This is a genomic window from Pseudomonadales bacterium, assembly GCA_024234165.1.
Classification (GTDB): Bacteria; Pseudomonadota; Gammaproteobacteria; order Pseudomonadales; family UBA5518; genus UBA5518.
Genome location: JACKOP010000005.1, coordinates 55,908 through 113,578 on the forward strand (window position 1 = coordinate 55,908; position 57,671 = coordinate 113,578).

Below are 57,671 nucleotides of genomic sequence, written 5' to 3' on the forward strand. Positions count from 1 at the left end.
AGCCGCACAGCACCACCACCGCACCGTCGAGCACCCGCAGCGAACGCTCCACCTCGATCGTGAAGTCGACGTGCCCGGGGGTGTCGATGATGTTCAGACGGTGCTCGTCGAACTGCTGGTCCATGCCCTTCCAGAAGCAGGTGGTCGCCGCCGACTGGATGGTGATCCCACGCTCCTGCTCCTGCGCCATCCAGTCCATCGTCGCGGCGCCGTCGTGCACCTCGCCGAGCTTGTGGGAAACGCCGGTGTAGAACAGCACGCGCTCGGACGTGGTGGTCTTGCCTGCGTCGATGTGCGCGACGATGCCGATGTTGCGATAGCGCCTGATGGGAGTCTTGCGAGCCACGTGTGTTCCTCGATGTCCTGTTGCCGCCGATCGGGGTCAGAAGCGGTAGTGCGAAAAGGCCTTGTTTGCTTCCGCCATGCGATGCGTGTCCTCACGCTTCTTCACTGCGGCGCCACGCCCCTGGCAGGCATCGATCAGCTCGCCCGCGAGGCGCTGCGGCATCGATTTCTCGCCGCGTGCCCGCGCATAATCCACCAGCCAGCGCATCGCCAGTGCCTGCTGGCGCGATGCACGCACCTCGACCGGCACCTGGTAGGTGGCTCCGCCCACGCGGCGGGACTTCACTTCCACCATCGGCGCGACATTCCCCAGCGCCTCCTCGAACACACCGACCGGATCGCGCTTCATGCGCTCCTCGATCAGATCGAGCGCTCCATAGACGATACGTTCGGCCAGCGACTTCTTGCCGCTCGTCATCACGTGGTTCATGAATTTCGCGAGCGTGACGTTACCGAATTTCGGATCCGGCAGGATTTCCCGCTTGGCGGCGACGCGTCTTCTTGGCATGTGATACCTCGGTGGTGTTTCAGGTTATCCGGGACGGCCTGCGGCACTGGTGTCGCCGTGGGCCCGGCCTTACTGGCTGATGAACAAAACGCGGGTGCGGAACACACCGCACCCGCATGCGGATCATGACTTCGGGCGCTTTGCTCCGTACTTCGAACGACGCTGGCGGCGCTTGGCCACACCGGCGGTGTCCAGGGTGCCGCGCACCGTGTGGTAGCGCACACCCGGCAGGTCCTTCACGCGGCCGCCGCGGATCAGCACCACGCTGTGCTCCTGCAGGTTGTGGCCCTCACCGCCGATGTACGACGCCACCTCGAATCCGCTGGTCAGGCGCACACGGCACACCTTGCGCAACGCCGAGTTCGGCTTCTTCGGCGTCGTCGTGTAGACGCGCGTGCAGACGCCGCGACGCTGGGGACAGCCCTTGAGCGCCGGCACGCTGCTCTTCTCGACCTTGCGCTGGCGCGGCTTGCGGACCAGCTGATTGATCGTCGTCATTTATAACTCCGGTTAGCGGTCTGCACGCCGCAGCGTGCAGACCGGAACATGATCTGTGCCGGCACAGGGCCGCCACGTTTTCCGTTTCGACCACGATCATCGATCGTGGCCACTCGTTTTTGCGGAGGCGGGATTCTAGGGATGCCTCCGGGAAGCGTCAATACGACGGGCGGGGAACGACCCCGCCGTCATCGAAAATTACCGTCAGGAACCCTCGTTGCTGAACGCTTCCGTCAGCGCTGCCTCGATCTCGCTCGCGGTCGCCATCGTCTCGCCCATGGCTTCCTTCGCGCGTCGACGGCGACGCTCGCTGTGGTAGGTGAAGCCGGTGCCGGCCGGGATCAGTCGCCCGACCACCACGTTCTCCTTCAGACCACGCAGGAAATCGCGCTTGCCGGTCACTGCTGCCTCGGTCAGAACCCGTGTCGTCTCCTGGAACGAAGCCGCGGAGATGAACGATTCGGTCGCGAGCGATGCCTTGGTGATGCCGAGCAGCACGCGCTCGAAGCTCGCCGGCATCCGGTCTTCCTTCTCCAGCGCTTCGTTTTCCTCGAGCACGCGGGTGTACTCACCCTGCTCGCCCCGGATGAACGAGGATTCACCCGGCGCCATGATCTCGACCTTGCGCAACATCTGACGCACGATCACTTCGATGTGCTTGTCGTTGATGCGCACGCCCTGCAAGCGGTAGACGTCCTGGATCTCGCTGACGATGTACTTCGCCAGCGCCTCCACGCCCTTCAGGCGCAGGATATCGTGCGGCGCGGGCGGACCTTCCGACACGACCTCGCCCTTGTCCACGCTCTCGCCCTCGAACACCGTCAGCGTGCGCCACTTCGGGATCAGCGTCTCGTAGTGATCGCTGCCATCGGCCAGCGTCTGCCCGTCGGTCGGCGTGATGATCAGCCGGCGCTTGCCCTTGGTCTCCTTGCCGAAGCTCACGGTACCGGAGATCTCGGCGAGGATCGCCGGCTCCTTCGGCCGCCGCGCCTCGAACAGGTCCGCGACCCGCGGCAGACCGCCGGTGATGTCACGCGTGCCACCGCGCTCCTGCGGAATCCGTGCAATCACGTCGCCCACATCCAGCGTGGCGCCGTCCTCGAGGGCGACCAGTGCGCTCGCCGGCAGGAAGTAGTGCGCCGGCGTCTGGGTTCCCGGCAGACAGATCTCCTTGCCCTTGGCGTCGACCAGCGCAACGGCCGGGCGCATGTCCTTGCCGGCTGCCGGACGCTCCGACGGATCCAGCACCGAGATGCTCGACAAACCGGTCATCTCGTCGGTCTGGCGGTTGACGCTGATCCCTTCTTCCATGCCGTCGAAACGGACCTTTCCCGCCGCCTCGCTGATGATCGGGTGCGTGTGCGGGTCCCACTGGGCCACCGTCTGGCGCGCCTTCACGCGCTCGCCTTCCTTCACCGTGAGCACCGCACCGTACGGCAGGCGGTAACGCTCGCGCTCGCGGCCGTCGGCGTCCAGAACCGACAGCTCGCCCGAACGCGACACGGCGACCAGCTTGCCCGACTTCTGCTCCACCCAGCGCAGGTTGTGCAGACGCACCGTACCGTCGTTCTTGACCTGGATGTTGTCGGCCTCGGTCGCACGTGACGCGGCTCCACCGATGTGGAAGGTACGCATCGTCAACTGCGTGCCCGGCTCGCCGATCGACTGCGCTGCGACCACGCCGATCGCCTCGCCGATGTTCACGCGGTGCCCGCGCGCGAGATCACGCCCGTAACACTTGCTGCAGATCCCGTAGCGCGTTTCGCAGGTGATCGGCGAACGCACCGTGACTTCGTCGACGCCGAGCTTCTCGAGATGATCGACCATGGCCTCATCGAGCATCGTGCCCGCTTCGACCGCGATCTCGTCGCTGCCGGGGCGCAGCACGTCGCGCGCCACCACGCGCCCGAGCACACGGTCGCCAAGCCCTTCGATCACGTCGCCGCCCTCGATGACCGGTGTCATCAACAGCCCTTCAGTGGTGCCGCAATCCTCCACGGTGATCACCAGGTCCTGTGCCACGTCGACCAGACGCCGCGTCAGATAACCCGAGTTCGCGGTCTTCAACGCGGTGTCGGCCAGACCCTTGCGCGCACCGTGCGTCGAGATGAAGTACTGCAGTACGTTCAGGCCCTCGCGGAAGTTCGCCGTGATCGGCGTCTCGATGATCGAACCGTCCGGCTTGGCCATCAGGCCGCGCATGCCGGCGAGCTGACGGATCTGCGCCGGTGAGCCCCGTGCGCCCGAGTCCGCGTACATGTACACGGAGTTGAACGAACCCTGCTCGTGCTCCTTGCCCTGGCTGTCTTGCGCCTTCTCCTTGCTGATGCCTTCCATCATCGCCTTGGCGACGAGGTCGTTGGCACGCGACCAGATATCGATCACCTTGTTGTACTTCTCGCCCTGCGTCACCAGGCCCGAGGCATACTGCGACTCGATCTCCTTGACCTCGCCTTCGGCCTGCGCGATCAGGTTCGCCTTCGCAGCGGGAATCACGAAATCATTGACACCGATCGATGCGCCCGAGCGCGTCGAGTATTCGAAGCCGGTGTACATCAACTGGTCGGCGAAGATCACCGTCTGCTTGAGTCCGACGTTGCGATAGCAGGTGTTGATCAGACGCGAGATGCACTTCTTGGTCATCGGCATGTTGACCAGGTCGAAGGACAGCCCGTCGGGCACGATCTCGAACAGCAACACACGGCCGACCGTGGTATCGACGCGGCGCGCGTTCTCGCGCAGGCCGCCCGCGCCATCGGGCAGGCGCTCGCGGATACGCACGCGGATGCGCGTGTGCAGGTCGATCTGCCCGGCGCCCCAGGCACGGCGCACCTCGTCGGGGTCGGCAAAGGCCCGCTGCCCGCTGTCGACCTCGACACGCTCGCCCTTCGCACCGATGCGTTCGCGCGTCATGTAGTACAGACCGAGCACCACGTCCTGCGAGGGCACGATGATCGGGTCGCCGTTGGCCGGCGACAGGATGTTGTTGCTCGACATCATCAGCGCACGCGCTTCGAGCTGCGCCTCCAGCGTCAGCGGCACGTGCACCGCCATCTGGTCACCGTCGAAGTCGGCGTTGTAGGCCGCACAGACCAGCGGATGGAGCTGGATCGCCTTGCCCTCGATCAGCACCGGCTCGAAGGCCTGGATGCCGAGACGGTGCAGCGTCGGGGCACGGTTCAGCAGCACCGGGTGCTCGCGGATCACCTCGGCGAGGATATCCCACACCTCCGGCGGCTCACGCTCGACCATCTTCTTCGCGGCCTTGATCGTCGTCGCCAGCCCCCGTGCTTCCAGCTTGCCGAAGATGAACGGCTTGAACAGCTCGAGCGCCATCTTCTTCGGCAGGCCGCACTGGTGCAGCTTCAGCGTGGGACCGACCACGATCACCGAACGGCCCGAATAGTCGACTCGCTTGCCGAGCAGGTTCTGGCGAAAGCGCCCCTGCTTGCCCTTGATCATGTCAGCCAGCGACTTCAGCGGGCGCTTGTTGGTGCCGGTGATGGCACGGCCGCGGCGGCCGTTGTCGAGCAGCGCATCCACCGCTTCCTGCAGCATCCGCTTCTCGTTGCGCACGATGATGTCCGGCGCGCTGAGATCGAGCAGGCGCTTCAGGCGGTTGTTGCGGTTAATCACGCGACGGTAGAGGTCGTTCAGGTCCGAGGTCGCAAACCGTCCGCCGTCGAGCGGCACCAGCGGACGCAGGTCCGGCGGCAGCACCGGCAGCGCATTCAGCACCATCCACTGCGGCTTGTTGCCTGACTGGTGGAACGCCTCGAGCAGCTTCAGGCGCTTCGACAGCTTCTTGATCTTGGTCTCGGAGCTCGTCTGCGGCAGCTCCTCGCGCAGCCGCGCGATCTCCTCTTCCAGTCCGATGTCGGCGATGTACTGCTGGATCGCCTCGGCGCCCATCTTCGCCGTGAACTCGTCGCCGTGCTCCTCGAGTGCCTGGAAGTACTGCTCGTCGTTCAGCAACTGGCCACGTTCCAGCGTGGTCATGCCGGGGTCGACCACGAGGTAGGACTCGAAGTACAGCACGCGCTCGATGTCGCGCAGCGTCATGTCGAGCAGCAGGCCGATGCGCGAGGGCAACGACTTCAGGAACCAGATGTGCGCCACCGGGCTCGCGAGTTCGATATGCCCCATGCGCTCACGGCGCACCTTGGCCAGCGCGACCTCGACGCCGCATTTCTCGCACACCACGCCGCGATGCTTCAGGCGCTTGTACTTGCCGCACAGGCATTCGTAATCCTTCACCGGTCCGAAGATCTTGGCGCAGAACAGACCGTCGCGCTCCGGCTTGAACGTACGGTAGTTGATCGTTTCGGGCTTCTTCACCTCACCGAACGACCACGAACGGATCATTTCGGGCGAGGCGAGTCCGATGCGGATCGCATCGAACTCTTCCGTCGTGCCCTGGTTCTTCAGCAGGTTGAGCAGGTCTTTCAAGGCCGTTCCTCCGCGTATTGCTATCCGGCTTCGGCGTGAATCAGTCGGTCTCGAGCTCGATATCGATGCCGAGCGAGCGGATTTCCTTCACGAGCACATTGAAGGATTCCGGCATTCCGGGTTCCATGCGATGGTCACCGTCGACGATGTTCTTGTACATGCGCGTACGCCCGTTCACGTCGTCGGACTTGACCGTGAGCATCTCCTGCAGCGTGTACGCAGCCCCGTAGGCCTCCAGCGCCCACACTTCCATCTCCCCGAAACGCTGCCCGCCGAACTGCGCCTTGCCGCCGAGCGGCTGCTGCGTGACCAGCGAGTACGAACCCGTCGAGCGCGCGTGCATCTTGTCGTCGACGAGGTGATTCAGTTTCAGCATGTACATGTAGCCGACGGTCACCCGCCGTTCGAAGCGATCACCGGTACGCCCGTCATAGAGCTGCATCTGGCCGCTGTCGGGTAGCCCGGCGAGGCGCAGCAGCGCCTTGATCTCGTCCTCCTCGATGCCGTCGAACACCGGGGTTGCCATCGGCACGCCGCCACGCAGGTTGGCCGCCAGCTCGAGCAACTGCCGATCGTCCAGCGACTTCAGGTCGACGGCCTGGCCGCCGATCGAGTTGTACACTTCCTCGAGGAAGCGGCGCAGTTCGGCCACCTTGCGCTGCTCGCGCAGCATCGCGTCGATGCGCTGCCCCAGCCCATGCGCTGCGAGCCCCAGGTGCGCCTCGAGGATCTGTCCCACGTTCATCCGCGACGGCACGCCGAGCGGATTCAGCACGATGTCCACCGGTTGGCCGTGCTCGTCGTACGGCATGTCTTCCTCGGGCATGATCACCGAGATCACACCCTTGTTGCCGTGCCGGCCCGCCATCTTGTCCCCGGGCTGCACCCGGCGCTTCACCGCCAGGTAGACCTTCACGATCTTCAGCACGCCGGGAGCGAGATCGTCGCCGCTCTGCAGCTTGCGCCGCTTCTCCTCGAAGCGCTTCTCCATGTCCTCGCGGCGTTCGTTCAGGCTGTTCTCGGCATTTTCGAGCTGCGTGTTGAGCTCGGCGTTCGCCATCCGCAGCTTGAACCACTGCTCGTGCTCCATCCCGTCGAGCTGCTCGACCGTGAGCACGGTGTCCTTCTTCAGGCCGGCACCGCCCTGCACCTTCGCGCCCGCCAGCAGGTTGCGCAGACGCGCATAGGTGGCGTTCTCGACGATGCGGAACTCGTCGCGCAGATCCTTGCGGTACTGATCGAGCTGGGCCTTCTCGATCTGCAGCGCACGCTGGTCACGCTGCAGGCCTTCGCGGGTGAAGACCTGCACGTCGATCACCGTGCCCTTGGTGCCCGACGGCACGCGCAGCGAGGTGTCCTTCACGTCGGAAGCCTTCTCGCCAAAGATCGCACGCAGCAGCTTCTCTTCCGGCGTGAGCTGGGTTTCGCCCTTCGGCGTCACCTTGCCGACCAGAATGTCACCGGCATTGACCTCGGCGCCGATGTACACCACGCCCGATTCGTCGAGGTTCGCCAGTGCGCCCTCGCCGACGTTCGGGATATCCGCCGTGATCTCCTCGGAACCGAGCTTGGTGTCGCGCGCAACGCAACTGAGCTCCTGGATGTGGATCGTGGTGAAGCGATCCTCGCGCACCACGCGCTCCGAGATCAGAATCGAGTCTTCGAAGTTGTAACCGTTCCACGGCATGAACGCGATGCGCATGTTCTGCCCGAGCGCGAGCTCGCCGAGATCGACCGACGGGCCGTCGGCCAGGATGTCGCCGGCCGCGACCACATCGCCCTGGCGTACTACCGGGCGCTGGTTGATGCAGGTGTTCTGGTTCGAGCGCGTGTACTTGGTCAGGTTGTAGATATCGACGCCGATCTCGCCGCTGCCGATTTCCTCCTCCTTCACACGCACCACGATCCGCCCGGCGTCGACGCTCTCGATCTCCCCGCCACGGCGTGCCACCACGCAGACGCCGGAGTCACGCGCGACCAGGCGCTCCATGCCGGTTCCCACCAGCGGCTTCTCGGTACGCAGCGTCGGCACCGCCTGGCGCTGCATGTTCGAACCCATCAGCGCGCGGTTGGCGTCGTCGTGCTCGAGAAACGGGATCAGCGAGGCGGCGACCGAAACGACCTGCTTCGGCGAGACGTCCATGTAATCGACGCGCTCGGGCGGCATCACCGTGAATTCGTTCTGGTGGCGCACCGCCACCAGATCGTCGACCAGCCTGCCGTTGCGATCGAGCTGCGCCGAGGCCTGCGCGACCACGTAATCGGCCTCGACGATCGCCGACAGGAACTCGATCTCGTCGGTGACCTTGCCGTCGACGACCTTGCGGTACGGCGACTCGAGGAAACCGTAGCGATTGGTGCGCGCGAAGGTCGACAGCGAATTGATCAGACCGATGTTCGGGCCTTCAGGCGTCTCGATCGGACACACGCGCCCGTAGTGCGTCGGGTGCACGTCGCGCACCTCGAAGCCGGCGCGCTCGCGCGTAAGACCACCCGGTCCGAGCGCGGATACACGCCGCTTGTGCGTGACCTCGGACAGCGGGTTGTTCTGGTCCATGAACTGCGACAACTGGCTCGAGCCGAAGAACTCCTTCACCGCGGCCGCCACCGGCTTGGCGTTGATCAGGTCCTGCGGCATCAACTGCTCCTGCTCCGCCAGGTTCAGCCGTTCCTTGACCGCGCGCTCGACACGCACCAGCCCGACGCGGAACTGGTTCTCCGCCATCTCGCCCACCGACCGCACGCGCCGGTTGCCGAGATGGTCGATGTCGTCGACGATCCCCTTGCCGTTGCGGATCGCGATCAGCGTCTTCAGCACGTCGACGATGTCCTCGCGGCTCAGCACGCCCGAGCCTTCCACCGCTTCGCGCCCGAGGCGGCGATTGAACTTCATGCGTCCGACCTCGGAGAGGTCGTAGCGCTCCGCCGAGAAGAACAGGTTGTTGAACAGGTTTTCGGCGGCTTCGCGCGTGGGCGGCTCACCGGGGCGCATCATGCGGTAGATCTCGACCAGCGCCTCGAGCGGTGTGCGCGTCGGGTCCGAACGCAGCGTCTCGGAGACGAACGGCCCGCAATCCAGTTCGTTGGTGTAGATCGTCTCGATGCGCCGGATGCCGCGTGCAAAGAGCTTGCCGAGCATGTCCGAGCCGAGTTCGGTATTGCAATCGACCAGTACCTCGCCGGTACCGGTATCCACCAGATCGCTGGCGAGCGAACGGCCCGCGATGTATTCGACCGGAACCGGCAGGCTCTCGAGCTTCGCCTTCTCGATCAGGCGGATGTGGCGTGCCGTGATCCGGCGCCCCTGCTCGACGATCACGCTGCCCTTCTCGTCACGGATGTCGAACGCCGCAATCTCACCGCGCAGGCGGTCGGCAACCAGCTCGAGCACCCAGTTCCCGGCCTCGTCGGCCGTGAACACGTTGATGTCGTAGAACATGCGCAGCATTTCCTGCGCGTTGTAGCCGAGTGCACGCAGCAGGATCGTCGCCGGCAGCTTGCGCCGGCGATCGATGCGCACGTAGACCAGGTCCTTCGGATCGAACTCGAAGTCGAGCCACGAACCGCGGTAAGGAATGATGCGCGCGGAGTAGAGCAGCTTGCCCGAGGAATGGGTCTTGCCCTTGTCGTGATCGAAGAATACGCCGGGGGAGCGGTGCAACTGCGAAACCACGACGCGCTCGGTACCGTTGATGACGAAGGTGCCGTTTTCGGTCATCAACGGGATTTCTCCCATGTAGACTTCCTGTTCCTTGATGTCCTTGATCGCGCGTGTCGATGACTCGCGGTCGTAGATGATCAGGCGCACCCGCACGCGCAGCGGCGCCGCAAAGGTCGCACCACGCAACTGGCATTCCTTGACGTCGAATGCCGGCGTGCCCAGGTGGTAGTCGACGTACTCGAGCGCGGCGTTGCCGGAATAGCTGACGATCGGGAACACCGAACGCAGCGCACCGTGCAGTCCGGATTCCTCGCGTTGTGCCGGCCCCAGGTCCGTCTGGGTGAATTGCCGGTACGAGTCCCGCTGGATCGCCAGCAGGAACGGCAATTTCATCCCGCTCGGGAGGCTGAGCTTGCCGAAATCCTTGCGGATGCGTTTTCTCTCGGTGTATGAGTAGGCCATGCGTGTTCCTCAGCGATCTGCTGCGAGTCGTCCGGATGCGTAAACCGTCTCTCGAAAGGCGGGTGAGCCTTTCGGCAGGCGGCGTACAACGGCGATAACGCCGGGGGGCAAGCCCCCCGGCCCGGCGTTTGTGCCAGCCTCTTGCGATTGCGAGCCTTGCGGCATCGCGATCACTTCAGCTCGACGGCAGCGCCTGCTTCCTCGAGCTTGGCCTTTGCGGCTTCCGCATCTGCCTTGCTCACACCTTCCTTCACCGTCGACGGCGCGCCGTCGACCAGGTCCTTCGCTTCCTTCAGGCCGAGGCCGGTCAGTTCGCGTACGACCTTGATCACGTTGACCTTCTTCTCGCCCGCGCCCTTCAGGATCACGTCGAATTCGGTCTTCTCTTCCTCGGCAGGGGCAGCCGCTGCTGCCGCGACCGGAGCTGCCGCGACTGCGGCTGCGGCGGTCACACCGAACTTGTCTTCCATCGCCTTGATCAGTTCGACCACGTCCATCACGGTCATTTCGGCGATAGCGTTAAGGATTTCGTCCCGGGACAGTGCCATGACTTGTCACTCCTCGTTGATTGATCGGATTGAAATTGCCAGATACCCAACCGCTCAGGCGGCTTCCTTCTGATCGCGCACGGCAGCGATGGTACGGACAAGCTTGCCCGGAACCTCGTTCAGCGTGCGTGCGAGCTTGGCAATCGGTGCCTGGATGACACTCATCAGCATCGAAATTGCCTGGTCGCGGGTCGGCAGCGACGCGAGAACGTCGATCTGCTCGGCCCCCATCAGTCGGCCGCTCACCGCCAGAGCCTTGACCTCGAATGCCTCCACCTGCTTGGCGAAATCCTTGAAGATTCGCGCGGCAGCGCCCGGGTCCTCCAGAGAGAACGCGAGCAGTGAAGGCCCCACCAGCGCCGGCCCGATGCACTCGAATTCGGTGCCTTCGACCGCGCGCTTCGCCAACGTGTTGCGGACAACCCGCACCACCACCTTGGCTTCGCGCGCCTGCTTGCGCAGGCTGGTGAGATTCGTGACGCTGACCCCACGGGCGTCTGCGATCACGACGGACAGGGCTTTGGTGGCGGTCTCTCTGACTTCAGCGACGATCGCCTTCTTGTCTTCGAGTCCTAGTGCCACTGGAGCTACTCCTGTGTATTACCGGCCCGCCGGGCCGGCTGTTCAGCTTCACCGCCGCGCGTCTGGGACCGTGCGACGGCATCCATTGCGGTGAGCACTCCAATCGTCACCAATCGGGTTTTCACCATCTGCGCAGGCCAGCGCCTCCCGGCGCGGATTAACCCCCTGGCGGAGGGCCTGCGGTCTTTGATGGTCCTGGCCAGACGAGCTGTCCACAGACCCCAAAGTCCTTGCTCAGATCTCGAGACTCGACTGGTCGATCGCGAGACCCGGCCCCATCGTCGTCGACAGGGTGATTTTCTTCAGATACACGCCCTTCGAGGTTGCAGGCTTCGCCTTGCGCAAATCCCCCAGCAGGGCTTCCAGATTTTCCTTGATCGCGCGCACCTCGAAGCCGGACCTGCCGATGGCTCCGTGAACGATGCCGTTCTTGTCGGTGCGGTAACGCACCTGGCCGCTCTTCGCGTTGCGCACCGCAGTGGCCACATCGGGGGTGACGGTGCCGGTCTTCGGGTTCGGCATCAGACCGCGGGGACCGAGGATCTGGCCAAGCTGGCCGACCACACGCATCGCGTCCGGCGAGGCGATCACCACGTCGAAATCCAGGTTGCCGGCCTTGACCTGTTCGGCCAGGTCGTCCATGCCGACCACGTCGGCCCCGGCAGCCTTCGCTGCCTCGGCGTTCGCGCCCTGCGTGAAGACCGCCACGCGCACCGTCTTGCCGGTACCGTGCGGCAGCGTGGTCGCTCCGCGTACCTGCTGGTCGGATTTGCGTGCGTCGACACCGAGGTTGACCGCCACGTCGATCGACTCCGCAAACTTCGCGCGCGGCAGACTGCCGAGCAGCGTCACTGCCTCATCGATGGAGTACTGTTTGCCGGATACCAGCTGCGCCGCGATCGCCTTTTGCTTTTTCGTCATCCTTGCCATCTCACAGACCCTCCACTTCGATGCCGGCACTGCGCGCGGTGCCGGCGATCGTGCGTACCGCCGCATCCATGTCTGCAGCCGTCAGATCGGGCATCTTCGTGCGGGCGATCTCCTCGACCTGCGCGCGCGTGACCTTGCCGACCTTCTTCGTGTTCGGGGTCGCGCTGCCCGATGCGATGCCCGCCGCCTTGCGCAGCAGCACGGTCGCCGGTGGCGTCTTGGTGATGAACGTGAAGCTGCGATCCGAGTACACCGTGATGACGACCGGGATCGGCATGCCGGGTTCCAGACCCTGCGTGGCCGCGTTGAAGGCCTTGCAGAATTCCATGATGTTCACGCCACGCTGACCCAGGGCGGGACCGACGGGCGGGCTCGGGTTGGCCTGACCGGCCTTGACCTGCAGCTTGATGTAAGCGTCGACTTTCTTGGCCATGATCTACTCCACAGTGGGTGATTGACGCCTCGAAACGGCTGCCACTGGCCGTTCGTCTCAGGCTCCCCGCGCACCGTCGCCAGACGGCGCGCCACTTGCGCGCCTCAGGCTTTCTCGACCTGGGCGAAATCGAGCTCGACCGGCGTCGAGCGTCCGAAAATCAGTACCGCCACCTTCAGGCGGTTCTTGTCGTAGTCGACCTGTTCCACGACGCCGTTGAAGTCGTTGAACGGCCCGTCGACCACGCGCACCATCTCGCCGGGCTCGAACATCGTCTTCGGCCGCGGCTTGTCCACACCTTCCTCGACACGGCGCAGGATCGCGCGCGCTTCCGCCTCGGTGATCGGCGATGGCTTGTCCGCCTTGCCACCGATGAAGCCCATCACGCGCGGTGTTTCCTTGACCAGGTGCCAACTGTCCTCGTCGAGCTCCATCTCCACCAGCACGTAGCCGGGAAAGAACTTGCGCTCGCTCTTGCGCTTCTGCCCGCCGCGCATCTCGACCACCTCTTCGGTGGGCACCAGGATGTCGCCGAACTTCTCCTCCATTCCGAAGCGCTGCACCCGCTCCTTCAATGCCGCGGCAACCTTCTTCTCGAAGCCGGAATAGGCGTGCACCACGTACCAGCGTTTCGCCATCGTCCACCCCTACCCAATCAGCCTGGATGCAAGCCATCCGAGGAACGTATCGAGTCCCCAGAGGATCAGCGCCATCACCACGACCACCGCAACGACGATCAGCGTCGTCTGCGTCGTCTCCTGCCGCGTCGGCCATACCACCTTGCGAATCTCACCGCGAGCAGCCTTCGCCAGCTCGAGGAAAGCGGCACCCTGCGAGGTCAGGAATGCCACGGCAACACCGGCGGCACCGAGCAGCACCAGCACCGGCCAGCGCAGCAGCGCCGAGCGTGCCGCGAACTCGTGCGCGAAGCCGACACCGCTCGCAATACCGTTGCCACCGGCCAGCACGACCAGCGCCGCCAGGATCAGGCCAGCGACGGACCACTTGAGCCAGTCGAGCCGGCCGGCCTTTTCGTGGACATTTGCTTTCATCAAAGGATTTCCGTGCGACCCGCCATCAACATCCCGAAGCAGCATCCGGCGTGCACTGTCGGAAGCCCGCAGAAGTGGCACGCCAGGAGGGAATCGAACCCCCAACCTGCGGTTTTGGAGACCGCCGCTCTGCCAATTGAGCTACTGGCGTATACACCCTCACTCGATGATCTTGGCCACCACGCCGGCGCCCACCGTGCGTCCGCCCTCGCGGATCGCAAACCGCAGGCCTTCCTCCATCGCGATCGGCACGATCAGCGTCACCACCATCTGCAGGTTGTCACCCGGCATCACCATCTCGACGCCTTCCGGCATCTCGCACGCCCCCGTCACGTCCGTCGTACGGAAGTAGAACTGCGGACGATAGCCCTTGAAGAACGGCGTATGCCGCCCCCCCTCTTCCTTCGTCAGCACGTACACCTCGGCCGTGAACTTCGTGTGCGGCTTGATCGTGCCCGGCTTCGCCAGCACCTGTCCACGCTCCACATCGTCGCGCTTCGTGCCACGCAGCAGCACACCAACGTTCTCGCCCGCACGACCCTCGTCGAGCAGCTTGCGGAACATCTCCACACCCGTGCACGTCGTCTTCACCGTCGCCTTCACGCCGACGATCTCGACTTCCTCGCCAACCTTCACGACCCCCCGCTCGACCCGACCCGTCACCACCGTGCCGCGACCCGAAATCGAGAACACGTCCTCGATCGGCATCAGGAACGGCTGGTCGATCGCACGCTGCGGCTCCGGTATGTACGCATCCAGCGTCTCCACCAGCTTGCGCACCGCACTCGTGCCCAGTCCGTTGTCGTCCTTGCCTTCCAGCGCCATCAGCGCCGACCCCGTGATGATCGGCGTGTCGTCGCCCGGAAAATCGTACTTCGACAGCAGCTCGCGCACTTCCATCTCGACCAGCTCGAGCAGCTCCGCATCGTCGACCATGTCCGCCTTGTTCAGAAACACCACGATGTACGGAACACCCACCTGGCGGCTCAGCAGGATGTGCTCGCGCGTCTGCGGCATCGGACCATCAGCGGCCGAACACACCAGGATCGCACCGTCCATCTGCGCCGCGCCCGTGATCATGTTCTTCACGTAGTCCGCGTGGCCGGGGCAGTCCACGTGCGCGTAGTGGCGCACCGGGCTCTCGTACTCCACGTGCGAGGTCGCGATCGTGATCCCGCGCTCGCGCTCCTCCGGCGCGTTGTCGATCTGGTCGAACGCCCGCATCTCCCCGCCCCACGTCTCCGCGCACACGCGCGTCAACGCCGCCGTCAGCGTCGTCTTCCCGTGGTCAACGTGACCGATCGTACCCACGTTCACGTGCGGCTTCTTACGCTCGAATTTTTCCTTGGCCATGACGCGCGTCTCCAGTGCCAGTAGATGAAAGCTAATGCAATGAACAACCAGCGGCCCTGCGCACCACCCGGAGCGGGAGCCACGAACCACCGAAGTCTGGAGCTCATAACCGGATTCGAACCGGTGACCTCTTCCTTACCAAGGAAGTGCTCTACCGACTGAGCTATATGAGCCCGCCCAAAAACTCCTCCCGACCTCTACGGCCTGCACTGCCCGGCAGACCGAAAACCATGCTCCGTCGGCAACCGCTGACCGTTGGAGCGGGTAGCGGGAATCGAACCCGCACCATCAGCTTGGAAGGCTGAGGTTCTACCGTTGAACTATACCCGCCTTCCGGACACCGCCCCGGCGACGCCAGAAGGGGCGTCACATGCCGAGTCACGGCCTGCCGAATGGTGGAGGGGGCTGGATTCGAACCAGCGAAGCTTGCGCGTCAGATTTACAGTCTGATCCCTTTGACCGCTCGGGAACCCCTCCTCAAAGAGCCGGGCATTTTCTTCGCGACACACAAGGCTGTCAACCGCAACATCGACATCGGAACGGGCGATTCGCAATAAATCACGCATTCTGCCGTTGACCTCGGCCGGCGCGCACCGCGGGAAGCGCCACGGTCAGCAGGAAGCACCGAAGTGCGGCACGCAGGCGGCAGACAGGACGCTGGCGGGTGCTGCACGAACCAGCACTTACCAGCAAGGGCGTGGCAGATGGTCTTGCCAGCTACTGCGAGGAGCAGGCTGCCGGCAAGAAGCCCGCCATCAATTACCGTGATCATGCTCACCGGCGACAGAAGTGGTCATGGGGTTTCTCCCGACAAAAAGGCGCTGTGCAGTCGCAACTGGCAGATACAGGGTATTGGGCCGGTCAGTCAGTGGCGAGAATCCGAAGGCCGCGTAGAAAGCCGCAGCCTTCGCGTCTATCGCGTCGGCGAATATGGCGTGAGCGCCTATCGGCGCTTCGGCAACGGTCCTGATCGCGTCGAACAGCAGCGCCTCGCCTAGCCCAAGCCCGGCATAGGACTGATCGCGGCCAAGCCAACCGATCAACACGGCCGGAACAGTCGGATAGCGCGGCAACCGGCCTGCCAGCGGCTCGGGCACGGCCATCAGCGGCACGTTGCTCGATGATAGCGTGTAGAAACCCGCGATCCGGTCGGCTTCAAGGTCTCGGGCGACAAAGCAGGTCGCGTATCGACGCTTTATGTCCTGCGTGACCGTCTCGCGGAAATAGCGGTCTATCTGCTCGTTGCCGCACGAGAACATCTTGCGTTGGTGGGCCTTGGTCAGCGCCTCTATCGCGAACCTTGCACTCACCGGGGCGCGATCAGATCAGCATGGCGCTTGGCGGCACGGGCAAGACGGGCGTTCGGCGCGGGCGGATCAATCAGCGCCTTGGCAAAGCGCACCTGGTCCTCGGCAGCCAGACGCAGCACGTCGGCCTCCTCGACCGTGCGGCGGGCATCCTCGCCTGCTGTCGCAATGAGATAGCCGGTAAGCGTCATGCCGCGCAGCCGTGCGGCGCGCTGCATCTGCTCATAGACATTGACAGGAACGCGCGCCTCGAGGCGGGCGGTTTCCACTTCGCTTGCGGGTCTGGGCATGGCTGAACTCCTTTCTTTCGTTATATACGGCATATTGCCGGTTTTATCAAGGATCGGATAAGCCAAAGAGCTCATCGAACAGGTCTTTATACATTGCCATCACCTCTTGCCACTGCCATCAATGGATTCAACGTCGGTGATTGCCCCTTGGTCATAGTGGTAGCGCAGATAACGCCAGTGGATCGCATCGGACAGCGCTCGGGCACGCATCACCCCGTAGCACTCCCCTTTCGCTCTCACGCTTTGGCAGTGAACACCAAAGCTTTTTGCTTTACGTAACGCATAACCAAACTGCTGGGCTTCGCCGTAATCATCGGGATGGTAAATGGCATGGCCAGCCAGATACCGTATGTCATGCAGGGTGACGGGGCCGAGTTGCGCACGGATAACCCGCATTTCCTGGGTGGTCTTGTCGATTCGGGACTCACGCAGGAATCGCACTCGATGGTGGGACGATTCCGCGATGGCGACCGCTTCATCGGCAGCACAGTAATAGATACCAAAGTCTCGGTTGAAGCGACTGAGCATGACCACGGTAATCGATGGCGAGCTGATCACGCTTTCTGATGGTCTGCAGCCGTGATGTGATATTGCGAGGTGTCCGGCATTGGCGCTGCCGGTGTCGACCGCGTTTTGGGTGCGACGCAACCGCAGCGCCCGGCGGCTGCGAGGCGCTGTGGCGACGGTCTGACGATGGCTCAGAAGACCGGGTCGGACGGCTCGTCGGGGATTGTGAGGGGCAGTTCGAGCTGGGTGCGCTCGGCGCGCTGGGCGGCGTACTCAGCGGCGGTGTGGCGATGGTGGCGACGGATCTGCACGAAGTAAGCGCGACTCGAAGGCGCGGATCACCTCGTAGAGGAAGTCGAGGATGTGTGCCGCGCCCTCGTCGCTGAGCTGCTCGGGGAATTCGATGGGGTGGTGCCGGGACGATTTCATGGTTGCCGGCTCAAGCGCTGGTGAGCCGGGTGCGGCGCGTGCCGGCGGATTGCCCAGGGGCGTGAACACCGCGAGGTACAGCTTCTCGTCGAGCTGGACGAGCTCGCGCTGCGCGGCGGCGGCGAGCAGTTCCGCGGCCATGGTGGTGAGCGCACGGTAGTTACCCATGGCGTGGTCGCAGACGGTGTGCATCAGCTCGGGTGTCATCAGAGCGGGGGCGCCGGCGCTTGCGAGCAGGTGCTTCAGGCAGGCCAGCAGTTCCTCGCGGCTGGCGTACTCCAGCGAGAGGCGTGCGCGGATGCGCGAACCGAGCGGCAGGAGTTCGTCGCGGCGCAGCAACTCGTTCAGACGCTGGTCGCCGGCGAGCACGACGCTCAGCAGGCTGCGCGAGTCGAAGTGCGCCGAGGCGAGCAGGCGCAACTCCGAGAGCACGAGCGGGGCGACCTGTTGCGCCCTCGTCGATCAGCAGCACGGGGCGAAGCCGCGTGCTCTCCAGATGGGCGATCCAGCGGGTGCGCAGCGCCTTGAAGCCCATCCAGCGGTTGTGCGGGCGCAGCTCCACGGCGAACAGATCACCGAGCTCGCGGTAGAAGTCGGCGAGGTTGGCGCTCAGGTGCGTGAGTGCGGCGACGGTCAGATCCGGCACGGGGCGAGGCGCTCGGCGATCAGGCGCAGCGCCACGCTCTTGCCCGTACCGACGTCGCCGCTGATCAGCGCGAAGCCGCCTTCGCGCACGAGCGCGTGCTCGATACGCCGAGCGAAGTTCTCCACCGCCGGCGTGAGGCGCAGCGCCTCGGTGGGCAGTTCGGGCGAGAAGGATTCCACTTCAGACCATAAAGGGCGAGCAGTTGCTTGTTCATCGCAGCGGATCCTCGGCAAGGGGTGCGTCGTTGGACAGGGGCACGTAGGCCGGAGGCAGCCCGGTGGCGGCATACTCGACCATGAGCGCGCGTAACAGCGGCGCCATGGGGCTGTGCGCCGGCGGGTCGGGCAGCACGGGCACCGTAGGCGTGCGCACTGCGTGCAGGCGTCTCGCGGCGCTGGCGTGAGCCGTCTTGTCCAGCGGGTAGAGCGCACAGATCGGCGTCCCGCTCAGCGGATCGATCAGCTCGACCGTGCGCAGGTCCCAGCGCGCGTAGCGCACCGTGAGCCGTGCGAGGTGGCGGTAGCGCGAGGGCACCTCGAAGCGTGTGCTCTCGAGCGAGAACGTGCCGTCGGAGCGCCGTTGGGTGCGCACGGCTTCGGTGCGAAACGCACGGCGCAGCCGCTCGCTCCCAGGGCACTCGCGCCCGACATCGGTGCCGTCGCCGTAGCGTGCCAGCGGAGAACAGCCGAGTTCGCTGTGCGAACGGCGGTTGTACTCCATCTCGACCCGAGCCTGCGTGGCCTCGTTCAGCCGCTCGAGCGTGAGCTCTGCGCAGCCCTCGAGCATCGCCATCAGGCGCGACTCCACGCTCGCCCAGAACGTCTCCTGCTTGGCGTTCTGGTACGGCGAGTACGGCAGCGTGGTCTCGTGCACGATGCCGAGCGTGTGCAGCCCGGCCGTGACCTCGGCGGCCAGCATCGGTGCGCCGTTGTCGGTCATCAGCGCACGCGGCAACGCGCGCTTCTGCAGCGCTTGCGAGCCCGTGCACGAAGGTCTCGGCCGTCTCGGCCAGATACCACTGCAGGTGGCAGGCAAGACGCGAGTGGTCATCGATCACCCCGAGCAGCACGGGTTTTTGCCACACGCCCGTGCGGCTGAGCACCGGGTGTGTGCCGTGGTGGAAGTCGGCGTGCCAGAGCGCGTTGGTGTGCGCGCTCTCGTAAGAGCGGACCTCGACCCGCGCGAGCCGTTCGCGTGCCTCGGCGCGAGCGGCGCTGTCGCGCACGGATCGCCGCGCCTGGCGAAACAACCCCTGCGCCGCAAAGTAGCGGCGCACGCTCGCGTACGAGGGCGCCGCCCCGAGTGCCGGATCCTCGCGCAGCCGTACGGCCAGGTTGTCGTAGTGCAGCTGCACCGTCCAGCTCGGGTGCGCGTGGTACTGGGCGTACAGCAGCGCACCGATCGCCGTCGACAGGCTGCGCTGGCGACCGGCATCCTTGCGCACCCCGCGGCGTAGTGCCGCCACCGGATCCGTGCGGGCGTTCTTCGCCGCGTAGTACCAGCGCTCGATCGTCGAGCGCCCGAACTGGCACGGCCTCCCCGTGACCGGGTGGCGCCAGTGTCGGGCCGCCAGCTGCACCAGCGTCTGCTGCAGCGCACCCGGCTCGGGCGGCGCCGCCAGCAGCGGACCGATGATCATGAAGCGCAGCCGTGCCCAGCGGTCTCGATCGCCCTCGACCGTCCTGCCCATGCGAAATCCCCGTGCGGTGAGTGTATGCGCAGCCTACGCAGCTCCTCCGCCTCGCGGCACCCGCATCGTCTGCGGGTCATCCGCGCGCCCTCACCGAACGCGACAGCGGTGCGAGCAGCCGCAGCAGCCCCACCACCGAAGTTGCCGAGAAGGCCTCACCCCAGCGTTCCAGCAATCCGCGCGGCAACGCTTGCTCCTCCACTGGCGTGGCCAGTCGTGCCCGGATCGCCGCCCACGGCGCACTGGCTGCGAAATCTCTCCGCCACCACCGTCGCCAGCGCTCGAGCGTGCGCAAACCGACCCCGATACGCTCGCACAGTCGCTGCCGGTGCCGCTCACTCAGACCCTGTGCCAGCGCACACGCCAGCACCACCACGGCGCCCGCAAACACCCGGCGCCCCAGAAAAACGCACCGACGACGGCGTCATGCGCCGTCGGCACCCGTCGCGGGCACAGCAGAAACTCAGGCGTCGCACCCCGTCCGGCCCGAACAGCGCACGCGGCACGCCGCGCGGCTTGCGCGGGTAGTCGGCGCGATGCAGCGGCGCACCGCACGCCGGACAGCCGCCAGCGCTCTCCTGCTCCGCCAGGTCGTGATCGATCAGCTGCAAAAACCGCCAGAAGCTGGCATCGCGTAACAGGGCATGGCACATTGGAGTGGTCTCGCATTCTTGGTCGAACACGAGACAACCCCCTCGGAGGGCTTCTTGCAAGCTCTTCGAGGGGGCCTTGCTTCCGCTCCTCACCAACCGTGACAAAAAACGGCCGGAAATCCCTCAGATAGTCTGGTCAAGCTCAGACCACCTCGCACATCGACCGGCGGGTGGGTGAAAGCCGCCATTATCCAGGAGGCGCCATCGCCATAGACGCGGTCTTCCGGTGGTATCAAGCGAATATCGCCAACTTCATCACGCAATCTGGGGTTGGTCAGCGACTCGACGGCGTAGAGCACCCCAAGTTCCGCACTTCGTGCCCGGTTTTGGCGGGGTCGCCGCTAGCCACACTCCATGATTTCAACGACTTGGGCGTGCCGCAAGCCCGATTTCCAGACAATCGTGTTGTGTCACGCCTTAACGTTTTGATGGCTTTAATGGCGGGTTGGCATGTGATAGCGTTGACACATGTACACGCGCATCACCCGCTCCGGCGGCCGGAGCTACCTGCAACTCGTCGAAGGCTTCCGCACCCAGGCCGGGGTGCGCCAGCGCGTGGTCGCCAACCTCGGTCGCCTGGATGAGCTGGACGGCAAGAAACTCGATCCACTCATCCACGGCTTGCAGCGTGCGCTCGGTCGCGTGCCGATCTCGGCACCCGTGCCGGAGTACGACTCGGCACGGGCGCTGGGCGATGTGCATGCCCTGAATGAACTGTGGTCGAGTCTGGGTTTGGGCGATGCCGTACGTCAGGCCCTGCGCTCCTCGCGCCGCGCATTCGATGCCGAGGCGATGGTGCGGGCGATGGTGTTCAACCGCCTGTGTGCACCCGATTCCAAGCTCGGCTGTCTGGAATGGCTGGAGACGGTGGCGATCCAGGCATGCCCGAGGCGGTCTCGCACGATCACCTGCTGCGCACGCTGGATGCGCTGATGGATCGCGCCGGGAAGGTCGAGGCGAAGGTGGCCCAGCTGTTGCGGCCGATGCTCGATCAGCAATTGTCGGTGGTGTTCTACGATCTGACCACGGTGCGCATCCACGGCGAGGGCCATGTTCCCGAGGATGTACGTGCCTATGGCATGAACAAGGAAACTGGCGGCATCGCCCGGCAGTTCGTGCTGGGCGTGGTGCAGTCGGCCGAGGGTTTGCCGCTGATGCACACCGTGCATGCCGGCAACGTTGCCGAGACCGCCACCCTCAAGGCCATGCTCGAACAGGTGCTGGCGCGCTTCCCGGTCGAGCGGGTGATCCGGTCGCCGACCGCGGTCTGCTCAGTCTGGACAACATCGCCCAGATCGGCGAGCTGGCCCGGCAGACCGAGCGCAAGTTGCAGTTCATCCGGCGGTGCCGGCACGGCGCTACGCAGAGCTGGGCGGCACGCTCGATGCGATGAGCTTCGGCGAGGGTCTGGCCGAAGGCCGCTTCGCCGAGCACCGGCTGGTGGTCGCGCACGATCCGACCTGAGCGGCCGAGCAGACGGCCAGCCGCCACCAACGCATCGCCGAACTGGAAGCCTTCGCCGACCAGCTTGTCGCCAAGCTCGACGCGCAGGACAAAGGCCTCACCGAACGCGGCCGCAAGGCCAGCGACCGCGGTGCCTACAGCCGCTTCCAGCAAGCCGTTGCCGAGGCCGAGTTGACTCGCTTCGTGAAGCCGCAATACCACGCCGAGCGCTTCAGCTATACCCTCGACGAGGCGGCCATCGCACGCGCGGAGACCTTCGACGGCAAGCTGGTACTGCTGACCAATGTCGAGGACTTTACAGCCGCGCAGATCGTCGAGCGCTACAAGAACTGGCCGACATCGAGCGCGGCTTCCGGGTGCTCAAGAGCGACCTTGCGATTGCACCGGTGTACCACCGCCTCCCGGATCGCATCCGCGCGCACGCGCTGATCTGCTTCCCGGCGCTGCTGCTGTATCGGGTGATGCGCATGCGCTTGAAGCAGCACGGCAGCGTCCACAGCCCGAAGACCGCGCTGGAGCTGCTGCGGCGAATCCAGCAGCACCGCGTCACTATCGGCACGCAACACCTGACCGGTATTGGCAAGATCACACCCCAGCAACTCCAACTCTTCGAGGCCTTGACCGTCAAAGCACCCGCCTGAAGCGCTTGTTGTGGCATTTTTGACTTACGTCACCAAGTCAAATCAAACACTTGCGTGATTAGCTGCGGAACTTGGGAGCACGCCCCAATCCTGAGGATTGGAGACGCGCTCGAACAGGTGGATCTGGGGATAGCGCGACAGCATGACCCGATAGACGGGTTCATTGACCTGGCTACCGGGTAGAGTATCGATGGCGATCACCAGCCACCTCGCTCCGCATCAAGAAAATCCCTGACCACGGCCAGGTCAACCACCTGACCAGCGAGTATTCGGCTCAGCGGGGTCGTGCCATTGAACAGCGGGTTGTCGTTGGGAGTAGCCAGCCACTGGTCAGCCAGCACCTGATCGGGCAGCAAGATTTGCAGGGACTTGTAAATCCCCAAAATGTAGCTGACCCGCTCCAACAGGTCTCGCGTCAGCTTGGCCTTCTCGGGCTGGCTCTTCCAGTTGTAAAGGGTCTTCTCATTACTGAGCCCCAATAGCACCATTTGCTGGGCACCAGTGATGCGCCACTGGCTGAAGATATTGAAAATCGCCGGTAGCAGTGAACTGGTGACACTGGAACCACGCTGCAGCAGTTGTTCGGCCTGAGCGATCATGATTACCTCCTGAACAGCACTTTCGCTGTATCCTTACAGTGCCTGAATGCAAGCCAGCAGACTGTAATGTTACAGTCAACCCTGTAAAATCTCTTGTGCGTCAGCCGTCTGCGTTTCAGTTCAACGCAGGTGTGCGGCGATGGCATCGAATCATGTACTGCCAGCGAATCCAGAGATGTCGCCCTCTGCTTCCAATGAAATGCACAACTCACGGGTGGCGTCTGAAATCGGTGCGGACAACAACGCGGTTATGGAATCCTCCAGATTGGCAATGAACAGGCGGGTATTCGATTCCAGCCGGTCGGCAGATCCGGTTTCCAGCATGCGCACATGGTCATCGAGGCCGTGAAACACGAGCACCGCCGCCAGCAACAATCGCTGGCGTGCGACTGTCTCCGGCAGGTATGTGGAGCGTAGCGCCTGACGCAGCGCCTGAACGAAGCGGTCGCTACGCGCCAGCCTCAACGGCGACGCCGGTGTGCCATGGACCGACAGGGTATGCAACGCGATGAGCTGAGCGTTGATGCGAATGAATGCCCGTCCACCATCGGCATCGTCAAGTTTGGCGGCTATCGGCTGTACGAAGGCATTTACCAGTGAGCGTAAACCCGATGGGCTTTCCGATTCTTCCAGACGATTCAACAGCACTTCACGTGCAGCAGTAATGCCCGCGACATGCCTGTCGAGGATGACCTGCAACAATCCCTGCTTGTCACCGAAGTGATACTGGCACGCACTGCTGTTTTTCTGCCCCGCCGCCTTGCTGACCTCGTTCAACGAGACGTTTTCTATGCTGCGACTGGCAAACAGCGCTTCAGCAACGCTGATGAGTCGCGTCCGTGTGGCCTGACTGCGTCGCGTCACGGCACCATCGGATGGCTTTGACATTTGATATATCTTCGATCAGCAAGCGCGCCCCAAACCGACGATCAAGAGGTGCGGATGAAATTCTGGCAGACGCTCACATGGACAGAACCCGATCAGTTGCTCGACGTTGTCAGGCATGCAGAAGACGTCGGTTTCGACGGTGTGATGCTGAGCGACCATGGTGCATTCCCCAGGGAAGTACGTTCACGTTACCCCTACTTCGCCGACGGCACGCCGCCAATGACGCACGACGGCTTTCTGCCCGACTGCCGGGCAACGCTCTCGCTGAGCGCACGCTCGGATCCCGGACTTGTCCGTTCGTCAATGCAGCGTGAAAGCGATCAGGGCATCACCCGATTCCGACCATGCATGTCCGCCTGCGGCAATGACGACATATTGCGGACCATCGGGACGCAAGCGGTAGCTCATGGGGGTGGCGCTCGCCGTGAATGGCAGGCGATAGCGCCACACTTCATCACCCGTTTGCGCATCGAACGCACGGAAGAACCTGTCCATCGTTGCACCCACGAACACCAGCCCCCCGGCCGTCACGATCGAGCCGCCCAGGTTCGGCGTGCCAAGCCTGAACCACAAGGGAAAGGGTGCCTGATCCCGCGTAGAACCCAGCGGGCGTTTCCACAATACCTGCCCGGACTTCAGATCGACTGCCGTCAACGTACCCCAAGGGGTTGGCGCGCACGGAGCGCCAAGGTTCGACAGCAGCATCGTGCGCTTGGCTCCATATACCGTGCCCTGCTGTGGATAGAATTCATCGGGAAAGTGTCCCAGCTCGGCAACGCCACCGTCATATATCTTCCGCGGTATCAGTTGCACGATCTGCGCAATGGCGGTCTGGTTCGTGTACAGGACTCCATGCACCGGATCGATCGCCACACTGCCCCAGTTCGAGCCCCCCAGGCTGGAGGGGTACTGGATCGAACCTTCCAAAGAAGGGGGAGTGAAGATTCCTTCATAGCGAAGCCTGCTCATCTTCCCGGCACAATCGCGCTTGTCGAAAAAGGCAAAGCCGAAAACATCATTTGCTGCAAAGATCGGGGGTTGCAGCGGTGCCGGGTGAGTGGGGAAGGGTTGCGTCGGTGACAACTGCTCGCCGGGCACACCGCCTTGTGGTACGGGGCGCTCCTCCACCGGGTACAGCGGCTCGCCGGTCTCGCGATCGAGCAGGAATATGTGCCCCATCTTGGTTGCCTGCGCAACCGCCGGAACACCGCCACCCACACCCCCGAGCTGAAACAATACCGGTTGCGAAGCCACGTCATAATCCCAGACGTCGTGGTGCACGGTCTGAAAGGCCCACACGACCTTTCCGGTGCTGACGTCGAGAGCAACCGTCGAACTGCCATACCGGTCCAGGTTGCCGCGCACGCCGCCGAACAGATCGGGCCCCGCGTTGCCCGTCGGCAGAAACACCAGCCCGCGCTCCTCGTCGCCCGACATGATCGACCAGACATTCGGAGTGCCGGGACGATAGATCGGCGCATCCGGGTCTATGCTGCGCTCGGCCTCGGTAATGGGTGCGGGATCCCACGCCCAGCGCAGCGCACCCGTGCGAACGTCGTATCCCTTGACGACACCACTCGGCGCGTTCGTTCTCAGGTTGTCGGCAACCAGCGCGCCGACCACGACCACATCACGAACGACGATCGGCGGCGACGTCGGGTAGCGCTCCCACTTCGGGGCCGGCTGCAGATTCTCGCGCAGATCGACGCGCCCGCCTCGCCCGAAATCACGGCAGGGTTGGCCGGTTTTCGCATCGAGCGCAATCAGCTCCGAATCGAGCGTGGCGGCAAGGATGCGCGTTGCGCAGACACCATCGCCGGGAGCATTGGTTTCACGCCAGAAAGCCACCCCGCGGCACGCTCGGGTGGAAGGGGTTTCATCGAAGTGACGATTGCGGACTTCGGGATCGAACGACCAGCGCTCGACGCCTGTTTCGGGATCCAGCGCGATCACGCGGTTATACGGCGTACAGAATACAAGCTGGTCGTCGACCAATATCGGCGTGACGCTGAAACTCGTCTTGGTTTCGGTCGAACTGCCGTTGCTGAAATCGCCACTGCGATGCGTCCAGGCAACTTGCAGTCCATTGACGTTGGCGGGCGTAATTTGGGTCAGTGGCGAGTAGCGTAGCCCACCCTTGTCACCGCCGTATTCCGGCCATCCCGCCATTGCACCAGTATCATTTCCGTCGGTTGAAGGCCTGCTCCCGCATCCGGCAAGGGCCAACACGCTGCACAACAACAAATACCGGAGGGGCTGTGACTTCATGATGTCTGGATTTCCCGTTCGGATCGGAGCTATCTGCCCAACGCGCCATCGACGACGGCGATCTGTTCAGGTGACAACGGAGCGCAGTGCGTCAGCCCTCCATCCACGAACAGGGTGCTGCCGGTCATGCCGGCACTCGCCTCCGACGCCAGCAGCAACAGGGGTCCGGCAAAGTCATCGAGACGATTGGAGCGCCCGATCGCCATTCCGACGCCAGCGGCGACCGGGACGGCTTCGGTAAAGGTCTCGACGAATTTCTCGGTGGCGACAACACCGGGACACAGGCCGTTCACGGTTACGCCATATCGCCCGACCTCGATGGCCAGTTGCCGGGTCATGGCCATCAGTGCGCCCTTGGACGTTCCGTAGGCGGGCACCGCCGCCATGCCAAGCAGCCCCGATGGAGACTCCACATTGATGATTCGGCCCCAGCCGTTGCGCATCATTCCCGGCAGGCAGGCGCGACACATGCGAAACGCACCATTGAGGTTGGTGTCGATGACACTGACCCACACGTCCTCGTCCATCCGGGTCAGCAGGCCTGGCGGAAATATCGCAGCATTGTTGACCAGGATATCGACCCGCCCCTGCCAGTCGATCACTTCCTGAACCGCTGCTTCAACCTGAGACGTGCTTCGTACATCGCAGACTATGGCGCGCACGACACCACCGCGCTGATTCAGCTCCGCTTCGACGCCTCGAAGCGTTTCCAGATGCCTGCCCGTGATCGCCACTGCGGCGCCCGCCTCGGCGAGCGTCGCCGCCATGGCCCGACCAAGCCCGCTGCCACCGCCGGTCACGATGGCGACCTTGCCATCGAGCGCTGTCATGACAACCACCGTTGCTGCGCCGGATGGATCGAGTACTCGCACACGCCCATGCAACGTCGCCCATCATCGAGTTCGAATTCGCAGAACGCTTCGAAGCAGTCCACCGGGTTATCCAGACAGTTGTCGCCGCGATACCAGAGCTTTATCTCGCCGAGCTTCCTCAGGCTGCGCACCTGCCTCCTGCGTCCATCCGGCAAGTTCAGCACGAAGCGAAATTCAATGGCGGTCGCCCTGTCATCACCCAGAATGATTTCTGCCTCTACCCCACGCAGGGGCTGATCGCCCTGCGTGCTGGAAATCGACCCAACCGTTGGCATGCTGAGGCGGCTGCCCTGCGGACAGCCCAGCGCGCAGAGCTGCGCATCGTCCAGATGCAATATCAGCCAGAAATGCCCGGCAAACCTCGGTTCATCGATCCGTTCCCACTCCTTTTCCTCGTGGAAGTTGTGCATCCATGAACGCTCGCGATGGGAACGGCAGGCAATGTTGCGCACCTCCCCCCTGGCAGGCCCCTGGCGAATTTCGAATCGCCCGTGGCAATCCATTGCCTGTTCGAAATGCCCGCCCCACACCATGGAAAAATAGTCATTCGCCTCCGTGAGCTGGTGCGCGGCTTGGGAATGGTCATATTCGAAGGCCGGGTATCGCGCCTTGAAGTTCAGGTCATAGGCGTACAGCGGTCCATTGAAGCGCACACGAAACGCATCCAGCGGACGCAACACCTCGTAGCTCATGCGTCCATCACCCCACGGTCCCTGCGGTTCTTTCTGCGGATCGAAGCAATGCTTGTTGCCCCAATACTGCAGAACGCCGTCGATCTGAAACAGTGAAGCCCAGCGGGAATAACCATGATTGGTCAGAAAGATCTGGGCGACGCCAAAGACGTTCGCATCCGGATCCATGACGCTGAACCAGGTCGTATCGACGAACAGGGCGTCTGGAATCGGGGCCGAATCGAGATGCAGAAACTCATCCTGCTCCACCATCATTCCTTTTCTCCTTTGGTTTCACCCGGTGCAGATATGCCTGGCAGCCCGGTAGCCGAACACCATGGCCGGCCCGATACTCGATCCCGGTCCGGGGTATGTGACCAGGACACCTGCCGCCGTATTCCCTATCGCGTACAGCCCGTCCATGGCCTTTCCCTGTTGATCCAGCACGCGGGCAAATTCGTCGATTTCGAGCCCGCCGCTGGTTCCCACGTCTCCAAGCTCCATGCGCATCGCATAAAACGGCGCTTCCGCCATCGGTCCGAGACAGGGATTGGGTTGCACCCGAGGGTCGCCATAGTGGCGGTCATAGTTGGTATCACCCCGGTGGAATTCGGCATCGACGCCGGTTCGGGCGTATTCGTTCATTCGCGCCACCGTATCCAGCAGCCCTCCCTTGGGAACCTCTGCAAAACCTCTGTAAAAACCTGGCTTGCATCCGCCTGGTATGAGACAGTCGAGGCATGAAACAGATGAGCCTTGCCCCCATGAGCGGTTTTGAGTTGAAGACGCGGCGCACGCGAAAGCGTGTGTTCCTGAGTGAGATGCAGCAGGTCGTGCCGTGGGCGGATCTGGTGGCAATCATTGCGCCGTATGCACCCACACCCGGCCCGAAAGGCGGGCGCCCGCCATTTGCAGTGGAAACGATGCTGCGCATCCACTTCCTGCAGCAGTGGTTCGGGTTGTCGGATCCGGCCATGGAAGAGGCGCTCTACGACGTGCCGCTGTACCGCGAGTTTGCTGGTCTGGATGTGGGAGTTGACCGCCTGCCTGATGAGAGCACCATTTTGCGTTTTCGGCATCTGCTCGAAGCGCACGGCTTGAGCACACGCCTCTTCGATCACATCAACACGCTTCTGGCGGAGCGCGGTTTGCTTCTCAAGGCGGGAACAGCTGTCGACGCCACGATCATCGCTGCCCCGTCCTCGACGAAAAACGATACGGGTACGCGCGACTCTGAGATGCACCAGACAAAGAAAGGAAACCAATGGTTCTTCGGCATGAAGGCGCACATTGGGGTGGATGCCGACTCGGGGCTGGTGCACACGGTGGTGACGACATCGGCCAACGCGCACGACGTCACGCAAGCACACGAACTGTTGCACGGTGAAGAAGAGGATGTCTTCGCTGATTCGGGCTACCGAGGCGTTGAAAAGCGCGAGGAGATCAAGGCGAATCGGCCACAGCCGAACTGGCACGTGGCGATGATGCCCGGCAAGCGCCGAGCGCTGGACAAGAATACCCCGCGCGGCAGTCTGGTCGATGCGTTGGAGCGGACCAAGGCGCGTATCCGGGCGAAGGTCGAGCATCCGTTTCGGGTGCTCAAGTGCCAGTTCGGATTCACCAAGGTGCGCTACAAGGGTCTGGCCAAGAACACAGCCAACCTGGCCACCCTCTTTGCGTTGGTCAATTTGTGGCTGGCGCGCAAACGAATTTTGCAGGCTTGCGGGGGATGAGTGTGCCCGCAGCACGGGCAAGAGCCCCGAAACGGGCTGAAAGTAGCTAAAAAACGGGCGGATTTGATGAAAATCAGCTGCCACACTCATTATTTTGTCCAACCTACGCAATATCTCGTAATTCACCGGATGTTGTGCAGAGGTTCCCTTGTCGATTCCGGCAGCGGCAGCAAGTGCCTCGATCGTCGGGGCTCGATGCAGGAATCCCGACCGGGAATAGGAACGCGGCAACACGATATCCGGACGCAATGAGCTGCGGAGCAACGGGCCGGTGATATAGCTGCGGCGGAAACGCGCATCGAATATGAAGAAAGCCGGATAGGAAGGATCGCTTTCGGTATGCCTTGCCTGTGCGGCCAGAACAAAGGTCATGTAATTCTGGGCTTCATTGGCAAGACGTCTTCCCAGCGTGTTGACCACACAGGAACCGGGCAGGGACCGCTCTATGACCGCAAGCCGGGGCAAATCATCGGGCGGCACGAAAGTCGGAACCCACCAGGCGGCATGCATGCGCTTCAAGCGGGCACCGAGCCGTTCTGCCGCAACGATGGCATCTCCCGTATCCGTATCGACGGCGGCACTCCAGGCACTGCTGGTTGGCTTGGGCAGATACCTGTCGCGCATCGACTGGTTTTTCGCAAAACCGCCGGCAGCCAGAATCACTGCCCGCCTGGCACGGATGTTCACTTGCTGCCCATCGCGCTCCACAACGGCACCGCAAACCCGGTCACCGTCATGGATCAGGCGCACCAGACGCGTTCGCAGCCACAGCGGCATGCTCCGGTCCAACATGGAAGCCCGCAGTTGCGCTATTCCGGCACTGCCACAGGTCACACGACGATCAACCGAAGTGCGAAGGCGCCATGGAAAATCACCGAGGTATTTTCGTAGCAGTCGCGCCGTCGTTTTCAGCCAGCCCGGCAGCATGGACATGAACTGATGGGCTTCCTCCATGGTGATGGAGATCTTGCCCAGCATGAACATGCTGGGATGCGTTGGCAGCAATTCCTGCCAGTCGCTTCCAAGCTGGTCGAGAAAGAAGGGTTCCGGTTCCAGCGAGCGATGACCCGGCCTGGCTCCCGGAGCATCTGAAAAATAATCCGGATACATCGACAGCGAGCGATAGCGGACGCGGGTTCGATCAGCCAGCAATCGAACCATTTCAGGGCCTGATTGAAGGTACGCATCGATCAGCCCGGGATCCCTGTCGTTTTCCGGGATCACCGCGTGGAGATAGGCCCTGGCCTCGGCAAGGGTATCCTGCGCGCCCGCATCCAGGGCGTAATGATTGCATGGGATCCAGACCCCTCCGCCGGAGCGGGCACTGGTGCCCCCGTAGCGGGCGCCCTTCTCGACGACGAGAACATCCCTGGCTCCGAGTTCGTAGCAGCAAAGTGCCGAGGTCAAGCCGCCATTGCCCGACCCGACGACGAGCACGTCCACGGAGTGATGCCACCGGACGGATTCGGCTGACACGGGACGAGCCGGAATCTGCTGTTCCGTTGTTCGATCGCCAGACATCCAGGACTCCTGGTCGTTGGGCGGGCACCCATTATTGTTCAGGGTTCAGGCTGGCTTCTGCCTCTCGGACTCATATTAATCAAGCATCATTAAATGTCAAAGCCAGGCAGCCCGACACGCATTGGCTCGACCGCAGCACTACGCGCGGGAAACGGGTTCAGAACCGGACGGGCTTTCTGGATTCGGTGTGTTTGTGAGCAACCACTGACCGTGGACACAGTGCAAACATGGAGCTGGCGAGAGGAATCGAACCCCCAACCGGCTGATTACAAATCAGCTGCTCTACCAATTGAGCTACGCCAGCGTAATGGAGGCCGCGCCGTCATGCGCGGCGCGGCAGTTTAGTCGGCCACAGGATCGGCTGCAACGACCGGGCAGGCAAGCTCCTCGATCGCCAGGCCCTGTCCGAGAGCGGCTTCGACCGCTGCCATATCTGCGCTCAATGTGCCTTGCACCATGAACGAGGGGCGCGTTTGCGCGGCCTCATGGATCGCGACCGGATAGCCGATGTCGGCGAAACGGGCCGCGTGCCGCTCGGCGCTCGCCGTGTCGCGAAACACCCCGAGCGAGATCCCGTTGCGCAGCGCGGGGTCGTCACGGATCACGAAACTCTCGACACCGCGCTCGGTCAGCCGCGCGACCACCGCACGCGCCTCTTCATCGTTGGCACGCGGCGGAATGTGCACCCAGAAATTGCTGTGAACGACGACCGGCACGGTCACGAGCGCGCCGTCGGGAAGCTGATCGCGCAGGCGTTCAAGCGCTGTACGCGCGGCGCCTTCGGTGGAAAACCGGCCGATGCGCACGCAGTGTGCGGACGGCGCCGCGTCGTGTGCGGACGGCACTGCCTCGCTTGTGGCACCACCAGGCGTGGCCGCCAGCGCCTCGTTTTCCTTCGGTACTGCAGCCTCGGAGTCGGTATCCACCGGCGCAGGAGCAGACGGTCCCGACTCTGCCGTTGCTGTCGGCTCTGTTGTCCAGGCAGCTCGTGCCGTCTCGGCCACTGCTGCAGTCTCGGGTGCTTCGGTCGCTTCAGCAGTTGCGGCGGTTGCGGCAGTTTCGACGGACTCCGTGGTTTCGGCAGTTGCGGCGGTGTCGACTGGCTCCATGGCGGGCGATGCATCCGCCACTGCAGTCTGCGGCTGCACGGGCCGGTATTCGCTCGCCAGTTCGAGTCGTGCGGGGTAGTGAGGCAGCTCGCGGGCCACGGGGCCGCCGTCGGACGGGGCCTCCACTGCGAACCACACCCAGGCGGCGTAGAGCGCATTGGCACCCAACAGCAACAGGAACAGCGTGCGCATCACGGCAGCGCCAGCCGCAGCCCGTCCAGCACCAGGTGCGGACGCAGGCTCACGGGGAAGTCCAGCCACGGCAGCAGGTCCTGCGCGTCGCCGCCGGTAAGCAACACCGTCGCCTGCGGGCAGATCCGTCCGAACTGTTCGTGTGCGGCGCAGAGCACCGCACCCGCCGCGAGCAGCGTGCCATGCGCAACCGCCTGCAGGGTGCTCGTGCCAGGCGCCACAACCGCCGTGTATCCGCCCGCATCGAAACGCACCCGATCCGTCGCAGTCAGCAGGCTGGTGCGGCTCATGCCGATCCCCGGCACGATATAGCCACCACGGTGCAGCCCCTCGTCGTCCACCAGATCCGCGGTGATCGCACTGCCGCAGTCGAACACGCAGACCGCACTGCCCGTGCTCGCGAAGCCGGCCAGCATCGCCAGCCAGCGATCGACACCGAGGCGCGCCGGCTCGGCGTAGCTGTTCCGTACACCCGCGGCGCTCGGTTGCGAACGCGCGTACTCGATCTCGAGACCGAGGGCACCGCGCACTGCAGCTCGCACCTGCTGCTCCACCTCCTCGCCACGTACGCAGGCTGCGCGCGCCCGCAGCACCGCACCGCACGCTGGCAGTGCGTCGAGCCCGGCCGCCAGCTCCGCGATGGCGCAACTGCCGTCGGCCAGTGCAGAGCCAGCCGCATCGACCAGCCGCCACTTGCAGCGCGTGTTGCCGATATCGAGCTCGAGGATCACGCCCGGCGCCTCACGCTGACCTCGCCGCTGTTCAGCAGCAGCAGCCCCTCGGCACTGCGCAGCCGCAGCGCACCGCCCGCATCCACGCCGTCGGCGGTCCCGTCGAGTACGCGCCCGTCGCTGGTGCTGACCGTGATGCCGCGCCCGGCGAGCACGTCGAGACGCTCCCAGTCCGGCTGCACCACACTGAAGCCGTGTACGGCGAACCGCGGCAGCAACTCGACACAGGAGGCGATCAGCGCCGCTGCCAGCGCGTTGCGGCCGATCACGCGACCCGCGAGCGTCTCCAGATCGATCCACGGCTGCCCGATTGCTGCCGCCTCGGCCAGCGGCATGCGCAGGTTGAGCCCGACACCGATCACCGCGCTCATCGGCCCCGACAGCTCGCCGTCGAGCTCGATCAGGATGCCGCCGAACTTCGCGTCACCGGCGAACAGATCGTTCGGCCACTTGAGTCCGATGCCGCCGATGCCGCACTGCTCGAGCGCGCGCACCACCGCAACACCCACCGCCAGGCTGAGGCCGTCGAGCGCGGCCACACCGCGATCGAAACGCCACGCCAGACTCAGGTAGATGTTGCTGCCGAACGGACTCAGCCAGTTTCGCCCACGCCGTCCACGGCCGCTGGTCTGGCGCTCGGCAAGACACGCCACGCCGTGCACTGCCTTGCCGCTGCGCAACGCGCGCAGCAGCACATCGTTGGTCGAGTCGATCACGCCGCACACATCGACGCCGGTCACGCGTGCACGCAGCTCGTCGGGCAGCAGCGCGAGGATGCGCTCGCCCTCCAGCAGCTCGATGCCACCCTCGAGACGGTAGCCGCGGCCGCTGCGCCGCTCCACGTGCAGACCCAGCTCGCCAAGACGCCCGATACGCTTCCAGACCGCGGCACGCGAGATGCCCAGCTCTGCCGCCAGCGACTCGCCCGAGTGAAACCCGCCATCGGAGAGCAGCGCGAGCAGTACGCGGTCCTCGCCTTCGTGTTCAGTCACGGTAGCGGCGCACCAGGTCGTGGTAGGCGTCGATGCGCCGATCGCGCAGGAACGGCCAGATGCGCCGCACATCCTCGCTGCGGCTGCGATCGAGCGTGGCGCGCAACACGCACTCGTCACGCACGCCGGCAAGCGCGATGAACTCGCCCTGCGGCCCGGCGACGAAGCTGCTGCCCCAGAAATCGATGCCCGCTCCCTGCCCCGACGGATCCTCCTCGTGACCGATGCGGTTGGCCACCAGCACCGCGATGCCGTTGGCCACTGCATGCGCACGCTGCACCGTGATCCAGGCCTCGCGCTGGCGCTCCCTTTCCGCGTCCACGTCACGCGGGTCCCAACCGATCGCGGTCGGATACAGCAGCAGCTCGGCGCCGGCGAGCGCCATCAGGCGTGCTGCCTCGGGGTACCACTGGTCCCAGCACACCAGCACCCCGAGCCGGCCGACCGACGTGTCCACGGGCGTGAAGCCCAGATCGCCGGGGGTGAAGTAGAACTTCTCGTAGAAGCCCGGATCGTCGGGAATGTGCATCTTGCGGTAGCGCCCGGCGATCGTGCCGTCGCGCTCGAACACCACGGCGGTGTTGTGGTAGAGCCCCGGTGCGCGCCGTTCGAACAGCGAGGCAACCAGCACCACGCCGGTTTCATGCGCCAGCGCTGCCAGGAAATCGCTGCTCGGCCCCGGGATCGGTTCGGCCCGATCGAAGCACGCAACGTCCTCGACCTGGCAGAAGTACGGGCCGGCGTGCAGTTCCTGCAACAGCACGAGCCGCGCGCCGCCGGCCGCGGCCTCGCGCACCAGCGCGGCCGAGCGGTTCAGGTTGGCTGAACGGTCGTCGCCGCAGACCTGCTGGATGCAGGCCACCTCCAGCGTGGCACTCATGCGACGGTCCTCGGGAGCGGGATGCGGTGTGTGCGGCGGATTATAGCGGCGCCAGCGTGCCGGCCGGCAATTGCATCGTCACGCAGTGCAGCGACCCGTACTGGCGAATCAACGGCAGGCAGTCGATCGCGACGATCTCGCGCTGCGGGAAGCACGCGCCCAGTGCGGCCAGCGCAGCGGCGTCGGCAGCGTCGCGGTAGGTGGGAACCAGCACAGCGTCGTTGATCACGAGGAAGTTCGCGTAGGTCGCCGGCAGGCGGCGTCCGTCGTCACCGTATTTGGGCGCCGGCCACGGCAGCGCGACCAGCCGGTACGGGGCGCCGTGCGCATCACGCAGCGCCATGAGTTCGTGCTCCATCGCGTCCAGCGCAGCGAAATGCGGGTCGCTGCGATCGTCGCAGCGCACGTAGGCGATCGTCGAGGTGTCGCAGAAGCGCGCCAGCGTATCGATATGGCTGTCGGTGTCGTCGCCCTCGAGCGCCCCGTGTTCGAGCCAGAGCACGCGCTGCAGACCGAAGAATTCATGCAGGCGCCGTTCGATGTCGGCGCGCGTGAACCCCGGATTGCGCCCCTGCGAGAGCAGGCAGGCCGCAGTCGTCAGCAGCGTGCCGGCTCCGTCGGACTCGATGGCGCCACCTTCGAGCACGAACCCGATACGCTCGTGCGCGGCGGCAGCAAAGGCACCCGCCTGCACCAGCGTGGCCGTGATGCGGTCATCGAGTGCCGCCGCGTACTTGCCGCCCCAGCCGTTGAACACGAAATCGAGCAGGCGTACCCGCCCATGCTCGAGCACCGTGATCGGTCCGTGGTCGCGGGCCCAGGAATCGTTCGACGCGACCGTGTGCAGCGCCACTCGCTCGAGCGCCACACCGGCGCTCTGCAGCAGTTGCGTCACGTGGCTACGGTGCGCGGCGTCGCGCACGCAGACCAGCAGCCGTTCGCGATTCGTGATTGCGCGCGCCAGCGCGACGTAGACCTGGTCCACCTCGGCAAGCCAGGGCCGCCAGTCACCTCCGTCGTGCGGCCACGTCAGCAACACGCCGTCCTGCGGCTCCCACTCGGCGGGCAGCCGCCGCGGCGACACGGTCGGGGCCATCGTGCTTCTCCATGGAACGAGGGAGCGGCGTGCTGCAGGGCAGCGTGCCGCAACGGGCGCGCAGTCTACTGCATCGCCGGCGGTGGCGTCGCATCGCGACCCGCATGCGTCGCTGCTGGCATAATCCGCCGGTCGATGGCCATTCCTGCCCCCGGACCTGCAAGCCCGTGCACCACGCTCTCGCCCGTCACATCCGCCGCCTTGCACGCGCCCCGGCGCTGCTGCTGGCGCTGCTGCTGGTATCGGGGGCAGTCGCTGCCGCCAACGATCAGCTGAAGCTCAGCGTGCGCGGCCTCGACCAGGAGGCACGGCGCAACGTGCTCGCGCACCTCGGCAGCATCGATGCGCGGCTCGCCGACCAGCAGCCCCGACTGCATCGTGTCGTCGAACGTGCGCTGCGTGCCGCGCTGCGTCCGCTCGGCTACTACGAGGCAACGTTCACTCTGGAGCGTGGCGATGGCGTGCTGCGCATCGTGGTGCAGCGTGGCCAACGGGTGCTGTTCGCCGCACCACGGATCGTGGTCGACGAGCCGGCCGCCTCGCTGGCAGCGATCCGCAAGCTGGTGCAGGCCACGCCGATTCGCGCCGGCAAGCCGCTGTCACACGCAGTCTTCGACGATTTCCGCGAGGAACTGCTGCGCGCGTGTCGCCGCTATGGCTTCTTCGACTCGGCGTACCGCCGCTCCGAACTGCGTATCGATCCGGCCGCACACAGCGCCGTGGCGGACCTCGAGATTGCCTGTGGCCGACGCTACCGCTTCGGTGAAATCCGCGTTTCCGGCAGCCGCGTGAACGACGACCTGCTGCTCGCGCTGGCACCGTTTGCCACCGGCGAACCGTTCGACAACACGCTGGTGACGCGATTCGAACGGGCGTTGCGCGACACCGGTTATTTTCGCGAGATCGCGCTGCGCGTGGACCCGGGCGAGGACGCACGCGTCGCGGTGACGGTGCTCGCCGAAGACGTGAACACCACCCGCTACGAGATCGGCGCCGGCTTCAGCACCGATTCCTCGCTGCGTCTGCGCTTCAACCGCGACACGCCGCGCGTGAACGCGCGCGGCCATGCACTGCGCATCGAATCAGAGCTGTCCGACCCGCGCCAGTCGGTGGAGGCTTCGTACCGCATCCCGCACCATCACCCGCTCGACGACTATTTCGAGCTCATCGGCGGGCTGCGCGGCACGCATGTGCAGGACACCAAGACGGTGGTCGTGACCTCCGGCCTGCGCCATGTATTGAAAGTGTTCGACGACTGGTCGCTGAACTACGGCAGCACCCTCGAACTCGAGCGCTTCACGGTAGGTGCGGCACGCCAGAAGGACGCTGCCTACCTGTTGCCCGGCATCAGCATTTCACGTACCCGCGTCGATTCCGGCATCGATCCGCTGCGCGGCACCTCGTGGTTCGCGTCGCTCGACTTCAGCGACCCGGCGCTGGGTTCGCCGACGGATTTCCTGCGTCTGCGTGCACGCGGCAAGTGGCTGTTCGGATTGGCAGACGACAACACGACGATACTGGGCCGCGTCGAAGTCGGCACGTTGTTCACGCACGACTTCACGGCGATTCCCGCCTCGCTGCGCTTCGCTGCGGGAGGCGACAACAGCGTGCGCGGCTTCGATTTCGAGTCGCTGGGGCCGCGCGACGCCAGCGGGCAGCTCACCGGCGGGAGCCGCCTGGCAGTCGGCAGCGTCGAGATCTCGCGGCGCGTGCTGCCGCGCTGGCGACTCGCGGCGTTCACCGACGCGGGCAGTGCGTTTCGCGGCGGTGACGAGGAATTCCACCAGAGTGTCGGCGCCGGGATACGCTGGCTGTCACCGGTAGGACAGGTCCGAGTCGATCTGGCGTTCCCGGTGAACGACAGCCGCCATTCGGGCTTCCGGCTCCACGTCAGCATGGGGCCACCGCTGTGAACGCACGTCGCCTCACCCTGTTCGCGTTGCGCCTGTTCCTGTGGGGGCTGAGCGCGGCAGTGCTGTTCGCGATCGCACTGGCCGCAAGCGAGCGCGGCACCGCATTGGCCGCGCGTGCAATGAGCGCACTCGTGCCGGGGCTCGCACTCGAGCATCGCGCCGGCAATCTGCTGGAAGCGCAGTTCGCGCTTGTAGGCTGGCACGATGACTCGACCACCGTACGCGCGCACGACGTAGCGTGGAGCCTGGCCCCGCACTGCCTGCTGGGGGACCGTCTGTGCTTTGCCAGCCTCACGCTGGAACGCCTCGACATCGTGCTCGGCCCCGAGCAGGACGACGCAGCCCCGTTTGCGCTGGAGCCGCTGAAGGCACCGTTGCCGGTGACGATCGCGCACGGTGCGATCGGCGAGCTCCGCATACGACGCGCAGACAGTGAACTGCTCACGCTGCACGACGTACGGCTTGCCGGCCGCTTCGTCGACAGCCGGATCACGCTCGACAGCCTGGCGGCACGCATGGACGAATTCAGCGCCTCGCTGGAGGCGGAAATCGATCTGCGGGCACAGCTGCCGCTGCGCCTGAGCGGGCGCATCGACTGGGCGCGGCGACAGCAGGCGGCGCTGCACCTGACGGGCGACCTTGCGCATCTCAACTTCGATGCCACCGGCAGCGGCGAATACGCGATCGATGCCGAAGGCTTTGCCGAACTGCTCGCCGACGCACCACGCATCGAGCTCAGCGCCTCGAGCCGCGACACGCTGCACCCGCTGCCCGCCGAGCCCGAACTCGCTGCACTGCAGGAAGTGGTGCTGCGCGTATCCGGCAGCAGCGAGGAACTGCAGGCGCATTTCGCAGCGCGGGTCAGCGGCAGCCTGACCGGCGCAGCGCGGCTCGAGGGCACGGCGACGTGGACACCCGACCACACGCAGTTCACCCGGCTCGAACTCCGTGGTGACGCTGGCAGCCTCGTTGCCAGCGGAGAACTGCGCGGAACGCAGTGGACCGCCAGACTGGACGCAGCCGATTTCTGTCCGCCCGCGTGGCAGCCGCAGTTCGAGTGCCGGCTGAGCGGCGAGTCCACGCTGGCTGGCACCCTCGATGGCACCCTTTCCACGCTCGATGCACGCACCGCACTGCACGGCAGCGTGAACGGGCGTGACGCGCGCCTCGAAGGCAGCGCGGCACGTGATGGCGCCGGCACCTGGCAGCTCGCCGGACTGCGCATCCTGAATGGCGCCAACCGCTTGCAGCTCGACGGCAGGATCGGTACCACACTGGCCCTGGACGCCACGGTCACGCTGGGCAACCTCGGCGACACGCTCGCGGGCGCACACGGCAGCGGGCACGCGGGGCTGCGCATCGGCGGCACGCTGCAGGATCCGCAAGTCGACGGCGAGCTGAGCGCACAGGGACTGCGGTGGCAGGACCATGCAGCGGACAGCGTGAGTGTGCAGGCGCACTGGCTCGGCCTGCGCAACCGCGACAACCGCGTGCGCGTGGGTGCCAGCGGACTGGTCGCGGCCGGCACTGCGGTCGGTACGCTGGAGGCAAGCGTGGCAGGCTCGGGCAGCGCGCACCGCATCACGCTTGCCGTGCAGGCCGACTCCGCCCGGCTCGAGACGCGCTGCAGCGGCACGCTCGGTGACGGCGGTGACTGGCGCGGCAACTGCGATGCGCTCGGCGTGAACCCGCACCCCGCGCTCGGGGAGTGGCGAGCCGATCGTGTCGTCCCACTCACCTGGGACGCCGGCAGCAGGACGGCGCGGATCGGCGCGTTCTGCCTCGGCCATGAGCAGACGACGTTCTGCAGCACGCTTCCCGTTCTGCTGGGAGCGGAGCGATTGGAAGGAATCGCACTGCGCGGGCGCGATATTCCGCTCGCCTTACTGGGACCGTGGCTGCCGGCCGAGCTGCAAGGCGACGGCCTGTTCGGTTTCGATGCAAGCGCGAGCCGCGCTGCCGGCGCACCCGTACGCGTCGAGGCGCACGTATCGGGAGCCGCGATCACGCTCGGCGTTCCGGTCGGGGGCGACGTGCTCGCGCTCGAGCTGAACGGTTTCGCAGCAAACCTGCAGGGCACTTCCCGCCGCGCGACACTTGCCTGGCAACTCACCCTGCGCGGCGGTGGCGGCGTGAACGGAAATCTCGACACCGACTTCGCCGCACGCGCACTGGACGGCACGGTTTCGCTGCAGGATCTGGATCTGGCACAGCTCGCCGTGCCGTTGCCGGGCATGCTCGATATGGCCGGCACGCTCGCAGGCACACTGCGATTGCACGGAGCGCTCGATGCACCGCAACTGTCCGGAGCACTGCGACTCCGTGACGCACGCTTCGTGCACGAGCGGCTGCCGCAACCGATCGAGGACGCCAGCGTCATGATCGATTTTGCCGGCAGCGAGGCACACATCGACGGCCGTTTCCGCACCGGCTCCGGCACGGCCACGCTCGGCGGCAGCGCACGCTTCGACGACGCGGGCTGGAGCGCGGACCTGGCGCTGCGCTCATCCGGCCTGCAAATCGAACCCGTGCGCGGCAGCAGCGCCACGGTGGCGCCGGAGCTGCGCCTGCTGCTGAGCCCGACGCAGGCACTGCTGAGCGGCGAAGTCTTCCTGCCAAGCGCCGACATACGCATCGACGAACTGCCCGATACCGCCATCGGCGAGTCACCGTACGCGGTCGTCGTCGGCGAGGAGCAGGCGGGCACGCCATTTCCGTGGGGACTCGATGTGCGCGTGCGCCTCGGCGAGCACGTGCGCCTGCGCGGCATGGGTGTCGACGCCCGGCTCGAGGGCGCTCTCGATGTCACACGCGACGCCAACGCGGCCCTGCTGCGCGGGCGCGGCGAAATCCGCATCGTCGACGGTCGCTATACCGCCTACGGACAGAACCTCGAGGTGACCGAAGGGCGCATCCGCTTCCGTGGCGCACTCGATCGCCCGGACCTGGCCCTGACCGCGATCCGGCGCATCGAAGACGACAACGTCGAGGTCGGCGTACGCGTGCGCGGTGATCTGCGCGAACCGCTGATCAGCACCTTCTCGCGTCCGGCGATGGAGGAGACGCTGGCGATGCACTACCTGCTCACCGGTCGCAAACCCGACAGCGGCGACAACCTGGACCTTGCGGTGAGCACGATGCTGATGCAACTCGGCATGGCGGGTGCCAACCGCATCACGGGCAGTGCGGCGAGCCGCCTCGGCATCCAGGATTTCCAGCTCGCGGCGCGCCAGGTCGAAGGAGGAACCGAGGTTCACCTGAGCGGCTATCTGTCACCCGATCTGTACCTGCGCTACGGCGTGTCCACCTTCGACCGCATCAACACGTTTCGCCTGCGCTACCGCCTGCGCGGTTCCTTCTACATCGAGGCGATCTCCGGAATCGAGAACGCGATCGACTTCCTGTATTCTTTCGAACGATGAGCACACAAGAATTCAGACTGCCCGCACTCGGCGACGGGCAGCGTGAAGCAACGATCATCGAATGGTACGTGGCACCCGGTGACTACGTCGTTGCCGGCCAGCCACTGCTGGCAGTGGAGACCGCTACCGCACTGATCGAAGTTCCGGCGCCACGCAGCGGGCGCATCACCACGCACGACGTCGCTGAAGGCGAGCGCGTCCCGGTCGGCGCCGTACTGCTGCGTCTCACCGCGGCATCACAAGGGGAGGGGCTGACGCTCGCAGACGCAGTGCGTGACACATCATCGACGGTGACCGGCACCCCAACCCCTTCTGCGCCGGCATCGGTGCGCGCCTCGACGGCGGCGCGCCGCCTGGCACGCGAACTGCGCCATGAACTCGAGTCGATCACTGCAAGCGATGCGAACGACGCGATCGATGCCGACGGCACGATGGCGTTGCACGAGACGGCGCCCGTCGGGTGGCAGGAGCTCGACGCGGCACGCCGCACCATGGCCGTGCAGATGGCTGACACACGCGACGTGGCAAGCGCCTCGGTGCACGCACGCGCCCGCACTGGCGCATGGCTCGAAGGCACGCAACGGCAGCAGCGGCTGGTTCGCGCCGTAGTGCATGCCTGCGCGCTCGAACCCGCGCTGAATTGCTGGTTCGATCCCGAGCGTCTCATGCGCTGCGAGCACCCGACGGTGGACATCGGACTTGTCGCCGGCACGATGACGGGGACTTGCATGCCGGTGCTGCGCGACGTTGCCGCACTCGATGACGACACGCTGCTCGCAAGCCTGCAGGAACTGGATGCGTGCGCGTCGGCGCACCCGTCGTCACGCGAGCAGGCGGATGCAGCGACGATTTCACTGATGGATTTCGGCACGCTCGGTGTAGAGACGGCACGGCTCGCCGTGCTGGCGCCACAGGTTGCGATGGTCACCAGCGGGCGGATCACCCAGGCGGTGGTCGTGCGTGACGGAGTGCCGGCGGTGGAACCGGTGCTGCCGCTGTCGTTGAGTTTCGATCAGCGCGCGGTCGGCGTCGGGGAAGCGGCACGTTTTCTCGATGCGCTGCGTGAACACCTCGAACGCGCCGAAGCGTCCTGAGCGCTGCGCAGTGGCGCAAAGTCAGCGCGGCAGCGGTGCGCGATCGCGGAAGTAGCGCGGCGGCGATTCGATTCCCAACAGCTCGCGTCGCAACAGGTCGAGCCCGGTCGCCGCCACCATCGCCTGGAAGCGCTTGCGTTCGAGCGGAAAATACAGCTCGCGGGCCTGCAGCCGCGAGGGGCTTCCCCACGCGATCCAGACGGTGCCAACCGGTTTCTCCTCGCTGCCACCGTCGGGGCCGGCAATTCCCGACACCGCGACCGCAAGATCGGCACCGCTGAGCGCAAGCGCTCCGTTCGCCATGGCGCGCACCACGGCTTCGCTGACCGCTCCATGCTCGCGCAGCGTTGCCGCTTCAACACCCAGCACGCGCTGCTTGATCCGGTTCGAATAGGCGACGACGCCGGCTTCGAACACCCGCGAAGCACCGGGCACTTCGGTCAGCAACGCAGCGAGCAGCCCGCCGGTACACGACTCTGCCGTCGCCACCCGCTTGCCGCACGCACCGAGCATCTCCACCACGCAACCCTGCAAGCTGACGCTGCCGCTTCCGATGATGTGCTCGGCAAACAGCGCCTGCACGCGTTGCTCGCAGCGGATGCGTGCCGCCTCGTCGGAACGCCGCACACTCGTCACCTTCAACTCGACGGTCGGTATGCCGGCACGGAAACCGAGTTCGATCCCGGCCGGCCAGTCCGGGATTTCCGCGTCGATGCGCTGCTGAAGTGCAGACTCGCCGATGCCGAACAACTGCAGCCGCGTGATCACCAGCGGCTCGCGCTGCGGGTAACGCTCGACGAGCCACGGCACGATCTGCGCATCGAGCATGCGCTGCAGCTCGCTCGGCACACCGGGAGTACAGATGACCTCACAGGTGCCGATGCGCAGCCGGAAGCCAGGCGCGCTGCCGGTGGCATTCGGCACCACACTGGCCCCCTCGGGCAGAAGCGCCTGCTTGCGGTTGGCCGCACTGAGCGCAACGCCGCGACTGCGACACCACGCAGCGACCTGCGCCAGCGCCTCGGGATGTTCGCGCAACGCCACGCCAGCAGTCGCCGCAAGTACCTGCGCGGTGAGATCGTCGCTGGTGGGGCCCAGCCCGCCGTTGACGATCAGCACCTCGCAGCGTTCGGCCAGGCGCAACAGCTCGGAGCGGATCCGAGCCTCGTCGTCACCGACCGTGACCTTGCCGCCGATACGCAGACCCAGCGGCTCCAGCGTGCGCGCGATCAGCGCCGAATTCGAGTCGACGGTCACGCCGCTCATCAGCTCGTTGCCGGTCATCAGCAGCTCGATCCTCACCGTGTTGACCCTCCCGCTGTCACGAACCACAGGCGCTGCGTCGATTTGTCAGCGTACACGCTAACTGCTTGAATAGCCGCGCGCAAACGGAGGCACACCATGCTCGGCTATCGCCACGCATTCCACGCCGGCAACCACGCCGATGTGCTGAAGCACGTGACACTGCTGCAGGTGCTCGACCACCTGACGGGCAAGGACAAGCCGTTCTGGTACATCGATACGCACGCGGGTGCCGGCTGTTACGCGCTTGCCCATGGCCCGGCTGCCGGGCACGGCGAACATCTCGACGGCGTGGCGCGTCTGTGGGCAGCCGACGCGCTCCCTGGCGCACTGGCGGACTATGTCGCGTTGCTGCGCGAACTGAACCCGCGCGGTCAGCTCCAGCGCTACCCCGGTTCACCGTGGATCGCGCGTGCACGCATGCGTGCGCGTGACCACCTGTGGCTGCACGAGCTGCACCCGACTGACCACACGCAGCTCGCACGCGATTTCGCCACCGCCCACTGTCATGTGCACAACCACGACGGCTTCGCCGCACTGAAGGCGTTGCTGCCGCCGGAGCCGCGCCGCGCACTGGTGCTGATCGACCCGTCCTACGAAATGCGCGAAGACTACACGCGAGTGCCCGGTGCGCTGCAGCAGGCGCTGCAGCGCTTTGCGACCGGCGTCTACCTGGTGTGGTATCCGCTGATCGCACGCCGCGAGGCAAGGGAACTGCCGGCGCGCCTCGCGGCACTCGGAGCCGAGCGCTGGTTGCGCGCCGAACTGGTGGTGGCCGGCGCCGATCACCAGGGGCTCTACGGCAGCGGCGTCTTCGTGATCAATCCGCCGTGGATGCTGGAGGCGGCGCTCGGTGCCGCGCTGGCGCATCTGGTCACGCTGCTGGGGCGAGACCGCCACGCAGGCTACTCGCTGCAGGCCTCACCGCCCTGACAGGGCTGTCGCAAAGGCCCTCGAGCAGTGGCATGACCGGCGCATGATGAAGCGTCCTGCGACACCCTCGACTATGCAGCCCGACTCAGGGAGCGAGGCGCTCGATCTGCCACTGCCCGTCTTCGCCACGCCGGTAGCTGAAGCGATCGTGCAGGCGGTTTGGTCGCCCCTGCCAGAACTCGAAGGCATCGGGCACCACGCGATAGCCGCCCCAGAACGTCGGCGACGGAATCCGGCCGTCGGCGAATTTCTGCTTCAGCCGCGCGAATTCGTCTTCCAGCAGCGCACGCGATGACAGCGGTCGGCTCTGTGCCGACGCCCACGCCGCAAGCTGGCTCTCGCGCGGTCGCATCAGGAAGTACTTCAGCGCTTCCGCATTACCCATGCGCTCGGCACGACCTTCGATGCGTACCTGGCGCTCCATGTCGCTCCACGGGAACAGCAGCGCGACGCGTGCATTCGCGGCAATCTCGCACGCCTTGCGGCTCTCGAGGTTGGTATAGAACACGAAACCCGATGCATCGCAGTGCTTCAGCAGCACCAGCCGTTGCGACGGCCAGCCACGCTGGTCGACCGTCGCCAAAGCCATCGCCGTCGGATCACGCAGGCCGGCATCGATCGCGTGCCGCAACCACGTCTCGAACTGGACGAATGGCGACGGGTCCAGGTCCTTGCGGTGCAGCCCCGGCGCAAGATACTCGCGGCGGAAGTCTTCGAGATCCATCAACGGCGCTCCGGTACTGGTATGCGGGAGGGCGCAGGAGGTTAGCAAGGATCGGATCGTCAGGCGCTCAGCAACAGTGCCAGGAAGCCCGAGATCACGATGCCGTCGAAGGTGCCCGCTCCGCCGATGCTGAGCATGCCGACACCGCGGCGGTCGAGGTCGCGCAGGTGCAGCACGTCGGCGCCGACCAGCGGACCGAGCACCCCGGCGCAGAACGCCACCGCCGGCGCGTGTGCGTGCACAAGGAGTTGCGCCAGCAGCGCGGCCAGACAGCCCGGCACCAGCGCCGGCAGCAGGATGCCGAGGCCGGCTACCGGCCGCGCCAACCGATGACAGACACCGATGTTGACCGCGATCACGGCCAGCGCCAGCGCGATCGCCGCGCTGTCAGCCCGTGCGAACAGGCGCACCAGTTCGTAGCCGACGATCAGCACCGGCAGGATGCAGCCACCCACGTTCAGCGCGACCACCTGCTGCGCATCCGCATGCAGCACACGCGGTACCAGACGTTCGATGCCGAACAGTGCCTGCTGCTGGTATTCGATCACGCGGGCCCCGGTGGTGCGTCGCCACACCGGCACGTTGAACATGCTGCCCAGAAAGATCCCGATCACCAGCAGCAACGCGATCCGCGGCGAAAGCCCGAGCGCCAGCAGCCCCCCGATCATCGCGTCTGCCAGCAGGAACGGCAGCAGCAACAGCGCGACCAGCACGACCATCAGCGCAAGAATCCCGGCGCGCATCGATCTCCCTCCCATCCGCATCGCGTCCGTCAGCACCGGTCCTGGCCCCGGCGTGCTGAACGGCTGGATGCCGCTCAGAATGCCATGCCGAGCGGCAGGTCCTGGCTCCATGCGAGCCGCAACTCGCGTTCGGCAAAGAACAGCTCGCCACGTTCGCGCACGATCAGGTCACGGTAGCGGATCGCCATGTCGAGCTTCCACGACGCATCGTCGCGCAGATAGACGTGCGAGGCGATGCAATAGGTTTCACCGCGCCACTCGTCCGTGCCCACCCACTCGCCAAGCTGGTTGCCAACGAAATGGAGCGTGCTCTGGTACTGACGCAACTGCTCCATGCCGCGCTGCACCTCGTCCAGCGTCACCATCGCGTACCCGGGCCCGCTGATGCGGATCGAGGGCAGCATGATCGTACCGAGCTCATCGAAACGCCGGTCGTCGATCAAGCTCGCGTAGCGGTGCGCAAGACGCAGGGTGTCGTTGCTCATCTGGCATCCTCGTGCAGGGTTGGCGCAACTTAACGGCGAACAGCCCTGAAAGCAAACTTGACGCCGCAGCGAAACACTGCAGATCAGGCAAGGGCGAGCAGCCGCCACGTAGGGGCGAGCGGCCGCTCGCCCGTACAGATGAGGCCGCAGCAAAACGCTGCGGATCACCTGCTTGCGCCAGCGGCCTGCGAAATCGGGCGTCGGCTCACCGCAAATCTGCTGATGCAAATCGAGGAAAAGCTGCTCGTCGAGGGCACGGGTATCCCACGCGCCTTCCCGAATCGTGTTCTGTACCGCTTCGACGCGCCGCATCAGATGCGGCGCGAGCTCGGCATGGCTCAGGATGCCGAGCGCGGTGTCGAGGTGACGGGTCGCTGCGTGCGGTGGACGAGTGCCTCCTCCAGCATCGCCTGATCCACCGGCTCGCCCTCGAAGGCCATGCTGCGCGCGACCATGCGCGGCAGCCGTTGACGACGAATCTGTCGTTGCTGTTCCGGGCTCAGCGCCCGCCAGTGTTTGATGGCTTGCTTCCAGTCCATGCGCAACATTGTGTGGAGCTTTGTCTGCAGATTCAAGCTGTTCGGCTGCGGATGCGCGCCAATCGGCGAGGCGTACCAGGGATTCGAGCCACGCGAGTCGGAACGGGCCGTGTTGCTCCAGCAGACGCAGCGCTCACTCGCTCCAGGAGGCTCCCTGTTCGCCCAGGCCCATCTCCATCAGCGTCCATGCACACTCCTTGTGAAGCGAACGCGACGACGTCCGGTCGATGTCCACTCGTCTGCAGGATCACGGATGGCAGAGGTACTGGCGACCGGGTAGCCTGATGTTGCCTGTTTTTGAGCGTAGCACACGGTCGGGCCACCGGTTGCAGCCAGCTTGTAGCTGCTCGGAAGCCCTATGGAACGAATGATTGCTGATGTGATTGGTCGGAGTGAAAGGATTCGAACCTTCGACCCCTGCCTCCCGAAGGCAGTGCTCTACCAGGCTGAGCTACACTCCGATGGGTCTTGCGCTGCGGCGTGCCTGTACGCGCGGGCGGCATTGTAATGGAAACTTCCTGCAGGCGATACACGCGCGAGCACCGTGCAGATGCCCTCAGGCATGCACGTCGAGCAGTGCGCCGATGATGGCGTTGCCGGTTTCGACGACGCGTGCCGACGCGGCGACCTGCTGCTCGGCAACACTCAGATCCACTACGGCGTCGACCAGCCCGGCCGGCTCGCGGGAGACGCTGCCTGCAGCGATACGCGCACCCGCATCCTGCGCGCGCGCCATTCCCTCGCGGATTCCGTTCCATCCGGCCTGGCTCACCGATGTCGTATTCATACAGTTCGTCTCCCCATTGCGGCGCTCTGCAACGATGGCAGCGCGAGCCCCGGCTCCATGCCGAAACTCGAAGCGCCCGCGGATCCATCACGGTCGAGCATAGTCTACACACGACGCGATGGCGGCGTCGTGAACGACTCGACATCAGGCACGATCCCGCAGCAACGGACTCAGGTCGAGTCGCGGTGCCACAAGTTCGGCCGTGATCCCCGCCTGCCACGGGATCAACCCCAGGCGCGGCGCGCCGAGCAACGCATCCAGCGTGGCAACATTGTCTTCGATGTACGGCATGCGCGGGTCGATCACGTTGGCAACCCACCCGGCAAGCCGCAGGCCATCGGCGCGGATCGCCGCAGCGCTGAGCAACGCATGGTTCAGGCAGCCGAGCCGGATCCCGACCACGAGCACCACCGGGAAGCCAAGCAGACGTGCCAGATCGGCCAGCGTCTCGTTGTCGGCGAGCGGAACCCGCCAGCCACCGGCACCCTCCACGACCACGAAATCGCACGCGCGCTGCAACGCGGGTTCGCAGCGTGCATGCAGTTCACGCGCCGTCAGTCGCACACCAGCAGCGGCGAGCGCGAGGTGCGGTGCAATCGCCGGCTCGAGCGCCACCGGATTCACTTCGTGGTACGGCAGCGCCTGGTTCATCGTGCGCTGCAGCAGCTCCGCGTCGTCGTTGCGCAGTCCGTGCACGGTGCGCCGCGCGCCTGCGGCGAGTGGCTTCAATCCGATCGTTCGCATCCCGCGCGAGCCGGCGGCGACCAGCAGCGCGGCAGCAACCAGCGACTTGCCGACCCCGGTATCGGTGCCGGTGACGAACACCCGCTCAGTCATCGGCCCTCTCCAGCACCAGGTGGATGACTCGCCAGGTGGCAGGCAGGGATCCGTCGGGATTCGCGAGCGCCGCGTACGCATCCTGCAGGCGTTGCCAGGTGTCACGTCCGGCAAGTCCGGCGGCGCGTCCGGCGTTCAGATTGTGCGCACCCAGCGTGCGCAGCTCGTGCGCCAGCGCACGCACATCGGCGTACGCCGGCCGGTGCTGGCGCTGCGCCAGCGCACGCACGCGCAATCCCGCCGCGCATGCAGCCGCGACGAGTGACGACACCGTCTCGAAACGGTTCACGTGAATTCCGTCGTCCACCGCGCGCCAGGCAGCACGCAGCTCCCACAGCGTGTCGTCGGCAAGCGTCGCGATTGCCGCCTGTCCGCCGGGCGCGAGCACGCGTGCGATCTCGGCGAAGGCCGGCAGCGGATTCGCGCACCACTGCAGTGCAAGGTTCGAGAACACCAGCCCGATGCTGGCGGGCGCCAGCGGCAACTGTTCGGCATCGCCACACACCCATTCGATACGGTGATCGGGCGCGCCCGTGCGTGCGTGGCGCAGCATGCCCTCGGCGATATCGACCGCGACTATCGCAGCATCCGCGTAACGCGCAGCGAGCTGCACGGCGAAATGCCCCGTCCCGCAACCGAGGTCGAGCACCCGCCGCGCTGCAGCCGGCGCCAGCATCGCGAGCAGCGCTGCACCCGTCTCGCGCTGCAGCGAGGCAGCCGCCTCGTAGCCCGGCGCCGCGCGCCCGAACGAAGCCGCGATATCGCGCTTGCGCGCCGCAGCCGGCTGCCGCGAGCCGATGCGGGCGACAATGAAATCCCCGATCCGCATCGTCAGCGCCTGCGCAGCACTCAGGAACGGCGCATGCGCTGCACCGGGCACGACCCACACGCTCGCCTGCGGCTGCAGGCGCAGGTATTCATCTGCGAGGCGCACATCGACAATTGCATCCCGCTCGCCGAGCACATGCAGTACCGGCGTTGGCAGCGTCGCCAGGTGTGTGCGCAGATCGGGAGCGGCGAGCGCGTCCAGCGCCACCTGCAGCTCGTCGGCAGACGCCGACGCCGGCGTGGCGGCAACGCGCAGCGCGTGCGCGACTTCGCGCGCCCGGCGGTCGCCGTGTGCCTGCAGCGCCACGAAGCGGGCGAGCTGTGCTGCGGGATCGCGTGCGAGACCAGCGCGAAACGCTTCCCAGCTCGCACCTTCCATGCCGAGTGGCCAATCCGCGTTGCGCAGGAAGCAGGGGCTGGTGGCGATCGTCACCAACCCCGCGAGATGGTGCGGCTCACGCAACGCGAGCTGCAAACCCAGCGTGCCGCCGAGCGACCAGCCGACCAGCACGGAACCGGCGGGAATCCGCGCCTGCAGCCAATCGAGCAACCGCCCGGCATCACGCGCGAAGGATTCGCCATGGCACATGCCGTGCGCCGGCAGTTCGAGCACCTCGACCTCGGCCAATTCGCCCAGCCGGTGCGCAAGATCCGTGAATACCGCAGCGCTGCTGCCCCAGCCGTGCAACAGCACCACACGCGGGCACGGCGAAACACCGGAATTCACGCCAGTCCCGCCCGGGCCAGTGCGTCGAGCAGTCGATCGACCTGCGCTTCGCTGTGCGCCGCGCTCAGCGTCACGCGCAGGCGCGCCTGCCCCTGCGGCACCGTGGGCGGGCGGATCGCCGGTACCAGCAGGCCGTCGGCATCCAGACGATCGGCGATGCGCAGCGCATCGCCTGCAGCACCCACCAGCAGCGGCTGGATCGCGCTCGCCGACGGCAGCAGCGACAGCCCAAGCGCACCGGCACCGGCGCGAAAGCGCTCCACCAGGCGCTGCAGGTGCACACGCCGCCACGGCTCGTCCGCAACGATACGCAGGCTTTCAGTGACGGCGCACGCCAGTGCGGGCGGCATCGCGGTGGTGTAGATATAGGTACGCGCGAACTGGATCAGCGTTTCAATGAGCTGCGCACTGCCGGCGACGAAGGCACCCGCCACGCCGAGCGCCTTGCCGAGAGTGGCCATCAGCAACGGCACTTCGGCGGCGCCTACAGCGTGCTTTTCCAGCGAACCGGCGCCCCGCTCGCCGAGCACACCGAAACCGTGCGCGTCATCCACACAGAGCAGCGCTCCATGGCGTGTGCACGCCGCGGCAAGCGACGCCAGTGGCGCCTCGTCCCCGTCCATGCTGAACACGCCGTCGACGGCGACGAACACACGGCGCGCGCCCTGCACGCGCGCCAGCCGCCGCTCGAGGTCCTCGACGTCGTTGTGCCGGAAGCGCTGCGGACGCGCACCGCTCAACAGCGCGCCGTCGAGCAAGGAAGCATGATTGAGCCGGTCCTGCAGCGCCACGTCGCCGCGTGCGAGCAGCGCGGCAGCCACGCCGAGGTTGGCGGCGTAGCCGCTGCCGAACAGCAGGGCGCGTTCACGACCGGTAAAGCGGGCGAGTTCCTCTTCGAGCGCATGGTGCGCCGGGGTGTGTCCGCAGACCAGATGCGAGGCACCACTGCCGACGCCGTAGCGGCGGGCGCCTTCGCAGAACGCGGCGATGACGCGCGGATCGTTCGCCAGGCCGAGGTAGTCGTTGCTGCAGAACGCCAGCAGTTCGCGACCGTCGACGCGCACCAGCGGCGCGGTGGCGACGTCGACCACCCGCCGGCGACGGTAGAGCCCCGCTGCCTCGCGCGCAGCCAGCCGCTCGGCAAGATCGGCGTACGTGCGCGCCACCGCAGCGCAGCCGGCTCAGGCGCTGGCCGCGTCGTAGAACAGCTCCGGCACTGGAACAGGCGCTGTGGCCCCGACGGCAGGAGCGGGCACATGGACCTCGGCGCGCAGCCCCAGGCGCTCGAACAACACCGCATCACGCCGACAGGGCGCATTGGCGGTAGTGAGCAGTCGCTCACCACGGAAAATCGAGTTTGCACCGGCAAAGAAAGCCAGTGCCTGCGACTCATCGCTCATGCCTTCACGACCGGCCGACAGCCGCACGTGCGACGCCGGCATCAGGATGCGCGCCACGGCGATCGTGCGCACGAACTCGAATGGATCGAGGTCTGGCTGCTCCGCGAGCGGAGTGCCCGCTACGCGCACCAGCAGGTTCACCGGCACGCTCTGCGGATGCTCGGGCAGGTTGGCCAGCGCGAGCAGCAGGCCGGCGCGATCCTCGCGCCCCTCGCCCATGCCGACGATGCCACCGGCACACACCTTCATGCCCGCCGCGCGCACAAGCGCCAGCGTATCCAGCCGCTGCTGGAAGGTCCGCGTCGAGACGATCTCGCCGTAATACTCGGGCGAGGTATCGAGGTTGTGGTTGTAGTAGTCCAGCCCCGCCTCGGCGAGCGCGTCGGCCTGCCCGGCATCGAGCATGCCGAGCGTCATGCAGGTTTCCATCCCGAGCGCCTTCACGCCGCGGATCATCGCCACCAGCACACCGAGGTCACGATCCTTCGGCGAACGCCACGCCGCTCCCATGCAGAAGCGCGTCGCGCCACCCTCACGGGCGGCACGTGCAGCCTCGATCACGCGCTCGACTTCGAGCAGCTTCTCCGGCTCCAGCCCGGTGTCGTAACGCGTGCTCTGCGGGCAGTACTTGCAGTCTTCCGGGCAGGCGCCGGTCTTGATCGACAGCAGCGTGCTGACCTGTACCTCGCAGGGATCGAAGTGGGCCCGATGCACCGTGTGGGCACGGAACAGCAGTTCGGGAAACGGCAGCGCGAACAGCGCTTCGATCTCGGCACGCGTCCAGTCGTGACGAACGGCACTTGCATTGGGCATGCGGAACCCCGACAGTTGCGAGCAGGATGAAAGGGGGCTGGCAGTCTCGGCCCCACCACAATACTTGTCAACCGGAATGGATTCCGATGGTTTACAAGTTCAAGCCCTTGTTGCCTGCGTGTTGCGTGCTCTGCGGTGCGGCGCTGCGGGGTGAACTCGATCTGTGTGCGCCGTGCGCTGCCGAATTGCCGCTGCACGAGGATGGGTGCCCGCTCTGCGCGATGCCGCTCGGCAGCGCGCACCTTGCACCATGCGGCCACTGCCAGCGCCAACCGCCCCGGTTCAGTGCCTGCGTCGCCGCGCTGCGTTACGAGTATCCGGCACGGGAACTGATTGCGCGCTTCAAGTTCCACGGAGATCTCGCCGCCGGACGCGTACTGGCGCACTTGCTGGCGCGGCGCATCGCTGCATCCGATCCCGGCCACTACGCCGGCACCGTGCTGGTGCCGGTGCCGCTGCACCGGACACGCCTTGCCGAACGCGGTTTCAACCAGTCCGAGCGCATCGCGCGCGTGCTTGCACGCGAACTCGTACTGCCGATGCTTCCTGCACTGGCTGCACGCGTTCGACGCACCGAAGACCAGAAGTCACTCGATGCCGGCGCACGCCGGCGCAACCTTGCCACCGCCTTCCATGCCGAACCCTGTGCCGGATTGCGCGTCGCGATCATCGACGATGTGATCACCACCGGCACCACTGCCGACGCCCTTGCGGCCACGCTGCTGGAAGCGGGCGCGGCGCGCGTCGAGGCGTGGTGCCTGGCACGCGCGCTGTGATGGAGTTCAGTCGTTGCGATTCGGGAACAGCAGCGCGCGCAGCCAGCCGAACAGGGTGTTGCCGGCAAGAAATTCACGGTCCAGCCGATCGGATTCGGCAACGTACGAAGCCGGATCCGCATAGAAGTCGGCCCGTGTCACGAACGGTCCGCCCGGATCGAGTTGCCTTACCACTCGCGCCGGGTTGCCTGCGACCACCACGTTGGCAGGCACGTCGCGCGCGACCACCGCACCGGCACCGACGATGCTGTTGTCACCGATCGTCACCCCTTTCAGCACCGTGGCGCCGTCGCCGATCCACACATTGTTGCCGATGCGTATCGGTGCGGGTTCCGGATTGCGCTCGATGCGATCGTAGATGCCGTGCCAGTCGGAATCGGTGATGTAGGCACCGCTGGCGATCATGCAATTGTCACCGATCTCGATCGAATCACTCGCGCTGATGCGCACGCCTGGCGTGATCAGTGCGTAGTCGCCGATGCGGATCCGACCCTTCCCGGGACCACGCCCCCACACCGCGATGCGCACGCGCCGGTCGACCTCACCGATCAGCGTTGCGCAGTGACCGAGCGAGACGTTCGGGCCCGCGACGTGCACGAACCATGGCTTCATGTAGGTACCACCGTCGCCGAGAGAATCGAAACAAGGTCGCAGAAAATGTTCGGCGTACCAGGCGCGAAAGACCAGATAAACGCGCTTCACCCGATAAGGCCTGTGATCCCGGCGCATGCGTACTCCCCCTGCAGACTCGATCCCGCAGATTACACGCCTGGCGGCACTCGCCGTGAGCGGCTGCGGCACCCATACCCGTAGGGGCGAGCGGCCGCTCGCCCGTACAATTTGGCTGCTCGCCCGTACGATTTGGCCGCTCGCCCGCACGATTTGGCCGCTCGCCCGTACAATTTGGCCGCTCGCCCGTACGATTTGGCCGCTCGCCCCTACGCCCCGATCGCCAGTTGCCGCCTCGATCGCCAGTTGCCGCCTCGATACGCCCGCGATCCCTCGGCGCCGTGGTCGCCGGCTTCAAGCCCGCCTCCACCTGGCGCATCGACGAATGGAGGAGAACACCGGCGAAAAGGCATGGTGTCCAATTACTGGGGACGCGTCATCCGCGACGACGCGAAACGCCGGCATATCCAGGAATGCATCCGCAGCAATCCCACCCGCTGGCTCCATGCCATCACCCGTAGGGGCGACCGGCGGTCGCCCTCTCCCCGGCGTCGCCCTCTCCCCGCGTCACCCTCTCCCCGCGTCACCCTCTCCTCGCATCGCTCCCTGCTGCTCGACTAAGCTGTCAGCCTTTCGTCGACGCCGACCGGAGACTTCGATGCCCGTACCGCCCGTAGCCGCCTCCAGCGAACCAGATCATGTCTGGCACTCGATCCGTGCAGCGGCAGCGCGCGAGGCTCGTGACGAACCGGTGCTCGCCAGCTTCCTGCATGCGACGATCCTCAATCACGACAGGCTGGAGGCCGCACTCAGCTTCCACCTCGCGCAGAAACTCGGGAACCCGGCTGCCCCCGCGCTGCTGGTACGCGAAGTGATCGAACAGGCGTTTGCGAGCGACCCGTCCATAGGACACGCGATCCGCTGCGACCTGCGTGCCGTGCAGCAGCGCGACTCGGCGTGTCCGGATCACGCGGTCGCATTCCTTTTCTTCAAGGGATTCCACGCGCTCGAGTCGTACCGCGTCGCGCACTGGCTGTGGTGCGCCGGGCGCCGTGCGCTGGCGCTGTTCCTGCAGCACCGCATTTCCTGCGAGTTCGGAGTCGACATCCACCCGGCGGCCCGCATCGGTTGCGGCATCCTGCTCGACCACGCGACCGGCGTCGTGATCGGCGAAACCGCCGTGGTCGGCGATGACGTCTCGATCATGCAGGCGGTCACGCTCGGCGGCACCGGCAAGGTCGGCGGCGACCGTCACCCCAAGGTCGGTTCGGGCGTGCTGATCGGCCCCGGCGCGGGGATCCTCGGCAACATCCGCATCGGCGACGGCGCCCAGGTGTGCGCGGGCAGCGTGGTGCTCACCGAAGTGCCGGCGCACACCACCGTGGCCGGGGTTCCGGCGAAGGTGGTCGGCCGCCCCTGCAGCGAGCAACCGGCGCTCGAAATGAACCAGGCACTGGCCGGCAACCCCACACAGCCGTAAGTGGTGCCCGGACTACCGGCTCAGCGTGGCCACGTATTCGGCGACTGCGCTGATGTCGTCGTCCGTTAGCCGCCCTGCAACATCGCGCATCACGTGCGCCAGGTCGTTGTCGCGTGTTTTCGTGCGATAGGCCTGCAGTTGCGCCGCAACGTAAGCCGCGTGTTGCGAGCCGATCGCAGGTGCCAGCGTAGTCGGTGGCAGTGTCATGGTGGCAGCCCAGTCCGCTTTACCGCCACCCGCGGGGCCATGGCAACCGGTGCAGGCGGGAACCACCTCGGGGCGTCCCTTGCCCTCGAAGTAGAGCTTCTTGCCTGCCGCGAGACGGTCCTGGTTCGCACTCGCACCCTGCGAGACCGGCTGCGCGGAGAAAAACGCCGCCAGGTCTTCGATGTCCTGGTCGCTGAGGGGCTGCGCCATCGGACTCATCTGATCGTTCTTGCGCCGCCCCGTCTTGAAGTCGTGCAACTGCTTCTCGATGTACAGCGGCAACTGACCGGCAAGCTTCGGCCAGGCCGCGACCAGGCTGTTGCCATCGGGTCCATGACAAGCCATGCACGCCGCCGCCTTGGTCCTGCCCGCTTCCACATTTCCTGCGGCAAGGACGGGCGATGTCCCGGATATCGCGACCGCAACAGTTATCCCCGCTGCAACCAGAAAACGCATGGCTGTTCTCCTTGTGTATCGTTCGTTCACGTGGCTAATTCCCCACCCGGCCCGGCCCGGTCGCACGATCGGACACGTCCCGGCGCGTCAACCGACGCAAGTCGGCGAGCATGGTCTGCGGCATGAACGGCGGGGAAAAGACTGCCTTCAGCCTGGCCTGCGGATCGACCAGGAAGATCGCCGCCGTGTGATCGACCGTGTAATGGCCCTGGTCCGCGGATCCATTGTTGCGCTGGAACATCGCGCCGAAGTGCTTCAGCAACGGTGCCAGCGCCTCGTCGGAGCCAGTGGCTGCGATGAATGTCGGATCGAACGCGGACACGTAGTCCTTCAGCAGATCGAGGGAGTCCCGTGCCGGGTCCACCGAGACGAACAGCACCCGCGGCTGCTCGTCCCGATTCAACCCGGAACGAACCTTTTTCATCACTCCCAGCGTCGTCGGACATACGTCAGGGCAATACGTATAACCAAAAAAAACGAATGTCCATTGCCCCTCGAGCGTCTGTCGCGTGACGTCGCCCTGCGTTCCGCTCAGGCGAAACTCGGGCACGGGATGGGTGTCGTCGACGACCGTCGCGGAAAGCACCGTTGCCTGCGGACCCGCTGGACTGGATGTCTCGCGGCGACGCAGTGCACTGCGCACGAGTACCGCCCCGCCGATCGCGACGACGAGCCCCGCGACCACCAGGCGCCGCTGCGGACCGGAGCCGCGTGCGCCGACGCCAACGGGGTTCCCGCTCGCCACGAACATCAATGCCGTTCGTACGAATACGGCGTCCAGTCCTCCGTCACCGTGGGCGGCTTGGGCCAGTTGCCGTGCGGGGGCGGTGAAACCGTGGTCCACTCGAGGGACTTCGACCCCCAGGGATTGTCGGATGCCTTCGGGCCCTTTGCTGCACTGACGAGCCAGTTGAGGACCGAGATCACGAAACCGAGACCGAGGATCGCCGCGCCGACGGTCATCCAGTGCTGCGCCGGCTCAACCTGCGGAAATTGCGAATAGTCGTAATAGCGGCGTGGCATGCCATACCGGACGCCAACGTCCATCATGATCCAGAAGACCATGTTCACGCCGATGAACGTGGTCCAGAAACCGAGTTTGCCCCAGAACTCGTTGTACATACGCCCGGTGATCTTGGGAAACCAGTAGAACACGCCGCCGAAAATCGCGAACGTGCCGGCCACCGCCATCACGTAGTGGAAATGGCCGACCACGTAGTACGTCTCCGACAGGTGCACCGTCAGCGATGTGACCGCCAGCGGAATCCCCGTCAGGCCGCCGATGAGGAACAGGAACAGCACCCCCAGTGCGTAGAGCATCGGCGTCTCGAAGGTAATGGCGCCCTTGTAGAGGGTACCCGCCAGACTGATCACGAGCAGACCGACCGGGACCGAGATCATGAGGGTGGTGATCATCTGGCCGATGCGAAGCCAGTCGGCCATGCCCGAGACGTACAGGTGGTGGACCCAGACCTCGCCCGAGACGAGCACGACGCCGACGACACCGCCCCAGATCGCGACCTTGTGGTTGAACAC

The 57,671-nt window shown here is 65.5% G+C and carries 47 protein-coding genes, 6 tRNA genes and 5 pseudogenes (2 of these 58 cut by a window edge); 9 read left to right on the top strand and 49 right to left on the bottom strand.

The genetic code is table 11. The annotated features are described in order from the left end of the window. The 22 genes and pseudogenes from fusA to H7A12_15340 form a co-directional block, all read right to left on the bottom strand. A protein-coding gene (gene fusA / locus H7A12_15235; protein MCP5322146.1) for an elongation factor G crosses the window boundary here: on the bottom strand, positions 1–346 show its beginning. 1,751 nt of this gene lie to the left of the window's left edge; only the first 346 of its 2,097 coding nucleotides appear in the window; the start codon lies at positions 344–346; the stop codon falls past the left edge of the window. 36 nt (positions 347–382) lie between these two features. Next, positions 383–853: a 30S ribosomal protein S7 gene (gene rpsG / locus H7A12_15240; protein ID MCP5322147.1), complete on the bottom strand. Its 471-nt coding sequence runs from the start codon at positions 851–853 to the stop codon at positions 383–385. Between the two features lie 123 nt (positions 854–976). Beyond that, complete coding sequence (rpsL, locus tag H7A12_15245; protein ID MCP5322148.1) at positions 977–1,351, bottom strand: 30S ribosomal protein S12; 375 nt, start codon at positions 1,349–1,351, stop codon at positions 977–979. Between the two features lie 204 nt (positions 1,352–1,555). Then, complete coding sequence (rpoC, locus tag H7A12_15250; GenBank protein MCP5322149.1) at positions 1,556–5,800, bottom strand: DNA-directed RNA polymerase subunit beta'; 4,245 nt, start codon at positions 5,798–5,800, stop codon at positions 1,556–1,558. A 40-nt stretch (positions 5,801–5,840) separates the two neighbouring features. Then, positions 5,841–9,923: a DNA-directed RNA polymerase subunit beta gene (gene rpoB / locus H7A12_15255; GenBank protein ID MCP5322150.1), complete on the bottom strand. Its 4,083-nt coding sequence runs from the start codon at positions 9,921–9,923 to the stop codon at positions 5,841–5,843. A 170-nt stretch (positions 9,924–10,093) separates the two neighbouring features. Then, on the bottom strand, positions 10,094–10,471 hold the full coding sequence (gene rplL / locus H7A12_15260; protein MCP5322151.1) for a 50S ribosomal protein L7/L12: 378 nt from the start codon (positions 10,469–10,471) through the stop codon (positions 10,094–10,096). Between the two features lie 54 nt (positions 10,472–10,525). After that, positions 10,526–11,053: a 50S ribosomal protein L10 gene (gene rplJ / locus H7A12_15265; GenBank protein MCP5322152.1), complete on the bottom strand. Its 528-nt coding sequence runs from the start codon at positions 11,051–11,053 to the stop codon at positions 10,526–10,528. A 234-nt stretch (positions 11,054–11,287) separates the two neighbouring features. Beyond that, positions 11,288–11,983, bottom strand: coding sequence for a 50S ribosomal protein L1 (gene rplA / locus H7A12_15270; GenBank protein MCP5322153.1), 696 nt, complete (start codon positions 11,981–11,983; stop codon positions 11,288–11,290). Position 11,984: 1 nt separating this feature from the next. Beyond that, on the bottom strand, positions 11,985–12,416 hold the full coding sequence (gene rplK / locus H7A12_15275; protein MCP5322154.1) for a 50S ribosomal protein L11: 432 nt from the start codon (positions 12,414–12,416) through the stop codon (positions 11,985–11,987). Between the two features lie 104 nt (positions 12,417–12,520). Beyond that, a complete protein-coding gene (nusG, locus tag H7A12_15280) occupies positions 12,521–13,054 on the bottom strand; it encodes a transcription termination/antitermination protein NusG (GenBank protein MCP5322155.1) in 534 nt (177 codons plus the stop codon). Between the two features lie 9 nt (positions 13,055–13,063). Further along, positions 13,064–13,468, bottom strand: a complete 405-nt coding sequence (secE, locus tag H7A12_15285) for a preprotein translocase subunit SecE (protein MCP5322156.1) — start codon at positions 13,466–13,468, stop codon at positions 13,064–13,066. A gap of 75 nt (positions 13,469–13,543) precedes the next feature. Beyond that, positions 13,544–13,619: transfer RNA gene (locus H7A12_15290), tRNA-Trp, on the bottom strand. Positions 13,620–13,627: 8 nt separating this feature from the next. After that, complete coding sequence (gene tuf, locus H7A12_15295; protein ID MCP5322157.1) at positions 13,628–14,821, bottom strand: elongation factor Tu; 1,194 nt, start codon at positions 14,819–14,821, stop codon at positions 13,628–13,630. Positions 14,822–14,918: 97 nt separating this feature from the next. Further along, a tRNA-Thr gene (locus tag H7A12_15300) sits at positions 14,919–14,994 on the bottom strand. Between the two features lie 83 nt (positions 14,995–15,077). Beyond that, positions 15,078–15,151 (bottom strand) — tRNA-Gly (locus H7A12_15305). Positions 15,152–15,214: 63 nt separating this feature from the next. Next, positions 15,215–15,298 (bottom strand) — tRNA-Tyr (locus tag H7A12_15310). 278 nt (positions 15,299–15,576) lie between these two features. Beyond that, positions 15,577–16,131, bottom strand: a complete 555-nt coding sequence (locus tag H7A12_15315) for a GNAT family N-acetyltransferase (protein ID MCP5322158.1) — start codon at positions 16,129–16,131, stop codon at positions 15,577–15,579. Next, on the bottom strand, positions 16,128–16,418 hold the full coding sequence (locus H7A12_15320) for a DUF1778 domain-containing protein (GenBank protein MCP5322159.1): 291 nt from the start codon (positions 16,416–16,418) through the stop codon (positions 16,128–16,130). Before H7A12_15320 ends, H7A12_15315 begins: the two co-directional genes overlap by 4 nt. A gap of 99 nt (positions 16,419–16,517) precedes the next feature. Beyond that, a complete protein-coding gene (locus H7A12_15325) occupies positions 16,518–16,946 on the bottom strand; it encodes an RES family NAD+ phosphorylase (protein MCP5322160.1) in 429 nt (142 codons plus the stop codon). Positions 16,947–17,414: 468 nt separating this feature from the next. Then, positions 17,415–18,214: pseudogene (locus H7A12_15330) on the bottom strand (AAA family ATPase). Further along, positions 18,211–19,690 (bottom strand): annotated as a pseudogene (locus H7A12_15335) (transposase). Before H7A12_15335 ends, H7A12_15330 begins: the two co-directional pseudogenes overlap by 4 nt. Positions 19,691–19,766: 76 nt before the next feature. After that, a pseudogene (locus H7A12_15340) lies at positions 19,767–20,343 on the bottom strand (hypothetical protein). A 468-nt stretch (positions 20,344–20,811) separates the two neighbouring features. Between H7A12_15340 and H7A12_15345 the strand changes: the two are divergent. Then, positions 20,812–22,448 (top strand): annotated as a pseudogene (locus H7A12_15345) (IS1634 family transposase). A gap of 75 nt (positions 22,449–22,523) precedes the next feature. Here H7A12_15345 and H7A12_15350 read toward each other — a convergent pair. The 7 genes and pseudogenes from H7A12_15350 to H7A12_15380 form a co-directional block, all read right to left on the bottom strand. Beyond that, a pseudogene (locus tag H7A12_15350) lies at positions 22,524–22,649 on the bottom strand (RES domain-containing protein). Further along, positions 22,646–23,047, bottom strand: coding sequence for a DUF2384 domain-containing protein (locus tag H7A12_15355; GenBank protein ID MCP5322161.1), 402 nt, complete (start codon positions 23,045–23,047; stop codon positions 22,646–22,648). The pseudogene H7A12_15350 and the gene H7A12_15355 overlap by 4 nt, the downstream one beginning before the upstream one ends. Before the next feature lie 150 nt (positions 23,048–23,197). After that, on the bottom strand, positions 23,198–23,935 hold the full coding sequence (locus H7A12_15360) for a TetR/AcrR family transcriptional regulator (GenBank protein ID MCP5322162.1): 738 nt from the start codon (positions 23,933–23,935) through the stop codon (positions 23,198–23,200). A 300-nt stretch (positions 23,936–24,235) separates the two neighbouring features. Then, positions 24,236–26,104 (bottom strand): pyrroloquinoline quinone-dependent dehydrogenase, encoded by a 1,869-nt coding sequence (locus H7A12_15365; protein ID MCP5322163.1) that lies wholly within the window; start codon positions 26,102–26,104, stop codon positions 24,236–24,238. A gap of 128 nt (positions 26,105–26,232) precedes the next feature. Next, positions 26,233–26,970 (bottom strand): SDR family oxidoreductase, encoded by a 738-nt coding sequence (locus H7A12_15370; GenBank protein ID MCP5322164.1) that lies wholly within the window; start codon positions 26,968–26,970, stop codon positions 26,233–26,235. 59 nt (positions 26,971–27,029) lie between these two features. Further along, on the bottom strand, positions 27,030–27,935 hold the full coding sequence (locus H7A12_15375) for a hypothetical protein (GenBank protein ID MCP5322165.1): 906 nt from the start codon (positions 27,933–27,935) through the stop codon (positions 27,030–27,032). 105 nt (positions 27,936–28,040) lie between these two features. Next, a complete protein-coding gene (locus H7A12_15380) occupies positions 28,041–28,391 on the bottom strand; it encodes an FAD-binding protein (GenBank protein ID MCP5322166.1) in 351 nt (116 codons plus the stop codon). Positions 28,392–28,486: 95 nt separating this feature from the next. On the opposite strand from H7A12_15380, the gene H7A12_15385 reads away from it, so the two are divergent. Beyond that, a complete protein-coding gene (locus H7A12_15385) occupies positions 28,487–29,479 on the top strand; it encodes an IS5 family transposase (GenBank protein ID MCP5322167.1) in 993 nt (330 codons plus the stop codon). A gap of 1,749 nt (positions 29,480–31,228) precedes the next feature. Here H7A12_15385 and H7A12_15390 read toward each other — a convergent pair. From H7A12_15390 to H7A12_15415, 6 genes are all read right to left on the bottom strand, one after another. Further along, positions 31,229–31,304 (bottom strand) — tRNA-Thr (locus H7A12_15390). A gap of 37 nt (positions 31,305–31,341) precedes the next feature. After that, positions 31,342–32,301, bottom strand: coding sequence for an SPOR domain-containing protein (locus H7A12_15395; protein MCP5322168.1), 960 nt, complete (start codon positions 32,299–32,301; stop codon positions 31,342–31,344). Continuing rightward, on the bottom strand, positions 32,301–33,032 hold the full coding sequence (locus H7A12_15400; GenBank protein MCP5322169.1) for a type III pantothenate kinase: 732 nt from the start codon (positions 33,030–33,032) through the stop codon (positions 32,301–32,303). Before H7A12_15400 ends, H7A12_15395 begins: the two co-directional genes overlap by 1 nt. Further along, complete coding sequence (gene birA / locus H7A12_15405; protein ID MCP5322170.1) at positions 33,029–34,096, bottom strand: bifunctional biotin--[acetyl-CoA-carboxylase] ligase/biotin operon repressor BirA; 1,068 nt, start codon at positions 34,094–34,096, stop codon at positions 33,029–33,031. The genes H7A12_15400 and birA overlap by 4 nt, the downstream gene beginning before the upstream one ends. Continuing rightward, positions 34,017–34,892: a carbon-nitrogen hydrolase gene (locus tag H7A12_15410; GenBank protein MCP5322171.1), complete on the bottom strand. Its 876-nt coding sequence runs from the start codon at positions 34,890–34,892 to the stop codon at positions 34,017–34,019. The genes birA and H7A12_15410 overlap by 80 nt, the downstream gene beginning before the upstream one ends. A gap of 52 nt (positions 34,893–34,944) precedes the next feature. Continuing rightward, positions 34,945–36,000, bottom strand: a complete 1,056-nt coding sequence (locus H7A12_15415; GenBank protein ID MCP5322172.1) for an agmatine deiminase family protein — start codon at positions 35,998–36,000, stop codon at positions 34,945–34,947. 167 nt (positions 36,001–36,167) lie between these two features. Here H7A12_15415 and H7A12_15420 point away from each other — a divergent pair, with 167 nt between their 5' ends. The 3 genes from H7A12_15420 to H7A12_15430 are packed head-to-tail and all read left to right on the top strand — an operon-like array spanning position 36,168 to position 42,429. Next, positions 36,168–37,913 carry an outer membrane protein assembly factor gene (locus H7A12_15420; protein MCP5322173.1) on the top strand — a complete coding sequence of 582 codons (1,746 nt, stop codon included), beginning with the start codon at positions 36,168–36,170 and terminating at the stop codon, positions 37,911–37,913. Further along, entirely contained in the window at positions 37,910–41,335 is a 3,426-nt protein-coding gene (locus H7A12_15425; GenBank protein MCP5322174.1) for a translocation/assembly module TamB domain-containing protein, read from the top strand. Before H7A12_15420 ends, H7A12_15425 begins: the two co-directional genes overlap by 4 nt. Next, positions 41,332–42,429 (top strand): 2-oxo acid dehydrogenase subunit E2, encoded by a 1,098-nt coding sequence (locus H7A12_15430; GenBank protein MCP5322175.1) that lies wholly within the window; start codon positions 41,332–41,334, stop codon positions 42,427–42,429. The genes H7A12_15425 and H7A12_15430 overlap by 4 nt, the downstream gene beginning before the upstream one ends. A gap of 21 nt (positions 42,430–42,450) precedes the next feature. On the opposite strand, the gene H7A12_15435 is transcribed toward H7A12_15430, so the two are convergent. Beyond that, positions 42,451–43,713, bottom strand: a complete 1,263-nt coding sequence (locus H7A12_15435) for a CinA family nicotinamide mononucleotide deamidase-related protein (protein MCP5322176.1) — start codon at positions 43,711–43,713, stop codon at positions 42,451–42,453. 117 nt (positions 43,714–43,830) lie between these two features. On the opposite strand from H7A12_15435, the gene H7A12_15440 reads away from it, so the two are divergent. Further along, entirely contained in the window at positions 43,831–44,664 is an 834-nt protein-coding gene (locus tag H7A12_15440; GenBank protein MCP5322177.1) for a 23S rRNA (adenine(2030)-N(6))-methyltransferase RlmJ, read from the top strand. Positions 44,665–44,749: 85 nt separating this feature from the next. Here H7A12_15440 and pdxH read toward each other — a convergent pair whose 3' ends face one another. The 3 genes from pdxH to H7A12_15455 all read right to left on the bottom strand — a co-directional run bounded on the left by pdxH (position 44,750) and on the right by H7A12_15455 (position 46,616). Continuing rightward, positions 44,750–45,388, bottom strand: a complete 639-nt coding sequence (gene pdxH / locus H7A12_15445; protein MCP5322178.1) for a pyridoxamine 5'-phosphate oxidase — start codon at positions 45,386–45,388, stop codon at positions 44,750–44,752. 59 nt (positions 45,389–45,447) lie between these two features. Continuing rightward, positions 45,448–46,131, bottom strand: coding sequence for a DUF1614 domain-containing protein (locus H7A12_15450; protein MCP5322179.1), 684 nt, complete (start codon positions 46,129–46,131; stop codon positions 45,448–45,450). Between the two features lie 74 nt (positions 46,132–46,205). Continuing rightward, complete coding sequence (locus H7A12_15455) at positions 46,206–46,616, bottom strand: nuclear transport factor 2 family protein (protein MCP5322180.1); 411 nt, start codon at positions 46,614–46,616, stop codon at positions 46,206–46,208. A gap of 222 nt (positions 46,617–46,838) precedes the next feature. Between H7A12_15455 and H7A12_15460 the strand changes: the two genes are divergently transcribed. Continuing rightward, entirely contained in the window at positions 46,839–47,030 is a 192-nt protein-coding gene (locus tag H7A12_15460; GenBank protein ID MCP5322181.1) for a hypothetical protein, read from the top strand. Between the two features lie 509 nt (positions 47,031–47,539). On the opposite strand, the gene H7A12_15465 is transcribed toward H7A12_15460, so the two are convergent. The 6 genes from H7A12_15465 to bioB all read right to left on the bottom strand — a co-directional run bounded on the left by H7A12_15465 (position 47,540) and on the right by bioB (position 52,547). After that, positions 47,540–47,616 (bottom strand) — tRNA-Pro (locus H7A12_15465). A gap of 95 nt (positions 47,617–47,711) precedes the next feature. Next, positions 47,712–47,942, bottom strand: coding sequence for a hypothetical protein (locus H7A12_15470; GenBank protein MCP5322182.1), 231 nt, complete (start codon positions 47,940–47,942; stop codon positions 47,712–47,714). Between the two features lie 144 nt (positions 47,943–48,086). Beyond that, positions 48,087–48,779, bottom strand: a complete 693-nt coding sequence (bioD, locus tag H7A12_15475; protein ID MCP5322183.1) for a dethiobiotin synthase — start codon at positions 48,777–48,779, stop codon at positions 48,087–48,089. Then, complete coding sequence (gene bioC, locus H7A12_15480) at positions 48,772–50,334, bottom strand: malonyl-ACP O-methyltransferase BioC (protein MCP5322184.1); 1,563 nt, start codon at positions 50,332–50,334, stop codon at positions 48,772–48,774. The genes bioD and bioC overlap by 8 nt, the downstream gene beginning before the upstream one ends. Then, positions 50,331–51,500 (bottom strand): 8-amino-7-oxononanoate synthase, encoded by a 1,170-nt coding sequence (gene bioF / locus H7A12_15485; protein MCP5322185.1) that lies wholly within the window; start codon positions 51,498–51,500, stop codon positions 50,331–50,333. Before bioF ends, bioC begins: the two co-directional genes overlap by 4 nt. Positions 51,501–51,515: 15 nt before the next feature. After that, the gene (gene bioB, locus H7A12_15490; GenBank protein MCP5322186.1) at positions 51,516–52,547 is read right to left on the bottom strand and encodes a biotin synthase BioB; all 1,032 of its coding nucleotides are present in this window, start codon (positions 52,545–52,547) and stop codon (positions 51,516–51,518) included. Positions 52,548–52,633: 86 nt separating this feature from the next. On the opposite strand from bioB, the gene H7A12_15495 reads away from it, so the two are divergent. Then, complete coding sequence (locus tag H7A12_15495; GenBank protein MCP5322187.1) at positions 52,634–53,323, top strand: ComF family protein; 690 nt, start codon at positions 52,634–52,636, stop codon at positions 53,321–53,323. A gap of 6 nt (positions 53,324–53,329) precedes the next feature. Here the strand turns inward: H7A12_15495 and H7A12_15500 are convergent, their stop codons facing one another. After that, positions 53,330–54,052 (bottom strand): acyltransferase, encoded by a 723-nt coding sequence (locus H7A12_15500; GenBank protein MCP5322188.1) that lies wholly within the window; start codon positions 54,050–54,052, stop codon positions 53,330–53,332. Between the two features lie 598 nt (positions 54,053–54,650). Here H7A12_15500 and cysE point away from each other — a divergent pair. After that, positions 54,651–55,472 carry a serine O-acetyltransferase gene (gene cysE, locus H7A12_15505; GenBank protein ID MCP5322189.1) on the top strand — a complete coding sequence of 274 codons (822 nt, stop codon included), beginning with the start codon at positions 54,651–54,653 and terminating at the stop codon, positions 55,470–55,472. A 12-nt stretch (positions 55,473–55,484) separates the two neighbouring features. Here the strand turns inward: cysE and H7A12_15510 are convergent, their stop codons facing one another. The 3 genes in view from H7A12_15510 to H7A12_15520 are tightly spaced (at most 34 nt apart) and all read right to left on the bottom strand, a layout consistent with a single transcriptional unit that may run on beyond the window. Beyond that, complete coding sequence (locus H7A12_15510; GenBank protein ID MCP5322190.1) at positions 55,485–56,135, bottom strand: cytochrome c4; 651 nt, start codon at positions 56,133–56,135, stop codon at positions 55,485–55,487. A gap of 34 nt (positions 56,136–56,169) precedes the next feature. Beyond that, positions 56,170–56,886 (bottom strand): SCO family protein, encoded by a 717-nt coding sequence (locus H7A12_15515; protein MCP5322191.1) that lies wholly within the window; start codon positions 56,884–56,886, stop codon positions 56,170–56,172. Beyond that, positions 56,886–57,671: the end of a cbb3-type cytochrome c oxidase subunit I gene (locus tag H7A12_15520; protein ID MCP5322192.1), read on the bottom strand. 795 nt of this gene lie beyond the right edge of the window; 786 of the gene's 1,581 nt are visible here — the last part of the coding sequence; its start codon lies beyond the right edge, outside the window — the gene reads right to left on this strand; the stop codon is at positions 56,886–56,888. The genes H7A12_15515 and H7A12_15520 overlap by 1 nt, the downstream gene beginning before the upstream one ends.

Bases quoted from the DNA above. Each gene is read 5' to 3' on its own strand.
- rpsG (MCP5322147.1), bottom strand. From the start codon at position 853: ATGCCAAGAAGACGCGTCGCCGCCAAGCGGGAAATCCTGCCGGATCCG.
- rpsL (MCP5322148.1), bottom strand. From the start codon at position 1,351: ATGACGACGATCAATCAGCTGGTCCGCAAGCCGCGCCAGCGCAAGGTC.
- rpoB (MCP5322150.1), bottom strand. From the start codon at position 9,923: ATGGCCTACTCATACACCGAGAGAAAACGCATCCGCAAGGATTTCGGC.
- rplL (MCP5322151.1), bottom strand. From the start codon at position 10,471: ATGGCACTGTCCCGGGACGAAATCCTTAACGCTATCGCCGAAATGACC.
- rplA (MCP5322153.1), bottom strand. From the start codon at position 11,983: ATGGCAAGGATGACGAAAAAGCAAAAGGCGATCGCGGCGCAGCTGGTA.
- rplK (MCP5322154.1), bottom strand. From the start codon at position 12,416: ATGGCCAAGAAAGTCGACGCTTACATCAAGCTGCAGGTCAAGGCCGGT.
- nusG (MCP5322155.1), bottom strand. From the start codon at position 13,054: ATGGCGAAACGCTGGTACGTGGTGCACGCCTATTCCGGCTTCGAGAAG.
- secE (MCP5322156.1), bottom strand. From the start codon at position 13,468: ATGAAAGCAAATGTCCACGAAAAGGCCGGCCGGCTCGACTGGCTCAAG.
- tuf (MCP5322157.1), bottom strand. From the start codon at position 14,821: ATGGCCAAGGAAAAATTCGAGCGTAAGAAGCCGCACGTGAACGTGGGT.
- H7A12_15320 (MCP5322159.1), bottom strand. From the start codon at position 16,418: ATGCCCAGACCCGCAAGCGAAGTGGAAACCGCCCGCCTCGAGGCGCGC.
- H7A12_15325 (MCP5322160.1), bottom strand. From the start codon at position 16,946: ATGCTCAGTCGCTTCAACCGAGACTTTGGTATCTATTACTGTGCTGCC.
- H7A12_15355 (MCP5322161.1), bottom strand. From the start codon at position 23,047: ATGATCGCTCAGGCCGAACAACTGCTGCAGCGTGGTTCCAGTGTCACC.
- H7A12_15360 (MCP5322162.1), bottom strand. From the start codon at position 23,935: ATGTCAAAGCCATCCGATGGTGCCGTGACGCGACGCAGTCAGGCCACA.
- H7A12_15365 (MCP5322163.1), bottom strand. From the start codon at position 26,104: ATGGCGGGATGGCCGGAATACGGCGGTGACAAGGGTGGGCTACGCTAC.
- H7A12_15370 (MCP5322164.1), bottom strand. From the start codon at position 26,970: ATGGCGGCGACGCTCGCCGAGGCGGGCGCCGCAGTGGCGATCACGGGC.
- H7A12_15375 (MCP5322165.1), bottom strand. From the start codon at position 27,935: ATGGATCCGGATGCGAACGTCTTTGGCGTCGCCCAGATCTTTCTGACC.
- H7A12_15380 (MCP5322166.1), bottom strand. From the start codon at position 28,391: ATGAACGAATACGCCCGAACCGGCGTCGATGCCGAATTCCACCGGGGT.
- H7A12_15385 (MCP5322167.1), top strand. From the start codon at position 28,487: ATGAAACAGATGAGCCTTGCCCCCATGAGCGGTTTTGAGTTGAAGACG.
- H7A12_15395 (MCP5322168.1), bottom strand. From the start codon at position 32,301: ATGCGCACGCTGTTCCTGTTGCTGTTGGGTGCCAATGCGCTCTACGCC.
- birA (MCP5322170.1), bottom strand. From the start codon at position 34,096: ATGTGCGGCGCATCTGGCCGTTCCTGCGCGATCGGCGCATCGACGCCT.
- H7A12_15415 (MCP5322172.1), bottom strand. From the start codon at position 36,000: ATGGCCCCGACCGTGTCGCCGCGGCGGCTGCCCGCCGAGTGGGAGCCG.
- H7A12_15430 (MCP5322175.1), top strand. From the start codon at position 41,332: ATGAGCACACAAGAATTCAGACTGCCCGCACTCGGCGACGGGCAGCGT.
- H7A12_15435 (MCP5322176.1), bottom strand. From the start codon at position 43,713: ATGACCGGCAACGAGCTGATGAGCGGCGTGACCGTCGACTCGAATTCG.
- H7A12_15440 (MCP5322177.1), top strand. From the start codon at position 43,831: ATGCTCGGCTATCGCCACGCATTCCACGCCGGCAACCACGCCGATGTG.
- pdxH (MCP5322178.1), bottom strand. From the start codon at position 45,388: ATGGATCTCGAAGACTTCCGCCGCGAGTATCTTGCGCCGGGGCTGCAC.
- H7A12_15450 (MCP5322179.1), bottom strand. From the start codon at position 46,131: ATGCGCGCCGGGATTCTTGCGCTGATGGTCGTGCTGGTCGCGCTGTTG.
- H7A12_15455 (MCP5322180.1), bottom strand. From the start codon at position 46,616: ATGAGCAACGACACCCTGCGTCTTGCGCACCGCTACGCGAGCTTGATC.
- H7A12_15460 (MCP5322181.1), top strand. From the start codon at position 46,839: ATGCAAATCGAGGAAAAGCTGCTCGTCGAGGGCACGGGTATCCCACGC.
- H7A12_15470 (MCP5322182.1), bottom strand. From the start codon at position 47,942: ATGAATACGACATCGGTGAGCCAGGCCGGATGGAACGGAATCCGCGAG.
- bioD (MCP5322183.1), bottom strand. From the start codon at position 48,779: ATGACTGAGCGGGTGTTCGTCACCGGCACCGATACCGGGGTCGGCAAG.
- bioB (MCP5322186.1), bottom strand. From the start codon at position 52,547: ATGCCCAATGCAAGTGCCGTTCGTCACGACTGGACGCGTGCCGAGATC.
- H7A12_15495 (MCP5322187.1), top strand. From the start codon at position 52,634: ATGGTTTACAAGTTCAAGCCCTTGTTGCCTGCGTGTTGCGTGCTCTGC.
- H7A12_15500 (MCP5322188.1), bottom strand. From the start codon at position 54,052: ATGCGCCGGGATCACAGGCCTTATCGGGTGAAGCGCGTTTATCTGGTC.
- cysE (MCP5322189.1), top strand. From the start codon at position 54,651: ATGCCCGTACCGCCCGTAGCCGCCTCCAGCGAACCAGATCATGTCTGG.
- H7A12_15510 (MCP5322190.1), bottom strand. From the start codon at position 56,135: ATGCGTTTTCTGGTTGCAGCGGGGATAACTGTTGCGGTCGCGATATCC.
- H7A12_15515 (MCP5322191.1), bottom strand. From the start codon at position 56,886: ATGTTCGTGGCGAGCGGGAACCCCGTTGGCGTCGGCGCACGCGGCTCC.